This is a genomic window from Reyranella sp. GW821-FHT12G01 (assembly GCF_058806575.1).
On record NZ_JBXAPV010000001.1, the window covers coordinates 3,551,888 to 3,606,758 of the forward strand.

The window sequence follows — 54,871 nt, forward strand, 5'->3', positions numbered from 1 at the left end:
TCTCCGCCGCTATCTCATCGCCCTCGTTTCACTGACCCTCGTCCAGGTCGTCTCGACGATGGTGTTCAACCAGGCCTCGGTGCTGGCGCCTGCCGCCGCAGCGGAGTTCGGCATCGCCGCGGCGGACATCGCCTATTATGTGTCGATCGTCTATCTCGCGGCGATGATCTCGACCGTGGGCGGCGGCACGATCACCCGCCGGCTGGGACCGATCCGCTTCATTCAGACCGGGCTCACCATTGCCGCGCTCGGCTCCTTCGTCTTCGCCACCGGCGGCGTGGCGATGGCCGCGCTCTCGGCCTTCATCGTCGGACTGGGCTCGGGCCCACTCACCATCGCCAGCTCGCATATCCTGGCGCGTGTCTCGCCGCCGCGCCTCGCTAACGTAACCTTCTCGCTGAAGCAGAGCGGCGTGCCGCTGGGCTTCGCGATCTGCGGCGCGGTGCTGCCGACCCTGGCCCTCGATTTCGGCTGGCGCTGGGCCGCGGCCGCCGTCGCCATCCTCTCGATCGCGGCGGCGATCGCCATCCAACCGCTGCGCGGTCTCTATGACGACGAGCGCATCGGCGGCAAGGCACGCCTGCCGACGCTGGCCGAAATATTTGAACCGCTGCAGCTCGCCTGGCGCGATCCGATCCTGAGGCCGATGTGCTTCATCGGCATGCTGTTCTCGGCCACGCAGGCGATCGTCGTGAATTTCACCGTCGTCTACGCGGTCGACGGCCTGCAGATGTCCTACGTGCTGGCGGGCGCGCTTCTGTCAGCCGCGACGGTTGCAGGCGCCTTCGGCCGCATCTTCTGGGGGGCGCTGGCCGACCTGCTGCGCCGGCCCTCGGCGGTGCTGGCCGGCATCGGCGCCATCATCGCGATCGCCGCGACGACGATGTCCTTCTCGACGCCGGCCTGGCCGACAACCGCCGTCTACATCGTCTGCACGATCCTGGGCGGCACGGCGGTCGGCTGGAACGGCGTGTTCATCGCCGAAAGCGCCTCGCGGGCGCCGCCGGGACGGGCCGCCGAGTTCACCGGCGCCACGCAGCTCTTCGTATTCTGCGGCGCGCTGCTCTCGCCGCTCCTGTTCCGCACCGTTCTGGCGATCACGAATGCCTACGAAGCAGGCTACCTCCTGCTGGCCGCGGGCGTTGCGACGGCATCGTTCTTCCTGGGCCGGGCGGCGATGCGCTGAAGGCGAGCCGGTCCCGATGCAAATTGCGGTGCGCAACACTGCGGAAATCGGCTATTCCCAAGGTTGTATGCCGTGGAATTCGTGGGTCTTCCACGGTGCGTGGCGTCGGGAGCGTAGCGTGGCGCGAGACATAGACCGGAAGCTGCGGCTAACCGCTTCCCTGTTGGGCACGGTCACGCGCAAGGATCTCGCGGCGGCGTTCCGCACCGTCAACGTCAACACATCGTTCGATGTCGGACGGGCCGACAAGTGGCTGCAGGGCCGGGCGCGGCCGCGCGAACTCTCGATCTACGACGATTGGGCGAAGGTACTCGACCTCTCCCGCCCAGGCCGCTGGGTCGCCGACTGCGAGGCCGACGAATTCCTCCAGGAGATTTGCGCCCGTCATCATCGCGACCCGGCCGAGCTTCGACGCCTGGCCGAGGAGTCCGCCGCCCCGGCGGCCCGGCAAGCGCCCGGGCTGGCACTCGATGGCACCTATGCCTGCTATTCCCATTCCTGGTCGCCCTATTTCCGCGGCCGGTTGGTGCGCGGCGAACTCTCGATCGCCTCGACGAACGCGACGCAGCGAATGACCGCGCGCTATGTCGAGGCGCTGCCGACCGGACCGATGGCGCTCGACGGCACCGCAGCGCTCAGCACGAACGACCTGCGCCTCGAAGTGCGCGATCCCACGGGATCAGCCCAGCTCCTGAGCTTCTGCCTCTTCGCGCCCTCACCGCCCGCGAGCGTGCTGGGCGGCTTCATGGTGGGCACGCCGCTGATCGGCCCGGACGCCCAGCCCTCCGTCACGCGCGTCGTCATGGTGAGACTGCCCTCGCCCAGCCCGCGGCTGCGGTCGATGGAGGCCTATCTGCCGGCGCAAGGCTCCATTGCGGCCGACCTGACCGCGATCGGCCTGCCCATCGAGGACACCGCCGCCGTGGACCGGCTCATGGCCAGGTTCCTCTTCGGAAAGAGTGACGGCGTCGACCAGGCGCCGGCCGCCATCTACCGCGCGCTGATCGACCTTTTCGACCGGAGCTGGCTGTCCATCAGCACTGCGCCGCGCACCCGGCGGGCCTAGAGGTCAGTCCTCGGAGAGCGCGCTTTCGTGCCAGCGGCGCAGCAGCAGGTACGACAGCAGCGACAGGAGAAGGTAGATCGCGATGCCAGCCAGCGAGATGAGCACCAAGGCCGCGAACATGCGCGGGATCTTGAGCTGATAGCCCGATTCGAGAATGCGGTAGGCCAGCCCCGACTCCCGCCCGCCCGAACCCGCGACGAACTCAGCCACGACGGCGCCGATCAGTGCCAACCCGCCTGAAATGCGGAGCCCTCCCAGGAAATACGGCAAGGCCGCCGGCAGGCGCAGCGTGACCAGCGTGCGCCAGCGGCCCGCCTCGTACAGCTCGAACAGATCGAGCAGGTTGCGGTCGACCGACCGCAATCCCAGCACCGTGTTCGAGAGAATCGGGAAGAAAGCCACCAGCCACGCGCAGATCAGCAGCGAGACGTTGACGTTGTCGACCCAGGCGATGATCAGCGGCGCAATGGCCACGATCGGCGTCACCTGGAGAATGATGGCATAGGGAAAAAGCGACAGCTCGACCCAACGCGACAGCGAGAACAGCACCGCCAGCAGCACCCCAACCACGACCGCGGCCGCCAGCGCCAGCACGGTGACGCGCAAGGTGACGACCAGCGCGGGCCACAGCGTCGACCAGTCGCTCACCAGCGTCGTCGCCACCACGATCGGGCCGGGCAGGATGTAGGGCTCGATCGCCATCGCGCGGACGAGGATTTCCCACGCCGCGAGCATGACGATGCCCATCAGGATCGGCGCCACGATGCGAGCGCTCATGATGCCGCCATCGCTTCCGAGAGTTGCGCAGAAACCAGGCGGCAGAGTGCTGCATAGTCGGCGGAGGTGCCGAAGGCTTCGGTGCGCGGATAAGGCGCCGGAATGGCGAGTTCGGAGCGGACGCGACCGGGATGCGCACTCATCACGGCGATGCGCTGCGACAGGAACACCGATTCGAACACCGAGTGCGTCACGAACACCGCGGTGAAGCGCGTGCGCTGCCACAGTTCCAGCAGGTCAGTGTTGAGCTTGCGCCGCGTGATCTCGTCGAGGGCGGCGAACGGCTCGTCCATCAGCAGAAGCTTGGGCGCCGTGACCAACGCCCGCGCGATCGACACGCGCATCTTCATGCCGCCCGACAGTTCTCGCGGATAGCTCCTCTCGAAACCCTGGAGGCCGACGCCGGCAAGCGCCTCGGCGGCGCGCGCCTCGCGCTCGGACCGCGCCTCGCCGCGCAGCTTGAGCGGCAGCGCGACGTTGGCCAGTGCCGTCGTCCACGGCATCAGTGTGGGCTCCTGGAAGACGAAGCCGATATCGGGCCGGCCCTGCGGCCATTCGATCGTGCCCGCGCTCGGCTCCGCGAGGCCCGCGATCAGACGGAGAAGCGTCGACTTTCCGCAGCCCGAGGGGCCCAGCACGCTCAGGAATTCGCCGGCCTCAACATCGAGCGATGCGGCGCCCAGTGCCTGGACACCGCTCGTGAAGACCTTGGAGACGTCGCGGGCGCGGACGAGCATCAACCCGGCGGCAAGGTCAGGTCGAGCCGGGTCGCCCAGACCGGCAGGGGCAGCGTGTCACGCGCCGCAAGGTTGGCGGGCAGCGCGGCGCGGTCCGTCACCTTACCGAAGGGCAGGACGAGGCCGGCACGGACGCCGAACACGGCATCGCCGTCGAGATGCTCGTCGTCTTCCGGGAAGAACTCGGTGATCAGCGGCGCATGGCCTGGCGCCTGAATAATCATGTGCAGATGGGCCGGCCGCCACGCGTCACGTCCCAGCACGCGCAGCATGTCGCCGGCCGGGCCGTCATCCGGCACCTTGTAGGAAACCGGCCGCACGGTGGTGAAGGCGAAGGTGCCGTCGTCGGCCACGGCGAGGCGGGCGTGATAGTTGGTCGGCGATTGCGCCGGGTCCTGCTGGGCATAGAGCGCGTTGCCGGCATTCTGCCAGAGCGCCAGCACCGTGCCCTTCGCCGGCACGCCCTTCCCGTCGACCACGCGACCGCTCACGACCAGCGGCTCGCCGACCTGGCCACGCCACAGGTCGCCGCCATTGGGCAATTCAGGCGCGCCTTCGATGTGGAAGGGCCCGAGGACCGACGAGGGCGTGCCGGCCTTCGAGGCATTCACCATGTCGACCAGGGACGACACGCCGAGCAGGTCGGAGAACAGGATGTATTCGTTGCGCTTGTCGTCGGTGAACTTGGTGGCGCGGGTCAGCGCGTCGATGGCGGCGCCCCACTCCGCCTGCGTCACCTTGTTGTCGCGCACGAAACTGTGGAGATGCCCGGCCAGCGACGTCAGCAGCGTCCTGGCGCGGTCCGAGGGCGCATTGCGCGCATAGTCGGCGAACGCCTGGGTGATCGAGGTCGGTGTGAGATTGCGCATGCAACGCTCCTGGGGTCGGGGCTTCCGCCCGTTACCGTGGCGCCCGCAACAGCGCGTCGTAGTCCGCGCGCAGCAGCGCGAACAGCAGATGGTCGGCCCACTGGCCGTTGATCCGCAGATACTGCCGCGCCAGCCCTTCCTCGTGGAAGCCGACCTTGGTCAGGACGCCCTTGGAGGGCTCGTTGTGCGGCAGGCAGGCTGCCTCGAGCCGGTGCAGGCGGAGATCGTCGAACACGAACGGCAGGGCGGCGCGAAGACCGTCGGTCATCAGGCCCTGGCCGGCATAGGGCTGTCCCATCCAGTAGCCGACCGAGGCCGCCTGGGCGACGCCACGCCGGACGTTGCTGAGGTTGATGCCGCCCACCAGCCGGCGACCTTCATTGGTGAAGACGAACAGGCCGTAGGCTTCCCCGGCCCGCCATTCCTTGGCCTGCTGGCGCAGGCGGCGGCGGAAATGGTCCCGTGCCAGTGAATCCTCGGGCCAGGTCGGCTCCCACGGGGTGAGGAATGCCCGGCTGCGGGCTCGCAATTCAGCCCATTCCGGCCAATCGTCCATGCTGGGCGCGCGCAAAAACACGCGTTTCCCGGCAATCCGGGTCATCCCTGACAGCGACAACGGGACGTCGGCAAAACGGAACATCTTGGGCTATACTAGTGGTTCTCCGGAATTGTTGCATGTTTTCCGGGGTTTGACGTAGGAAATTGAGACTGTCCGCCGCGCCTGGCGACCCAAAGAGCCGCCGCCGTTTGGCCAAAAGGGCGTACTACATCCACTTCCTGGAAAGTCCTCGAGGCATCGGTCATGGAATCGGCTAGCAAACCCAGCGTCGGCGAAAAGGGCAGATTCTATCTGACCAAGCACATCTGGCTGCCGCAGCAGCCGCTGGAAGACTTCAACCTCAAGCTCTCGGACATGATCCTGCGGAACATGCCGAAGCTGCCGCTGGGCGGCGAGGACGCGATGAAGGTCTTCCCGGTCCTGGCCGAGCTGAAGAAGAGCCACGCCAAGATCAAGGCCGACCTCGAATACCTGCTGAGCCACCACGAAGAGATCCCCGCCCTGCACGAGGTCCATCCGCGCGACCTTTTCGTGCCGGGCCGCGCCTGGCGCACCTTCCTGCTGAAGCTGTGGGGCCATGACGTGGCGGAGAACGCCGCGGCGGTGCCGGACACGATGGCAGCCATCGGCCGCATTCCGGGCGTCCACTCCGCGCTGTTCAGCATCCTGGCCGGCCGCGCCGAGATCGAGCCGCACCGGGGCTCCGCCGCTGGCATTATCCGCTTCCACTATCCGCTGATCGTGCCGAAGGAGCCCGAGAAGTGCTGGATCGAGATCGGCGGTCACCACTTCTTCTGGAAGGAAGGCGAGCCGCTGGTGTTCGACGACACGCGCGAGCACTGGGTGAAGAACCAGACCGACGAGACGCGCGTCGTGCTGATCATCGACTTCAACGCGCCGATGCCATTCCCGATGAACCTCTACACCGGCCTGCGCTACAACCTCGTCCGCCGCAGCGCCGAGATCAAAGCCGTCATCGACCGCGCCTCCATCGGCGTCCCCCCGCGCACGGCGCAGCCCGCGCTGGCGAAGGCCGCCTAGCGCTTTTCGACGATCAGGCGGCGAGACGCGCCGCGATCTTGTCGAGCGATTCGAGGCCGTCGATCGGGCCCAGGGCGGCGAGTGTGAGTTCGCCCTTCAGCAGGCGCCGCGCGACGCGACGCACGGCATCCTGGTCGACCGCTTCGATGCGCGACACGATCTCGGCATAGGGGATCGTGCGGCCGTGGACGATCAGGTGGCGCGCCGCCTGCTCGCAGCGCGCACCGCTCGATTCCAGCGCCATCAGCGTGCCGGCCTTGATCTGGTTGCGCGCACGCACGAGTTCCTGTTCGTTCAGCGTATCGGCCACGTTCACGAATTCCTCGCACACCGCGGGCACCAGTTCGGCAAGATCGTCCTCGCCGGTGCCGGCATAGATGCCAAACAGGCCGCCATCGGCATAGGCGGTGTTGAAGCAGTGGATGCCGTAAACCAGGCCCCGCTCCTCGCGGATGCGCTGGAACAGGCGCGAGGACATGCCGCCGCCGAACAGGGTCGAGTAAATAGCCAGCGCGAAGTAGTCGGGGTCGCGATAGCCGATGCCCTCGCAGCCCAGCACCAGATGGGCCTGCTCCAGCACGCGCTGCTCGCGGCCGTCGCCGCCGACATAGGCGAGCGGCACCGGCCGCTCCGCGTTGGCCGGAGTGCGCGGCACCGAGCCGAAATGCTTCTCGGCGAGATCGACGATCTGGTCGTATTCGACGCGACCCGCGGCCGACAGGACCATGTTCGAGGCGGTGTAATGGCGCGCGAGATAGGCGAAGAGATCGTCGCGACCGATCGCCTCGACCGACGTCGCGGTGCCCAGCACCGGCCGGCCAAGCGGCTGGCCCGGCAATGCGGTCTCCTGGAACTGATCGAAGATGATGTCGTCGGGCGTGTCGAGTGCCTGGCCGATCTCCTGCAGGATGACGCCGCGCTCGCGCTGCAGCTCGTCGGGATCGAATACCGAATTGCGCAGGATGTCGGAGACCATCTCGACACCGAGCGCCACGTCTTCCTTCAGGACGGAGGCATGGTAGGCGGTGATCTCGCGCCCCGTATAGGCGTTCAGGCTGCCGCCGACATTCTCGATCTCTTCGGCAATGGCGCGTGCACTGCGCGTCCGCGTGCCCTTGAAAGCCATGTGCTCCAGCATGTGGGCCATGCCGTTCAGTTCGGCGGTCTCGTGCCGCGTGCCACAGGCGACCCAGATGCCGAGCGAGGCCGATTCGACCTCGGGCATCGCGTCGACGGCGACGCGCAGGCCGTTGCCGAGCGTCGTAACCTTCACATTGCTCACGTGCGGACCTTGCCTCTGGTTGCGGGCGCGGCGGCCATTTCCCGGCGTTCATCGATCATGGACTTGAGTGCGCCAGCGTCGTTCAGCAGACCGTCGGCGCGCTCGGTGCGCTCCAGCAGGTCGGCAAGGCGCGCCGGCAGCGGCGGCCGCTTGCCGGTGGCCTTCTCGACGGCGTCGGGGAACTTGGCGGGATGCGCGGTCGACAGCACGACCATCGGGATGGCGGCATCGCGGCGATGCTGCTGGGCCAGAGCATAGCCTACGGCGGTGTGCGGATCGATCGTCTCGCCGAAGCGCTCGAGGCAATCCTTCATGGCCGCGAGCGTGCCCGCATCGTCGACCCGTCCCGCATCGAAGAGCTCACGCACATCCGCCAGGACGTTGTCGCCGACCTTGAGCGTGCCGGTGCGGCGGAAGTCGGTCATGGCCTCGGCCAGCGCGCGGCCGTCGCGGTCGTAGAGGTCGAACAGCAGGCGCTCGAAGTTGCTCGAGATCTGGATGTCCATGCTCGGACTCAAGGTCGGGACGACCTCGGAGGTCGTCATGGTACCGCTCTCGAAGAAGCGTGCGAGGATGTCGTTGCTGTTGGCGCCGACCACGAAGTGCGAGATCGGCAGGCCCATCTGCTTGGCGGCGTAGCCGGCATAGACGTTGCCGAAATTGCCGCTGGGCACGCTGAACGCCACGGGACGTTCCGGCGCGCCGAGCTTAAGTGCGGCCCAGAAGTAATAGACGATCTGCGCCATCACGCGCGCGAAGTTGATCGAGTTCACTGCCGTCAGCGCGTGGCGATCGCGGAACTCGAGATCGTTGAAGCAGGCCTTGGCGAGATCCTGGCAATCGTCGAACGTGCCCTGGACAGCGATGTTGTGGACGTTGGCCGCCAGCACCGTCGTCATCTGCCGCCGCTGGACCTCGCTCACGCGGCCCTTGGGGAACAGCATGAAGATGTCGATGGTCTTGCGATCGCGCACCGCCTCGATCGCGGCCGAGCCGGTGTCGCCCGAGGTGGCGCCGACGATGGTCGCGTGCTGGCCGCGCGCCGTCAGCGTCTGGTCGAGCATGCGGCCGAGGAGCTGCAGTGCCACGTCCTTGAAGGCGAGCGTCGGGCCGTGGAACAGTTCGAGCAGGTGCAGGCCTGAATCACCGAGCGGCTTCAGCGGCGCGACCTCGGGCGTCTCGAACGAGGCATAGGCCTCGCCGATCAGGCGGCGGAAGGTCGCCTCGTCGAACGTATCGTCGACGAAGGGCCGCATGATGCGGAAAGCGAGCTCGGTGTAGCTCAGGCCCTTCAGGGCCGCGATCTCGGCCGTGCTGAATTGCGGCCATTCGGCCGGCAGGTACAGGCCGCCGTCGCGGGCCAGGCCGGCAAGCATGATGTCTTCGAAGCCAAGCGGCGCAGGCGTGCCCTGCGAGCCGTGGCGGGTGCTGATGTAACGCAAAGGAAACTCCGGCTAGGCGACCTGCCGACAAGCCTCATGATCCTTGCGGACCCGCTTGGTGGAGGCCGGGAACTTGGCCAACGCTTTCTCGGGGCGGGTCGGACGCTTGACCAGATCGCCACCGCAGTTCGGGCAATGACCGCCCAGCCGAGTTCGCGCGCAGTCCGCGCAGAACGTGCACTCGAAAGTGCAGATCAGGGCGTCGGACGCGCCGTTGGGCAGGTCCTTGTCGCAGCATTCGCAGTTGGGGCGGAGGTCGAGCATGAGTCCCTCTTACCCCTAGAGGTAACGGCTTTCCAGATGAGCTTTGAAGGCGGCAGCGCCCAGCGGCGCGCCGGTGGCCCCGGTCAGGATCTCGTCGGTCGTGGCGACAGAACCCTTTCCGTGAACATTCTCACGCAACCAGCCCAGCAGCGGGGCGAAATCGCCCCGGCCGATGGCGTCCATCAGGCCCGGATTGGCACGGCGCGCGGCGGCGAAGAGCTGGGCGGCCGCCAGCGCACCCAGCGTATAGGTCGGGAAATAGCCCCAGCCACCGTCGGGCCAATGGATGTCCTGCAGGCAGCCCAGCGATTCGTCCGGCGGCACGATGCCCAAAAGCTCGCGCATGCCGTCGTTCCAGGCGCCCGGCAGGTCGGCCAGCGCCAGGTCGCCCGCCAGCATCGCGCGCTCCAGCCGGTAGCGCAGCATGATGTGCAGCGGATAGGTGACCTCGTCGGCATCGACGCGGATGAAGCCCGGCGCCACGCGCGTGTAGATGCGGTGGATATTCGCTTCACTCCAGGCCGGCCCGTCCTTGCCGAAGGCCGCGCGCATGCGCGGAGCGGCGAAGGCCACGAAGGCGTCGCTGCGGCAGGCCTGCATCTCCATCAAGAGCGACTGGCTCTCGTGCAGGGTCATGCCGCGCGCATTGCCGACCGGCTGGCGGCGCCACGCCTTGGGCAGGCCGGCTTCGTAGAGGCCATGGCCGGTCTCGTGCAGCACGCCCATCAGGGCGCGCGCGAAGTCCGCCTCGTCGTAGCGCGTGGTGATGCGCACATCGTCCGACGTGCCGCCGGTGAAGGGATGCGCGGAGACGTCAAGGCGTCCGTGATGGAAGTCGAAGCCGATCTTGCGGATCAGCTCCTCGCCCAGCCGGCGCTGCGCCTCGACCGGGAACGGGCCTTCGAGCGGCAGCGGCTCGGGTTGGCTCTTCTGGCGTTCGAGCACGCGGCCGAGCAGGTCGGGCAGGAACCCGCGCAGCTCGGCAAACAGCATATCGATGCGCGCCGAACGGCCGCCCGGCTCGAATTCGTCGAGCAGCGCGTCGTAGAGCGAGGTGCCGAGAGCGGCGGCCTTGGCCTCGCCGACGCGGCGCATGATGTTCAGGACTTCGGTGAGAGTCGGCAGCAGCGACTTGAAGTCGGCATTCTTCTTGGCCGAGCGCCAGGCGAGTTCACAGGCCGAGCAGGAGCGCGTGCGCGCCTCGACCAGGTCGGACGGCAGAGCGCTTTCATGCACCCACGAGCGGCGCATCTCGCGCAGGTTGGCGGCCTGCCAGGGATCGAGCGAGGCCCTGCCCTCCTCGGCGCGTGACAGGAGATCGGGCATCTCGGGCGCGGCGATGATCTCGTGGGCGATGACGCCCAGTGCCGCGAGCTGGTCGGCGCGATCCTCGCTGGCGCCGTCCGGCATCATGGTCGAGCGGTCCCAGTTCAGGATCGCCGAGGCGCGGCCGACGGCACTCAGCCGTGCGAAGCGGCGCTCCAGCTCGGCATAGGGATCGTTGGCGATCATTTGGCCTTCCCGCGTCCGTTGATCTCGAGCCGCCCGTTCTCCCAGTGATAGGCGAGATAGACGCCGGCCAGCGCCATCGCGATCAGGAACCAGGTGATGGCGTACTGGAGATGGTCGTTGGGGATGTCGAGCCGCGTCTGGCCGCCGACCGGCACACCGCCGGGATTGGGCGTGGCGTCGGCTTCGAGGAAGAACGTATCGAGCTTCGGATCCGGCGCCGCGCCCGCCATCTTGCGCATCAGCGGCACATCGGCCTGAAACCAGACGTTCTTCTCCGGCACGTTCTCCGGCGCGAAGCGCGCCCGGATCTGCGAGCGGCGCACGATGCCGGTCAGTTCGATCTTGCCCGACGGCTGCGCCGCGGCCTGGGTCGCGGCGGCACGGTCCGGCACCCAGCCGCGATCGAACAGGACGATGCGGCCATCTTCCGTCTTGAACGGCACGATGACCTGCAGGCCGACCTTGTTCTTCAGGCTGCGTGCGGCGAGGAAGAATTCATGGCCGTGCTCAAAGGTGCCGGTGACCTTCACGCGCCCATATTCCTGACGCAGCGGATTGCCGGACAGCAACTGGTCGAGCGTCATTGCCGGCGCCGCCTGGTTGGTGGCGATGCGATCGAGGATGTCGCGTTTCCATTCGCGGCGCTCCATCTGCCACAGGCCGAGACCCAGCGAGAGCACCAGGATCGGCAGCGAGACGAGCGTGGGCCAGAAAGCGGGCCGCAGCCGGATCATCGTATCTCCTCCAACCGTCGAGTTCGCCTAATCATCAAGTTCGGTCGTGCGATGGACGAACTGCTGGGCGACCAGCAGAGCCTTCAGGAAGCGCAGCATCCAAACCGCCAGCGCGAAGGTGAGCGGCAGCCAGATCAGCACATGCAGCCACCACGGCGGCTCGAACCGGAACTCCACCCAGAAGACGAGCATCATGATGATGGCGCCCAGTCCCAGGATGACGAAGACCGCGGGTCCGTCGCCGGCATCGTTGCCGCGCAGGTCGAGGTCGCACGAGGCGCAGCGGTCTACCACCGTCAGCAGGCCCGAGAACAGCCGCCCCTTGCCGCAGCGCGGGCAGGCGCCGCGCAGGGCGACGTCGAACGGCGATTGGCGCGGCCAGTCGGACAAGCCCCTCTCCTCAAAAACGAACCGCCGGGGAGCACCCGGCGGTTCCAAGATGGTCGGTCTTTCTGCCTCAGTGCAGGGCGATCGGCGCCTTGCCCGCGCCCCACCAGTAAATGCAGAAGAACAGGAACAGCCACACCACGTCGACGAAGTGCCAGTACCAGGCAGCGGCCTCGAAGCCGAAATGCTGCTTGGGCTTGAACTGGCCCTTGGAGGCGCGGATCAGGCAGACGATGAGGAAGATCGTGCCGACCAGCACGTGGAAGCCGTGGAAGCCCGTCGCCATGAAGAAGGTCGACGTGTAGATGTCCTGGCTGAACGTGAACGGCGCGTGCATGTACTCGTAAGCCTGGATGCAGGTGAAGACCATGCCCAGGGCGACGGTGCACAGCAGGCCGCGGACGGCGTCCTTCTGGTTACCCTCGATGATCGAGTGATGCGCCCAGGTCGCCGTCGTGCCCGAGAGCAGCAGGATCAGCGTGTTCATCAGCGGCAGGTCGAACGGCGCGATGATGCTGATGCCCTTCGGCGGCCAGATGCCGCCGGTGGCTTCCGCACGCACCGGCATGTTCGCCGCGCCGGGGTAGAGCGCCGCATCGAAGAACGCCCAGAAGAAGGCCGCGAAGAACAGCACTTCTGAGGCGATGAACAGGATCATGCCGTAGCGCAGGCCGAGCTGAACGACGGATGTGTGGAAAATACGCGACTCGGCGATGACGTCGGACCACCACCAGTACATGACGCCCAGGACCAGCAGCAGGCCGGGCGCGAGCGCCCACCAGTGCACCGTCTTCATGACGCTCTCGACACCGGACCCGAACAGCGCCGGATGCAGCGCGAGCGCGAAGCCGAACGCCAGGATCAGGGCGGCGAGCGAGCCCAGCGCCGGCCACGGGCTGGGATCGACGAGATGATAGGGATGCTTGGGAGTACCGCCGGCCATGTTCATCCACCCTTTCCGATATCGTTGCCGGCCACGCTGCCGAGCAAGGTCTTGGCCCGTTCCGTCTTCGCCTCGAAGAATGTGTACGAGAGCGTGATGGTCCGGATGTTGTCGTAGCGCCGATCCTTGTCCAACTCGGGATCGACGAAGAATACCACGGGCATGTCCACGGACTGCCCGGGCAGCAGCAACTGCTCGGTGAAGCAGAAGCACTGGAGCTTGTTGAACCACCCGCCGGCATGTTCGGGGGTGACGTTGTAGGTCGAGGTGCCGACGGCCGGGCGCTGCGAGAGGTTGGTCACGCGGTAATAGGCGAGATGCTCCTCGCCGAGGCGGACCTTCACTTCGCGTTGCAGCGGCTGGAACTTCCAGGGCAGCGCCGTGTCGACGTTGGAATCGAAGCGCACGTTGACCGTGCGGTCGAGGATCGGGCGATCGCCTGGCTGCGCCACGATCGGCGTGCCGCCGAAGCCGGTGGTCCGGCAGAACAGGTCGTAGAGCGGCGCCGAGGCGTAGGCGAAGGCGCCCATGCCCGCCGTCGTTAGGAACAGTCGGCGCGCCAGCTTCTTGTTCCTGGCGGCGATGTCGGCTTTCGCGTCGCTCATCCGTATCCGCCCATGCGCACGATCGTGAGCGCAAAGAACATCGCCGCGAGGACGATCAGGAAACCCGCGATGAACAGGTTCTTGCCGCGCTGGCGGCGGTGCATGTCGGTATCGCCCGGGCGACGGTCCTGTGCCATGGCCGCACTCATCCCGCGATCCGGCTCACGACCAGATCGACCGGCAGCGCCGCGAACAAGGTCGCCAGATAGATCAGCGAATAGCGGAACATTTTGCGCGCCGCGCCGAAGGCGGTTTCGTCGTCGGCGGTGCGCCACACTGCGATGGCGTGACCGATGAAGCCCAGGCTCAGCGCCAGCGCCACCGTGCCATAGACCAAGCCGACCGCACCGAGCAGCGTCGGCGCCAGGGCCACGGGGAGCAGCAGCAGCGTGTAGATCACCATCTGGCGCTTGGTCTCGCGAGGCCCCGCCACCACCGGCAGCATCGGCACGCCGGCGCGACGATAATCCTCGCTGCGATAGAGGGCGAGCGCCCAGAAATGCGGCGGCGTCCACAGGAACACCAGCAAGAACAATGAGATGCCGACGGCCGAGATGTCGCCGGTCGCGGCAGCCCAGCCGATCATCGGCGGGAAAGCACCGGCGGCGCCGCCGATCACGATGTTCTGCGGTGTGCGGCGCTTCAGCCAGATCGTGTAGATGAAGACATAGAACAGGATGGCAGCGGCCAGCAGCGCAGCCGCCACGAGGTTCGTCGACACCGCCATCAGCAGGACGGAGAAGATCGACAGCAGCACGCCGAGGCCCAGCGCATCGTCCGGGGCCACGCGGCCCGCCGGCAGCGGGCGGTTGCGCGTGCGCGCCATCAGGGCATCGAGGTCACGCTCGTACCACATGTTGATGGCGCCGGCCGCGCCGGAACCCAACGCGATGGCAAGCACCGCCAGCACCGTCTTGAACGGATGGACGTGCACCGGCGCAATCAACACGCCGATCCAGCCGGTGAAAACCACCAGCGACATCACGCGCGGCTTCAGCAGGTCGATATAGTCACGCACGCGCGCAGGCGTGGTGCCGCTATCGATGCTGCCCGTGAAAGTGTGCGCGGTGTCGCTCATGTGCCTTTCAAGGCGAAGGCGCCTTTTTGGGGCGCCTCCGCTCCGTTCCTAGTGGTGCGCCGTCGGCGAGATGTGCGGCAGTTCCTCGAACGTGTGGAACGGCGGCGGCGAATCGACCGTCCATTCCAGCGTCGTGGCGCCCTCGCCCCAGTAGTTGGCGCCGACCTTGCGGCCGAACATCAGCGTGCCGAACACCACGAAGATCAGCCAGAAGATCGTCGCGCCGAACGACAGGAACGCACCGATCGACGACAGGTAGTTCCAGTGCGACATCGCATCCGGATAGTCGACGTAGTGGCGCGGCATGCCGGCCAGACCCGAGAAGTGCATCGGGAAGAACGTCAGGTTCACGGCCACGAACGTCACCCAGAAGTGGATCTGGGCCGCCCACTCCGGATACTGCCGGCCCGACATCTTGCCGATCCAGTAGTAGAAGCCAGCGAACATGCCGAACACCGCACCCAGCGACAGCACGTAATGGAAGTGCGCGATCACGTAGTAGGTGTTGTGCAGCGAGTAGTCGACGCCGGCATTGGCCAGAACCACGCCGGTGACGCCACCGACGGTGAACAGGAAGATGAAGCCGATCGCCCACAGCATCGGGATCGTGAGGCGGATCGAGCCGCCCCACATCGTGGCGATCCACGAGAAGATCTTCACGCCCGTCGGGACGGCGATCACCATCGTCGCGGCCACGAAGTAGGCGCGCGTGTCGACGTCCATGCCGACCGTGTACATGTGGTGAGCCCACACGACGAAGCCGACGACGCCGATCGCCACCATCGCGTAGGCCATGCCGAGGTAGCCGAAGATTGGCTTCTTGGCGAAGGTCGAGATGATGTGGCTGATGATGCCGAAGGCCGGCAGGATCATGATGTAGACTTCGGGGTGACCGAAGAACCAGAACAGGTTCAGGAACAGCGTCGGATCACCGCCGCCCTCGGCCTTGAAGAACGAGGTGCCGAAGTTGCGGTCGGTCAGCAGCATCGTGATGGCGCCGGCGAGAACCGGCAGCGCCAGCAGCAGCAGGAACGCGGTGACCAGGATCGACCAGGCGAACAGCGGCATACGGTGCAGGGTCATGCCCGGCGCGCGCATGTTCAGGATGGTCGTGATGAAGTTGATCGCACCCAGGATCGACGAGGCGCCCGCGATGTGCAGCGAGAAGATCGCGAGATCCATGCCCGCGCCCTGGTTGATCGTGAGCGGCGGATAGATCGTCCAGCCGGTGCCCACGCCGCCGCCAATCAGGGCGGACATCAGGAGCAGGATGAAGGCCGGCGGCAGCAGCCAGAAGCTGATGTTGTTCATGCGCGGGAACGCCATGTCGGGCGCTCCGATCATCAGCGGCACGAACCAGTTGCCAAAGCCGCCGATCAGGCCCGGCATGACGACGAAGAACACCATGATCAGGCCGTGCGCCGTCACGATCGTGTTCCAGAAATGGCCGTCCGGCGTGCCGTCCGGGCCGTTGAAATACTGCACACCCGGCTGCATCAGCTCGAGGCGCATGTAGACCGAGAAGCCCGCCCCGATCAGCGCCGCCATGATCGAGAAGATAAGGTACATCGTGCCGATGTCCTTATGGTTCGTGCTGTACAGCCACCGCTTGATACCGGTCGGCGTGTGATGGTCGTCGTGCCCGTGGGCGTTGTGGTCGTGGGCTGCGCCGTGCGCGGTGGCCATTATCAGTCTCCTGCGGAGAAGCGCTTAGCGGGTGGCGGGAGTAGCGACGGCGGCGACGTCGGTCGCGGGCGCGAGCCCGGCGGCCTTCTTCTTGTCTGCCACCCATTTGTCGAAGTCGGCCTTGGAGACCACCTTGATGCCGATCGGCATGAAGCTGTGGTTCTGGCCGCAGATCTGCGAGCACTGGCCGAAATAGAGGCCCTCTTCCTTGACGCTGATCCAGCCTTCGTTGAGGCGGCCGGGGATCACCGTCTTCTTGATGCCGAAGCCCGGAACGGTCCAGCCGTGCATGGAGCCACCCTCGGCGGTGCCGATGATGCGGACCACGGTGTTGGCCGGGATCACCATTTCCTCGTCGACGGCCAGCAGGCGCGGCACCTGCGGCTTGGTCTTGGCGCGGTCGGCCTCGCTCAGGATGCGGCTTTCGACCGTGAAATCGCCCTGATCGGGGTAATTATAGGACCAGTACCACTGGTGGCCGGTGACCTTGATGGTCATCGCCGCATCGGTCGCCTTGTCGCTGTAATAGAGCAGACGGAAGGACGGGATGGCGATCACGACCAGGATCAGGATCGGGATGATCGTCCAGGCGATCTCGAGCAGCGTATTGTGGGTGACGGTCGTCGGCGTCGGGTTGCGCGACGCGTGGAAGCGCCACATGGCGTAGAGCAGCAGCGCCAGCACGAAGACCGAGATCAGGACGATGATCACGACCAGCAGGTCGTGGAGGGATTCTACCCTCTCCATGACCGGCGTGTAGGGCGGCGGAAAGTTGAGCTGCCAATCATGTGGCACGCCAATAACCTTCTGCGCCTGAGCGGGGGCCGCGAAGCCGAACCCGGCCATTGCCGCCACCAGTCCAAGAACGCCCAATACGCGCTTACCGACCATGCATCCGTCCCCTCGGCGGTATCGATCCGGCAGGTTTTCCGACCCGCAAAATCCCCCGCATTTCAAACGGGTTAGTACCAGATATAGCCGTGGGTGGTAACGGGTTTTCGACCCCAGCCGGTATGTGGCGGCCAGTCGCAGCCGCCTGCGCGGTGGGGAAATTCCACGGCCGAAGGAGGTGGGGAGTATACTGCAGCGGGGACCGGCGTGCGAGGGCCGCCCCGAAGTTGCCGCTTGTCTTTCGAGGATCGGTCTTTAAGGTCCCGCCCGCCGCGGCCAGACCGTGGACTTCGCCGAAGGAAACCGTCATGCGGCTCGCCATTCTGACGCCCGTCCTCGCCGTCATTCTCATGCTTGCAGGAGCAGCCTCCGCCATGGACAAGGAAAATACTCTCTATATCGACCTGAAGGACGGCCGCGTCGTCATCGAGATGCGCCCCGACCTCGCCCCCAAGCACGTCGCCCAGATCAAGAAGCTGGCGCGTGAAGGCAAGTACGACGGCGTGGTGTTCCACCGCGTGATCGACGGCTTCATGGCGCAGACCGGCGACCCGACCGGCACCGGCTCGGGCGGCATGGGCGAGCTGCTCAAGGCCGAGTTCTCGAAGGAGCCGCATGCCCGCGGCGTGGTCTCGATGGCCCGCACCAACGATCCGAACAGCGCCCGCAGCCAGTTCTTCATCGTCTTCAAGGACTCGAACTTCCTCGACGGTCAGTACACCGTCTGGGGCAAGGTCACGTCCGGCATGGAATTCGTCGACAAGATCAAGAAGGGCGCGCCGGGTTCGGGCGCCGTGTCCGCGCCGCCGGACAAGATGATCAAGGTCCAGGTCGCGGCGGACGCGAAGAGCTAGTCTCTCCGCGTCCCGGCCGTCTTTTCGGCCTACTTTTCTTTCGTCACCGTGTGGAAGGCCTTGGCAATGACCTGCCAACGGCCTTCTACTTTTAGAAGGGTCAGATAGTCCGTGAAGTAGCGCGGCGGGATCTGGCACTCGACCTTCGCGAAGGCCGTCGCCGGGCCGGAAAAGTCGATCGACACGATGCGGTCGCGGCGTTCGCTTCCGCTCTCCTTGGCCGACTTGCGGCTCTCGACCATCTTGAACCAATCGGCGCGTGGCATGTCCGCGGCCTTGCCGTCGGCTGCGGCGCTGTAGAGGTGCGACGCGGGATGGAACGCCTCGCCCAGCTTCTTGGTGTCGCCCTCGTACAGGCCGTCGAAATAGACCTGAAGCACCTTCTCGATTGCCGCGACGTCGGAATTCATTTCGTTTTTCCCTCTTTCAAATCGCGCCGTTGGGCGCCACCAGGATCTTGCCGTTGCGCCCGCCCTTGTTGGCATGCGCCAGGGCATCCTTGATGTTCTCGATCGGATAGACCGTGTCCACCGGCGCGTAGAGTGTGCCCGCCACGACCTGCGCGGCAAGGGCTGCGTAGATTTCGCGGATCTTCGCGGCATCGCGCCTGGCGAGATGGCGCCCCAGCATGAAGCCCGTCAGTTTGACGCCACGATAGGTGAAGTTGCTGCGCGCCACCTTCGGGTCCTCGCCACTCATGGACCCGTAATGCACGACGGTGCCGTCGGTCGCGATGCAATCGACGAGGCGCCCCGTGGCGGCGCCGCCGATCGCCTCGATGCCGAGGCGAATGGCGGCCTTGCCGGTCGCACTGGCCACGCGTTCGGCGAGATCGTCGCCGTCGACCAGGACGACGTCCGCGCCCAGCCCTTTCAGTTCATCCGCGAGTTCGGCGCGGCGCACCACGTTGACGGTGCGCAGCCCGCGCTGGTGGGCCAGCACGGTGAGCAGCCGGCCGACCGCCGAGTTGGCGACGTTCTGGATGACCCATTCGCCGGCAGCTAGATCGACGAAATCCGACAGCATGAGCTGGGCGGTCGGCGGGTTGATGCGCACCATCGCGGCCTGCCGCAGGTCGATGCCGGCCGGCAGCGGGATGGCGTCGTCGCCCTTCACGCGGCGCTTCTGCGTCCAGTTCTCGCGCTGCAGGTTGATGACGAGGTCGCCCTTGGCGACATGCTTCACGGCCGACCCGACCGCGGTGACGCGGCCGACGCATTCCGCGCCGGGCGTCGCCGGCAATGGCGGCTTCAGCCGGTAGGTTCCCCGGCAGAACCCCATGTCCGCCGGATTGATCGGGAAGGCCAGCACGTCGAACACGACCTCGTCGGCCGCCGGTTCGCCCACGTCGGGAACCTCGGCGCAGCGCGCCACGTCCCACGGCGTACCGTACTGATCGATCAGCACCTGCTTCACGAGTCGCCTCCGTTCGATGGTGGCACTTTGTTGGCCCGTCGATTGCTTATATGGTGATTTGACAGGGGGTGAAATGCCGGATGGCGGTCAAGGCATTCGATGAGATGAATTCGGGCACGGACGGTTCAGTCCGGGTGCCCTATCGCGGGGTCGCCGACTGGCTCGCCCGCACCTCGCCTGAGAAGGTGGAGGCGACGCGCAACGAGGTCGACCTCTTCTACCGTCGGCACGGCATCACCTTCGGCGCCTATGGCGCGGCCGAGGGTTCTGAGACCACGATCCCCTTCGACATCATCCCGCGTGTCATCGCCCACGATGAGTGGCAGTTCCTGCACAAGGGCCTGTCGCAGCGCGTGCGCGCCCTCAACGCCTTCCTGAGCGACGCCTACGGCCAGCGCGAGATCTGCCGCGCCGGCATCATTCCCGAAGAACAGATCCTGATGAACGGCGAGTTCGTCGCCATGGCGCAGGGTCTGCAATTGCCCGGCGGCGTGCATGCCCATATCGCCGGCATCGACTTGGTACGCGTCGGCGAGAAGGATTTCTACGTCCTCGAGGACAATGTGCGCACGCCTTCCGGCGTGTCCTACGTCCTGGAAAACCGCGAAGTCATGATGCGGCTGGCGCCCGAGCTGTTCGCGGCGATGAGCGTCATGCCGGTCGCCGACTATTCCGAGGAGCTGCTGGCGACGCTTCGCTCCGTATCTTTCAGCGACGGACATGAGCCGAATGTCGTCCTGCTGACGCCCGGTCACTACAACAGCGCCTATTTCGAGCACGCGTTCCTCGCCGACGAAATGGGCATCGAGCTGGTGAAGGGCTCCGACCTGTTCGTCGACGAAAGCCGCGTCTTCATGCGCACGCCGCGCGGACCGCAGCGGGTCGACGTGATCTACCGCCGGGTCGACGATGCCTTCCTCGATCCGCTGGCGATGCGGCCCGATTCGTATCTTGGCGTCGCCGGCCTGCTGGGCGCCCTGCGCGCCGGCCGCGTCAACATCGTCAATGCGCTGGGCAACGGCGTGGCCGACGACAAGTCGACCTATACCTATGTGCCCGAGATGGTGCGCTTCTATCTCGGCGAGGAACCGATCCTGCAGAACGTGCCGACCTGGCGCTGTGATCGGGCCGACGACTACAAATACGTGCTCGAACATCTGCCTGAGATCGTGGTGAAGGAAGTCCACGGCTCGGGCGGCAAGGGCATGCTGGTCGGACCGACCTCGAGCAAGGCCGAGATCGAGGAATTCACCGCACTGCTGAAAGCGCGCCCGGACAACTACATCGCCCAGCCGACCCTGGCGCTGTCGACCTGCCCGACCTTCGTGAATCAGGGCGTGGCGCCACGGCACGTCGACCTGCGCCCCTTCGTACTCTCGGGCAAGAAGATCACCATCGTGCCGGGCGGCCTTACCCGCGTTGCCCTCAAGGAGGACTCGCTGGTCGTCAATTCGAGCCAGGGCGGCGGCACCAAGGATACCTGGGTGCTGGCGCCCGACGAAGCGGACGGCAGGTAGGCCCTCCCATGCTGAGCAGCACCGCCAAGAATCTCTACTGGATGGGTCGCTACCTGCAGCGCGCCAAGTCGACGGCGCGGCTGATCGAGGCGACCCAGCGCATGGCCCTGCAGTCGCGCGGCGAGGAAGCCGCCGGCGTTGCGGCGATCTTCGGCATGGAGGACGAATTCCGCCAGAGCCAGGCCCAGGGCCAGCGGCTGGCGAGCCTGATCGACTTCCTGGTGCTCGACGAGAGCAACCCCTCCTCCATCGTAAATTCGATCGCGGCGGCGCGGCGCAATGCCCGCGAGGAGCGCAACAACATCACGGTCGACGTCTGGGAGAGCCTGAACGCTCTGTGGCTGGAGCTGAGCGCCCGCCTGCGCGGCAAACGGGCGAACCTCGACCGCGGTGCGCTGATCGAGTCGGTGAAGAAGCAGGCGGTGATGATCTTTGGCGCCGCGCAGGTCACGCTGCTGCGCGACGAGGCCTACAACTTCCTCCAGCTCGGCGCCTTCCTCGAACGGGCCGACAATACCGGCCGCATCCTCGACGTGAAGTTCCACCTGCTGCGGCCCGACGGCAATCCCAGCGCCGAGGGGCTCGACTACTTCGCCTGGTCCGAGCTGCTGGCCTGCATCGGCGCCGTGCGCACTTACCGGCGCATCTATCGCAGCTCGCTCAATCCCATGAAGGTCGCGGAGCTGATGATGCTGCGGCGCGACGTGCCGCGCTCCGTCCATCACTGCCTCTGGATGGTCGACCTCAACATGCGCGAGCTGGCCGACGCCTACGGCACGCACGGCGAAGCCGACCGGCTGGCGGGCGAACTGCATGCCCGCCTGCGCTACGCCCGCATCGACCAGGTGTTCGAGATCGGCCTGGCGAAGTTCCTCGGCGAGCTGCGCGGCGACATCGGCACGCTGTCGGAAGAAATCGGCCGCCAGTTCCTCCTGGATTGAGCAGAACCATGCGCTTCTCCGTCCACCATGCCACGCGCTTCCAGTTCGACCAGCCCTCGGGCCATTCGATCCACGATGTGCGCCTCACGCCCAAGCCTGCGGCGGCACAGCGGCTCGTGTCGTGGCGCATCGACGGTCCCGGCAAGCGGTCCGAATGGATGGATGGCCACGGCAACCAGGTCACGACCTTCTCGGTCGCCCAGCAGCACGACAGCGTCGAGATCGTGGTGCACGGCATCTACGAATACAGCGGCGCCGACCAATGGCTACGCTATGTCGAGGAGCCGACACTGCCGGCGCCGTTCTGGCTGCGCAATTCAGGGCTGGCGCGGCACGATGAGAGCTTCGATCCGGTGATCGCGGGCTTTGCCGGACGTGCCGCGGACCCAGCGCAACGGGTCGCCGTGCTGCACGAGCTGATGGAGCGCATTTCGGCCCGCGTCGCCTACAAGACCGGTGTCTCGACCGTGGACACCACGGCGATCGAGGCGCTGACCCGGGGCGCCGGCGTGGCCCAGGACGAGGCCCATATCTTCATCGCCTGCTGCCGCCGCCTCGGCGTGCCGGCGCGTTACGTCAGCGGCTATCTCCGCAACGACGATCCGGAGTTGCACGTCGGGCGGACCAGCCATTCCTGGGCGGAGGCCTGGGTACCGGGCCTCGAATGGGTGGGCTTCGATCCTGCCAACGGGATCAGCCCGCGCGGCGACAGCCTGCGCGTCGCCGTGGGCCTCGACTATCGCGATGCGGCTCCGGTCAGCGGCCGTCGCGTCGGCTTCGGCGACGCCAAGATGACCGTCGAAGCGGCGGTCCGCCTCGTCGACTAGGCGGGCTTTTCGCCGCCGTGCTTGTGGCGCCACAGCGTGGCGATCAGCACGAAGACATGCCGAATCTGAATGATCGTGCCGATCGCGATCAGCACGATGGCGACCGTCAGCAGCGCGTATTCATAGCCCACCGTGTTCACGATGCGGTCGGGCAGGCTGATCATTGCCACCGCGATTTCGGCGAACAGGCCCAGCACGAGCTGGGCGACCCCGTATTCGTGGCACATCTCATCGATATGGACCTGCCAGGGCTCGTCCGCGCGGCCGGTGACGCCGAGCCGCTTGCGGATCACCGCGCGCTCCTCCAGCGCCACGCCCCAGCCGATCATGATCAGGGCGATCGTGGAGGCGATCGTCACCGGCTCGTGGGTATCGACATGCCGATTCACGCTCTTCAGTACGTCGATGATCGTCAGCACCATCGGAAACAGGATGAGCACGTTCACCAGGGCGATGAAGACCGGGGAGATCAGCGGCCGGAACGGAACCAGCAGGAACTTCATTTCACCCCTCTTGCCCTAGAAGCGGTACGGCCCGCCTGACGATAAATACAATGCAGTCGCCTTGCGGAAAGCCTGCGTCGCGACTAGCTTCGCGCCGCTCATAAAATGCCTGAAGGAGGCATATTCGTCATGGCTCTCATCGCCGATCGTCTCAGCCGCATCAAGCCGTCTCCGACCAATGCCGCGCAAGGCAAGTTCCTGGAGATGAAAGCGGCGGGCAAAGACGTGATCGGCCTGGCGGCCGGCGAGCCCGACTTCCCGACGCCCGACCACATCAAGGAAGCCGCCTACAAGGCGATCCGCGAGAACGACACCAAGTACACCGTCGTCGCCGGCACGCCGGCGCTGCGTCAGGCGATCGTCGCCAAGATGAAGCGTGACCACGGCCTCGACTACAAGCCGTCGCAGACCGTCGTCACCTCGGGCGGCAAGCAGATCATCTTCAACGCCATGCTGGCGACGCTGAACCCGGGCGATGAGGTCATCATCCCGGCGCCGTACTGGGTCTCGTATCCCGAAATGGTGATGTTCGGCGACGGCACGCCCGTGATCGTGCAGTGCAAGGAAGAGAACGGCTTCAAGCTGACGCCGGAAGACCTCGACCGCGCGATCACGCCGAAGACCAAGTGGATCATCCTGAACTCGCCCAGCAACCCGACCGGCGCCGCCTACTCCAAGGCCGACCTGCGCGGACTGTGCGACGTGCTGCTGAAGCATCCCCACGTCTACATCCTGACCGACGACATGTACGAGAAGCTCGTCTACGACGACTTCGTGTTCGCGACGCCGGCCGAGGTCGAGCCGCGCCTCTACGACCGCACCTTGACGATGAACGGCGTGTCGAAGGCCTACAACATGACGGGGTGGCGCATCGGCTACGCCGCCGGTCCGCAGGAACTGATCAACGCGATGATCACGGTCCAGTCGCAGAGCACGTCGAACGCCAGCTCGATCAGCCAGGCCGCCGCCGTTGCCGCGCTGAACGGCCCGACCGACTTCATTCCGAAGAACGTCGCGGTCTTCAAGCAGCGCCGCGACCTCGTCGTGTCGATGCTGAACCAGTCCAAGGGCATCAAGTGCCCGCGGCCCGAGGGTGCGTTCTACGTCTATCCGTCGGTCGCCGGCCTGATCGGCAAGAAGACGCCGGACGGCAAGGTGATCAAGGACGACACCGACTTCGTGAACTACCTGCTCGAGGCCGAGGGTCTCTCGGTCGTGCAGGGTTCGGCCTTCGGCCAGGGCCCGGCCTTCCGCATCTCCTACGCCACGGCGACGGAACTGCTGGAAGAAGCGGGCCGCCGCATCCAGCGGGCTTGCGCGGCGCTTTCGTAAGCACTGCTGACCTATTCATCCCCGCCCGTCGTTTGACTCGGCCGGGCGGGGGTGAAACCATTTTCATGACAAGTGGGCTTCGCTCCGGCTGAACGTTCGGAAGCGCTACGTCTATTCCGTGACTTCCGTCCGGAGCTTCTACGCATCAGCGAAGAAGGAGGACGTTGTCATGGCCGAGTTCAAGACGGAGACCATCACCGGCGGCAGACCAGGCAGCGGCGCGCATCGCGTCGTGGCGCTGTGCGGGCCGTACCTGTCGGGCAAGACGAGCCTGCTCGAGAGCATTCTCTACGCCACGGGAGCGATCGGACGACGCGGTTCCACGCGCGCGGGCACCTCGATCGGTGACGGCGCGGCCGAGGCGCGCAAGCGCAGCATGGGCACCGAGATCAACGTCGCTTCAGTCGACTATCTCGGCGACCAGTGGACCTTCCTCGACGCGCCGGGCTCGATCGAATTCCAGAACGACGCCTTCGCGGCCCTTGCGGTGTGCGATGCCGCGGTCCTGGTCTGCGAGCCCTCGCCCGAGCGCGTGATGGCGCTCACGCCGCTCCTCAAGTTCATCGAGGACCGGCACATCCCGCACATCATCTTCGTCAACAAGATCGACTCCGCCGAGGTCCGCGTGCGCGACATGCTGTCGGCGCTGCAGTCGGTGTCGCGCCGCAAGCTGCTGCTGCGCCAGGTCCCGATCCGCCGCGCCGCCGCCGATGGCAGCGACGAGACCGTGGGCTACGTCGATCTCGTGAGCGAGCGAGCCTATCGCTACAAGAGCAGCGGCGCGTCGGACCTGATCGAGATGCCCGCCGAGGTGCTGCCGCGCGAGGCGGAGGCGCGGCGCGAGATGCTCGAGACCCTCTCGGAGTTCGACGACACGCTGCTCGAACAGCTCATCGAGGACATCGCGCCGGAAAAATCGCTGATCTACCGCGACCTGCACGACGAATTCGGCGCCGCCCTGATCGCGCCGGTCCTGTTGGGCGCCGGCGACCGCGAGAACGGCGTGCGGCGACTGCTGAAGATGCTGCGCCATGACACACCGACCGTCGACGTGACGGTGAAGCGACGCGCGCTCTCCTCGAACGGCGGGTCCACGACCGAGTGTTTCAAGGTCCTTCACCAGAGCCACGCCGGAAAGCTTTCGCTCTGTCGCGTCTGGTCCGGCAGCCTGGGTGAAGGCCAGTCGGTCGGCGGTCACCGGGTCGGCTCGATCCTGCGACCCTTCGGGCAGCGACTCGACAAGGCCACGGAAGCACGCGCGGGTGAGATCGTGGCCCTGGCCAAGGTCGAGGCGCTCTCGGCGGGTCAGACGCTCGGCGCCTCGGGCATCGCCGCATCGTCGGACTTCCCGACAGCCGACGCCCCAGTCTTTGGCCTCGCCCTCTCCGCCCGCAACCGCAACGACGAGGTGAAACTCTCGGGCGCGCTGCACAAGATCGTCGAGGAAGATCCGTCGCTCTCCTTCGAGGCGCGCGGCGAGACCCACGAGCTGCTGCTCAAGGGCCAGGGCGAGATGCATCTCAAGGTCGCCGTCGACAAGCTCGCCGGCCGCTACAACGTCGCCGTCGAGACGGCGACGCCGCGCGTCGCCTATCGCGAGACCATCCAGGCCGGCACGCAGCAGCACGCGCGCTACAAGCGACAGACCGGCGGCCACGGCCAGTTCGCCGACATCAAGGTCGAGATCAAGCCGCTGCCGCGCGGCGAGGGCTTCCGCTTCGTCGACCGGATCGTGGGCGGCGTGGTGCCACGCAACTTCATCCCCGCCGTCGAGCAGGGTCTGATCGAGTACCTGAAGGAAGGCCCGCTCGGCCAACCCGTGGTCGATCTCGAAGTGACGCTGTTCGACGGCCAGTACCACGCCGTCGACAGCTCCGAGATGTCGTTCAAGATGGCCGCGCGCATTGCGCTCAGCGAAGCCATGCCCAAGTGCAAGCCGGTCCTGCTGGAGCCGATCCTGCGGGTCACGGTCGCCGGGCCGAGCGAATCGACACCGCGACTGCAGCGACTGATCTCGGGCCGGCGCGGCCAGCTCCTGGGCTACGACGCCCGGCCCGACTGGCCGGGATGGGATGAGGTCTCCGCCCTGATGCCGGAAGCCGAGATCGCCGACATGATCGTGGAAATCCGGTCGGTCACGCAGGGCATCGGCAGCTTCCGCACCGAGTTCGACCATCTGCAGGAGCTGGCCGGACGGACGGCCGAGCGGATCGTCGAGGAGACGAAGAAGCATCAGGCCGCCTGACGACCTGAACCCGGCGTCAAAACGGGTCACAAGGCGGTGAGGCCGGGCCGGAGGCCCTTCTTCAGCCGGGATCGGCCTTTCATATTCGTCCTGTGGAATGGTTCCACAGGAGAACGGTTCATGTTGAAAAGACGGTCTCTGATGGTGGGTGGCGTGGTGATGGCCTCCGCATCGTCACTGACCCGCGTCGCGAATGCCCAGTCTGGGCGCCCGACGCTGGTGTTCGTCGGCCACGAACTTTGAGGCGGCTGCAAGATCTGGCGTGCCCAGTCAGAGCCTGATTTCCTCAAGTCCGAAGCTTTCAAGAAGATGGACTACCAGGTCGTCCATCCGGCCAATGCAGACCTCATCATGGTCGAAGGAAGCTGGCCCGCTGCGGCCAGGCCCATCCGGGCTGCTTTCCTCGAAGGCGAAGACGGCAAGAAGAACCCCAATGCCACGCCACGTTTCATCCTGTTCCAGGATGGCAAGATCGTCCTGACCGTCACCGGCAACGGCGGCTGGAAGGACAAGATGTGGCCCACGATCCAGGAAGTGACGGCCACCAAGGCCTAGTTTCCGGCGGACCGGCATTGCTCCATATTGTCCTCGTGGGATCTGCTCACGAGGGGAGACATATTAGATGCTGAAGAGACGTAGTGTGATCGCGGGCGGCCTGTCGCTGGCTACCGCGCCGATGCTGGCGCGCGCCGCCGCCGCCCAGGGCGCGAAGAAGCCCATTCTCATTTTTGCCGGCGACGAGACCTCGGAAGCCTGCAAGGTCTGGCGCACCCAGTGGGAGCCGCTGTTCAAGCAGGCCCCGGTCTTCCAGAAGGTCGACTACCGCGTGGTGTTCCCCAAGACCCCACAACTTCTGCTGAAGCCCGCGAGCTGGCCTTCGGACCTGCGCTGGGTGCTCGACGCTTTCCTGATGAGCCAGGTGGGCGTGGAACAGGGTGCCGAGACGCCGCGCTTCTTCCTGATCCAGAACGGCCAGATCACCTTCACCGCCGTCGGCAACAGCGCCTGGCGGGACGTCATGTGGCCGACCCTGCTGGACGTGACCAATTCGCAGCCCTAGGGCAGCGGTTACGGAAGCGTCACGGCGGAGTGAGCAGGGTTGATTTGCGACCGACCGGCGCCGCGCCCATCTAGGGGCACGGCGTAACAGGAGTTAGGTACGATGTTGATCAAGCGCACGAAGGGCTGGGAGCTTCCGGAGTCGAAGGTGACGTCGGAGAGCCACTATCTCAACCGGCGCGCGATGGTGCGCGCGATGGGCTTCGGTGCGGTCTCGCTCGCTTTGCCCGGCCAGCTGATGGCGCAGGACAAGTCGGCCGATCCATCAGCCGGCCTGTACCCCGCCAAGCGCAACGACAAATACGGCGTGCCGACGCCGATGACGACCGAGAAGCTGGCGACGACCTACAACAACTTCTACGAATTCGGGACCGACAAGAGCATCTGGCGCGACGCCCAGAAGCTCGAAGTGCGGCCGTGGACCATCAAGGTCAGCGGCATGGTCGAGAAGCCCTTCGAGATCGGCATCGACGACCTTTTGGCCAAGATGCAGCTCGAGGAGCGCGTCTACCGCCATCGCTGCGTAGAAACCTGGTCGATGATCGTGCCGTGGAGCGGCTTCCCGGTGCGCTCGCTGGTCGAGTTCTGCAAGCCGCTCGGCAGCGCCAAGTTCATCGTGATGAAGACGCTGTCCAAGCCCTCGGTGATGCGCGAGCAGCGCGATCTCCTCTACCCGTGGCCCTATACCGAAGGGCTGGCGATGGACGAGGCGATGAACGACCTCGCCTTCATCGCGACCGGCCTCTACGGCAAGCCGATCCACAAGCAGAACGGCGCGCCGCTGCGCCTCGTGGCGCCGTGGAAGTACGGCTTCAAGAACGTGAAATCGATCGTCAGCGTCGAATTCACCGACAAGAAGCCCAAGACGTTCTGGGAAGGCCTGCAGTCCAGCGAATACGGCTTCTGGGCCAACGTGAATCCGGAGGTGGCTCATCCGCGCTGGAGCCAGGCGACCGAGAAGCCGCTGGGCAGCGACCAGCGCATCCCGACCCTGCTCTACAACGGCTATGCCGAGTTCGTGGCCAGGCTGTACGCTGACCGCAAGGCGGAAAAGCTCTTCATGTAGCCCGCCCTCCTTTGCCTTGCCGCGCCGGGCCGCTAAAACGGAACCCGGCCGGACACGGCCTCAGGAGGAAACGTGAAACTCAACCGTCGTACGACCCTGGCCGGCGCCGCCGCCATGGCCGCGGGCTCGCTGTCTCGGGCCGCCTTCGCGCAGGCCTATCCCAACAAGCCCATCAAGATGGTCGTGCCCTTCGCCGCCGGCAGCGCCACCGACCTGACGGCGCGCGGCCTTGGCGCCAAGCTGCAGGACATCCTGAAGCAGCCGATCGTCATCGAGAACAAGCCCGGTGCCAGCGGCCAGCTCGGCGCCTCCGCCGTCGCAACCGCGCCGGCCGACGGCTACACGCTGATGATGGGCACCAACACGACGAACTCCGCCAACGGTGCCCTGTTCAAGAAGCTGAGCTACGACATCGACAAGGATTTCGCGCCGATCATGCGCTGCGTGATGGGCGTCAATGCGCTGGTCGTGAACAACGACCTGCCGATCAAGACGACCGCCGAGCTCGTCGACTACGCCAAGAAGAATCCCGGCAAGCTGAACTACGCCGAAGCCAGCGCCTCGCAACGTCTCTCGGGCGAGATGTTCAACCAGCTGGCCGGCGTCAAGATGGAGCGCGTGCCCTACAAGGCGAGCCCCCAGGCGCTGGGCGACGTCGCCTCCGGCCAGGTCCAGGTCATGTTCCCCGACCTGCCGCAGGCACTGACCCAGATCGAGGCTGGCCGCGTCCGCGGTCTCGCCACCACCGGTCCCAAACGCACAACGGTGACACCCGACCTGCCGGCCATCGCCGAAGCCGTGCCGGGCTATTCGCTGGTCTATTGGCTGGCCGTGTTCGCACCGGCAGCGACGCCGAAAGACGTGCAGAAGGTCCTGGCCGACGCCATCGCCGAGGCCTTGAAGGATCCCGCGGCCGCCAAGGCGATGACGCAGGGCCGCATGGAAATCGCCCCGCTCGCGCTCGACGAGTTCGCGGCCTACGTGAAGTCGGAAACAGCCTGGTGGACCAAGGAGATCAAGGCCGCCGGCATCGAGCCGGAGTGAGCGACGCCATGAGCAAGGTCATCATCGAGAAGAGCGGCCCGGTCAAAACCATCTGGATGAACCGGCCGGAGAAGCGCAACGCGCTCGACAGCGAGCTGATGCGCGAGATGATCGAGGCGCTGCAGGCGCCGGTCGCGGCCGAGGATCGCGTCGTCGTGATCCGCGGCAAGGGCGATGTGTTCTGCGCCGGCCTCGACATGGCCGAGCGGCGCGGCACGGTCGGTGGTGGCGGCGCGAGCGGCATCGAGGTGATGCTGCGGGCGGTCGAGCTCTGCCCCCTGCCCGTCGTCGCGGTCGTCCATGGCGACGCCATCGCCGGCGGCAACGAGCTGGCGCTTCATTGCGATATCGTGGTGGCGAGCCAGAAGGCGCGTTTCGGCATGTCGCTGGCCCAGGTCGGGCTCGCGCCCAACTGGTTCCTGGGCAAGAAGCTCATGGAAGTGCTGGGCCCGGTGACGACGCGTGAGATGCTGCTGCTGGGAGACCCGTTGCCGTCGACGAAGCTGCATGCGCTGGGCCTGATCGCCCGTTGCGTGCCGGCCGACCAGCTCGAAGCCGAGGCGTCGAAGGTCGTCGAGCGGCTGGCGGCCAATGCGCCGCTGTCGCTCAAGGCCATGAAGGCGCTGACGGTGAAGCAGCTCGAGTTCCGCGACGGCATCAAGCACGACGATGTCGATGCGCTGGTGCAGGCGGCGATGAAGAGCCAGGACGCGCAGGAAGGCATGAAAGCGCGCCTGGAAAAGCGCACCGCGAAGTTTCAAGGAAAGTAACCATGTCCCTGCGGCTGCGCCTCGACAAACCCTGGCAGCCGCTGACGGCGGAGACCGCGCAGCGCCTGCCGGGCCAGCTCGGCGTCTATCAGGTGGCCGATGCCAAGGGCGCCGTGCTCTTCATCGGCCAGGCCGGCGCTCGCTCGCCGTTCGGCCTTCGCTCCGAGCTGCAGCGCGAGCACAGCGAACGCGGTGACGGCTGCCAGTTCCGCGTCGAAGTGAACCAGCAGTACCGCACGCGCTGGTTCGAGCTGCTGATGGTGCACAAGGCCGACCATGGCAGCCTGCCGCCCGACAACGCAAAGAACCCGCCCCCGCTGGGACGGTTGAGCCCGAATTGAGAGGATCGAGATGGATTTCGAGCCCAGCGAAGAACAGCAGCTGCTGATAGATCAGGTCCGCCGGTTTGTGCGGGAAGAGATCATCCCGCTCGAAGCAAAGCTCGATCCCGATGCGTCCGAACTCGATCCCGCCGATCACGCGCGGCTGGTCGAGAAGACCAAGGCAATGGGCCTGTTCGGCATCGACATCCCGAAGGAATATGGCGGTCCCGACATCGACATCGTGACGCGTGTGCTGCTGGCCATCGAGATGGCGCAGCATCGCGCCGGTCTCTACGTGCCCTGCTACGGCACCTTCGGCGGCGCCGGCCTCGCACAGATCTTCGAGGCCAACGACGACCAGAAGGAACGCTACCTCTATCCGACCTTGCGCGGCGAGAAGAAGGCCTTCTTCGGCCTGACCGAGCCGTCGGGCGGCAGCGATCCCGCGCGCGCGATCCAGACGAAAGCCGAGCGCAAGGACAATGGCTGGGTGCTGAACGGCGCCAAGATCTTCATCTCCAATGCCGATCGCGCGCAGTACGGCATCGTCTTCGCCCGCACCGATTCGTCGAAGGGCCGCGCCGGTATCACCTGCTTCATCATCGACAGCGACACGCCGGGCTTCCACGTGCGCCGCGTCGTGCACACCTTGCGCTCCTCGCACTATGCGACCGAGCTCGAGTTCAAGGATTGCTGGGTCAGCGATCACCAGGTGCTGGGCGAAGTGAACAAGGGTTTCGCCGTCGCCAACGATCGCCTGACCCGCCAGCGCATCCCCTACGCCGCCGGCTGCATCGGCGTCGCCATCGCCGCGCACGAGATGGCGATCGAATGGGCCAAGATGCGCTCGACCTTCGGCGAGAAGCTGTCGCATCGCCAGGCCGTGCAATGGATGCTGGTCGACAACGAGATCGACATCCGCACCGCACGGCACTTCACGCTAGAAGCCGCCGAGAAGGCGCGTCGCGGTCTGCCCTTCAAGATCGAAGCCTCGATCGCCAAGCTCACGGCCTCGGAAGGCGGCGGCCGGGTGGTCGATCGCGCGATGCAGATCCATGGCGGCATGGGCATGACCAAGGATCTGCCGCTGGAGCGCTGGTATCGCGAGATGCGCATCCGCCGCGTCGGCGAGGGCCCCAGCGAGGTCCAGCGCATGGTGATCGCGCGCGAGATTTTGGGAAGCAATCTGCGATGAGCGCCGCGCCCGGCCCTCTCTCAGGCATCAAGGTCGTCGAGTTCGGCCAGAACCTGGCCGGCCCCTATTGCGGACAGATCCTGGCCTTCCTCGGCGCCGAGGTGATCAAGGTCGAGCGCCCCGAGGGCGACGATGCGCGCAAATGGGGACCTCCCTTCGTCGAGGGCGATGCGACCGGCTTCATCGCGCTGAACCGCGGCAAGAAGTCGATCACCTGCGATCTTGGCGATCCGGCGCAGCGCGAGGCCCTGATCGAGCGCATCGGCGACGCCGACATCTTCGTCCACAATCTGCGCGCCGACGTGCCGGCCAAATTCGGCTTCGACGGCGCGACACTCACCAAACGCTTCCCGCGCCTGATCTATGCCGATCTCGGCGCCTTCGGCCATGCCGGCCCGTGGAAGGACCGGCCGGGCTACGAGCCGATCATCCAGGCCGTCGCCGGCCTCATCTCGCTGAACGGCGATCCGACCGGCCCCGAGGCCCGCATCGGCGTGTCGATCATCGACCTGTCGACCGGCATGTGGACGGCGATCGGCGTGCTGGCGGCGCTGGCCAAACGAACAGCCACCGGCGAGGGCAGCCTGGTGAACACCTCGCTGTTCGAGAGCGGGCTGATGTGGGCGTCCAACCATGTCGCGGGCTGGTCGGTGACCGGCAAGATGCCGCCGCGCCAGGGCACGGGCCATCCGTCGCTCACGCCCTATCAGGCTTTCGAGTGCAGCGACGGGCCGCTGATGATCTGCCCGGGCAACGACCGGCTGTGGCGCAAGTTCGCTGAGGCGCTGGGCCATCCCGAATGGCCCGACGAGGACCGGTTCAAGACCAACGTCCAGCGGGCAGAGCGGCGCGAGCTGCTTCTGGGCATGATCGCCGACATCATGAAGCCCCATCCCCGCGCCTACTGGGCCGCCAAGCTCGATGCGCTGGGCGTGCCCAACGGGCCGCTGAACTCGGTGCCGCAGGTGATGGAGCTGGCCCAGGTCGCCGCGCTGGCGATGTTCATGCAGCCCTATACGGGATCGAATGCCCTCTTCCACGGCCTGCCGCTCAGCATCGACGGGCAGCGAGCGGGCGGCATGGAGACTGCGCCGAAGATCGGCGAACACAACGGTGAAGTCTGACGGTTAGACCTGACTAACCGACGAAGCTCAGGCAGTAGTCGCGCACCTGCTGGAGCGGGATGCGCGCGTGGCTCTGCACGATGATGAATTTGCCGCCGGGGTCGGTGCCGTTCGGCAACTTGACCAGGCGCTCGAAGTCATCGGCGCCCCAGACGCAGGATTGTTCCGAGAAGAGCTGGACGTCGGCCGTGTAACAGGTGTCCCACTCGGTGTGATAGTCGTAGAGCGTGCCGTTGATTTCCGCCGTGCTGGTGTAGAGCGAATACTCCGTCCACGGCACAAGTCCGGGCCGGCGCACCTTCCACAGGAGCAACGAGGCCATCGGCCCGAAGCGCGGTCCCTGCAGCCGGTCCATGGTCTGGCGGGCCAGATCGCCGTGCAGGATGTTGGGCGTCACCGAGAGGCCATGGGACTTCGGATCGTAGGGAATGCCAATGACTTCGGCCGCGCTCTTCCACCAGTCGTGATGCTGTTTGGGCTCCCAGCGCGACAGCGCGCGGTCGTGCTGCAGGAAGGTCTGCGAATCGAAGTCGCCGACGCAACAGACATCCGAATCCAGCGTGAAGTATCCGTGGAAGCCAAGGACGGCCGGCACGTGCAGTTTCACGACCTGCTGCCGGTACCATCCCGTCATCAGATAGAAGGGACTGAACGCCGGGAAGAAATCGCTCTCGCGGCGGACCGTGACGTCGATGTTCGGGAAGCGCGGCAGGTTGGTGCGCAACAAATCCGCGTCGCGATTGGGCGCGATGATCAGGAGTTCGAAAGGCTTGGAGTCGCACCAATGCTTGGCCAGCGACTCGATCAGGAGGCCGGCGCGTTCAAGGTCGCCCAGGCGCTTTATGTTGCGCAGTGCGAGGGGAAGAATTCCTTGTCTGATTTCAGAGAACATGGCCGGCTACTCTGAAACTACATATGGTCAATGGGCGGGCCTACATCAATTGATAGGCAGTCGCGACTATTGCTCCAATCAGCGGCACATCGACCCACATTTTTAACGCGGATAGCAGAGACGCAGGACTTCCTGCGGCCAGCACGCGCAAAAAAAACGCCGGGCCCAAAGGCCCGGCGAGTCAAACAGGGAGGCTTCACGTCTGGGAGACGTGGGATCATGAGGATCCCGAGTTTCGAACGCGATCAGCCGAAACCGTTCGTGTCGAAAACCTGCACTCAACCTATGCCTCATGGGCAAGATTGGTAGTGGTGAAGTTTTGGACACTGGCATGCGGCGTGCGCATGCCTTTCATCGACTATGCAATCCTGCAGGTCTCGCCTATCAGAAACGTGTCTCCGCTACCTTCCGCAGCAAGAAATCGCGGAATACAGCGATGCGCTTCGAATGCCTCAGCTCTTCAGGGTAGGTGAAATACACATCGGTGGTGCGGACATTCAGATCGGGCAGGAGCATCTCGAGCTTGGTGGATTCCCGCGCCAGATAGTCAGGCAGCGAGGCGATGCCGAGCCCGGATTCGACGGCCCGGAAGATGCCGTAGACGTTGTTCACCCGCAGCACGACGGTCCGGCCTTGCTCCAGGTTTCCCTCCCGCAGCAGCCAGTTCACGTCCTGGACCGGGGCGCGCGCATCCTCGCCGAAGATGATGAGGCGGTGCTGGTCGAGCTCCTCGATCGTGGTGGGCTTGCCGTACTTCTGGACGTAGCCGTGCGAGGCGTAGACGTGGCTGCGGACCGTCAGCAGATGGCGCTGAACGAGGCCGGGCTGGCGCGGCATGACCATGCGGATGGCCACGTCGGCCTCGCGCATGCCGAGGTCCAGTTCGTTGTCGGACAGGACGAGGCTGACGTCGATCTCGGGATAGAGCGCGATGAACTCGTGCATCTGCGCGGTGAGCCAGGTCGAGCCGAAGCCGATCGTCGTCGTGACCTTGAGACGGCCGGCGGGCTTGTCCTGGTTGGCGCGCAACAGCGCCTCGGCGGTGTTGACCTTGGCGGCCATGTCGCGCGCGGTGCGATAGAGCAGCTCGCCCTGCTCGGTGAGGATGAGGCCGCGCGCATGGCGATGGAACAGCATGACGCCGAGCTGTTCCTCGAGCGCGCCGATCTGGCGCGAAATGGCCGACTGGCTGAGCTTCAGTGATTCGCCGGCATGCGTGAAGCTGCCGGCGTCGGCCACGGCCTGGAATATCCGCAGCTTGTCCCAGTCCATTTCATTGCCTCCCCTGTCCACGCCGGCCACCCTATTCGGCGGCCTGTGCGTGCCGTGCCTCCTGCGCTGCCAGCCACTTCTCGGCCTCGAGTGCGGCCATGCAACCCGTGCCCGCGGCCGTGACGGCCTGCCGGAAGACCTTGTCCTGAACGTCGCCCGCCGCGTAGACGCCCTCGATGTTCGTCGCGGTCGAGTCAGGCCGGGTGATCAGATAGCCCTCGCCGTCCATGTCGAGCTTGCCCTTGAACAGCTCGGTATTGGGCGAATGGCCGATCGCCACGAAGAAACCATCGGTCTTGATGTCGTGCACGGCGCCCGTCTTCACGTTGCGCAGGCGCGCGCCGGTGACGATTGGCGCCGGCGTCTTTTCGCCGAGCACCTCGTCGACCACGTGGTCCCAAACGACGGTGACCTTCGGGTTCTTGAACAGGCGATCCTGCAGGATCTTCTCGGCGCGGAAGCTGTCGCGGCGATGGACCAGCGTCACCTTCGAGGCATGATGAGTGAGGTACAGTGCTTCTTCGACGGCCGTGTTGCCGCCGCCCACAACCACGACATCCTTGCCGCGGAAGAAGAAACCGTCACAGGTCGCGCAGGCCGACACACCGCCGCCGCGGAACGTCTCCTCGGTCGGAATGCCGAGCCAGCGCGCCGTGGCACCCGTCGCGATGATCAGCGCATCGGCCTCGTAGCGATCGCCGGAATCGCCCATGCAGACGAACGGCCGCCGGGTCACGTCGATGTCCACGATCGTGTCGAAGAACAGCTGCGTGCCGACATGCTCGGCCTGCTTCTGCATCTGCTCCATCAGCCACGGCCCCTGGATCACGTCCGCGAAGCCCGGATAATTCTCCACGTCGGTCGTGATCGTGAGCTGCCCGCCGGGCTGGATGCCCTGCACCAGCATGGGCTTAAGGCTGGCGCGGGCAGCGTAGATCGCCGCCGTGTATCCCGCCGGTCCGGAACCAAGGATCATCACCTTGCTTCGATGAGTTGCTGCCATGTCCGCTCCGCATCCCGCCAACTGCATATCTTTCACATATATGCAAACCTCGCCCGCGTTGCACGGGTAGATGTCGATTTCACACGCAATTGTTCACAGCCAACCGGCGAATTCTCGCAACTTTATTGCGTGCGTGGCATGGTTCTGGCATAGACCGCGGCCAACGGAGGAAAACGAATGGCTCGGGCCAAGCTCGATCGAATTGACCGGCGAATTCTAAGCGACCTGCAGTCCAATGGACGCATGACCAATGTGGAGCTGGCCGAAAGGGCCGGCATATCGGCACCGCCCTGCCTGCGCCGCGTCAGGGCCCTGGAGCGGGCCGGAATCATCAAGGGCTACCACGCCGAACTCAGCCCCGAAGCGCTGGGCTACAGCGTGTCGGTGTTCGCCCTGGTGGGCCTGAACAGCCAGGCCGAGGCCGATCTCAAGTCCTTCGAGGAGCTGATCGAGAAGTGGGACGAGGTCCGCGAGTGCCACATGCTGGCCGGCGAGGCCGACTTCCTGCTCAAGATCGTGGCCGAGACCTGGGACGAATATCAGAAGTTCCTGACGACCCGCCTCACCTCGGCGCCCAACGTCAGCCACGTGAAGTCGATGATGGTGTTCCGCACCGCCAAGCAGGTTCCCGGTGTTCCGATCTCGACTGAGGCCTAGCCTCCGTCGAGAGGTGGCGACACCAGAGCAAGGATCCCAATGACCGACGTCACCTTCGAGATTCTGCATCGCGTCGCCGACGCCTTCGCGCGGCGCGACGTCGACGGGATCGTCAATTCCTTCGCCGAGGACGGTGAGTTCCGAAACGCCAAGGGGCCCGACTACTGGGGCCAGAGCTTCAAGGGCAAGGCTGCGATCCGCAGCTACTTCGAGCCCCTGTTCGCCGCCGCCAGCGACGTGAAGTGGAACCACACCAACGAATTCATCCACGGCGACCGGGCTGTCACCGAATGGCACCGGATCGCGACCCTGAAGACTGGCGAGCGGCAGGAGTGGCTGGGCTGCGACCTCTACACCTTCCGGCGCGGCCTGATCGTGATGAAGGATACCTACATAAAAGTCGTCGTCTGACGCCTGGAATTCTCTTGCGGGGAACGGCGTGTATTGATAGCGTGACTTAAATACACAGCGTTGTCATAAAGACATCGGTGGAGTCGCGAGCCATGAAGAACCTCTTCCAGGCGTCCAAGGTCCTGCTCCTCGACCTCGCCTCGACCCTGCTCTTCCTCGGCGTCTATGTCGTCACCGACAATCTCTTCCTGGCGGTCGGGCTGGGCATGGCGCTGGGCCTTGGCCAGATCGCCTGGCAGCTCGTCCACAGGCAGCCCGTCGAGACGCTGCAGTGGCTGAGCCTCGTCATCATCCTGGCGTCGGGAACGGCCACGTTCCTCACCGACGATCCGGTCTTCATCATGCTGAAGCCCAGCATCGTCTATGTCGTCGTCGGGCTGGTGATGCTGAAACGCGGCTGGATGAACCGCTACCTGCCGCCGATCGCGCAGGCGACCGTGCCGGACCTCGGAATCACCTTCGGCTATGTCTGGGCCGGAATGATGTTCTTCTCGGCAGCGCTCAACATCGTGCTGGCGCTGACACTCGACGTCACGACCTGGGCGGCCGTGAAATCGGTCTGGGCCATCGCCAGCAAGGTGGGCCTGTTCGGGATCCAGTACGCGGTCATGAAGTCGACCGGCATGCGCCGGGCGCGCTCCATGATGGCGACTAGTTGAACTGCACGCCCACCACTTCGTAGGACTTGCCGCCGCGCGGCGTCTGGACCTCGACAGTGTCGCCGACGGTCTTGCCGATCAGGGCCCGGCCGATCGGCGAGGTGATTGAGATCCGGCCCTTGGCGAGGTCGGCCTCGTAGGGGCCGACGATCTGGTACTTCACCGTCTCGTCGGTGTCCTCGTCGGCCAGGCGCACGGTGGCGCCGAACTTGATGATCTTGCCGGTCAGCTTGGAGAAATCGATCACCTCGGTCCGCGAGATGATGTCCTCGAGCTCGGCGATACGACCTTCGATGAAGCTCTGCTTTTCGCGCGCAGACGTATACTCGGCGTTCTCCGAGAGATCGCCATGCTCGCGCGCCGTAGCGATCGCCTTGATGATCGCCGGGCGCTCCACGCTCTTCAGCACTTTCAGTTCGCCTTCGAGGCGCTGAAGCCCCTCGGCAGTCATGGGAATACGTTCCATCGCCAAATCGTCCTTGATCAATCGTACCGCGTCAACGCCGAACGCACCCGGAAACGGGTTGCATTCGGCCACGTTGCAGGAAAGAGCGGCGGCTAAAAGGCTGTCTTGAAGTAGGATTGCAGTGGCGCCACCTCGAGCGCGCCCTCCTTGACCGCAGCGATGCCCTCGACCGCCGCCTTTGCCCCCGCGACGGTCGTATAATAGGCGATCTTGTGCATCAGGGCGGTGCGTCGCAGCGTGAAGCTGTCGGTCAAGGCGCTGGCGCCATCGACCGTGTTGAAGACGAGTTGCACCTTGCCGTCCTTCATCAGGTCGACGATGTGCGGCCGGCCTTCGAGCACCTTGTTGACCTGCTGCGCCTCGATCGAGTGCTTGGCGAGGAACTCCGCCGTGCCGCGGGTCGCCACGATCTTGAAGCCCAGTTCGACCAGGCGCTTCAGCGGCTTCACCATCGCCTGCTTGTCCGGATCCTTCACCGACACGAAGACAGTGCCCTCGACCGGCACCTTGCTGCCGGCGCCGAGCTGCGACTTGGCGAAGGCACGGCCGAAATCCATGTCGAGGCCCATGACCTCGCCGGTCGAGCGCATCTCGGGCCCGAGGATGATGTCGACGCCGGGGAAGCGCGCAAAGGGGAACACCGCTTCCTTGACCGCGATGTGCTTGGCCTTCGACTTCTTGACGCCCAGCGCCTTCAACGGCTCACCGGCCATCAGGCGGGCGGCGAACTTGGCGATCGGCTGGCCGGTCGCCTTGGCGACGAACGGCACGGTGCGGCTGGCGCGCGGATTGACCTCGAGGACATAGACCTCGCCGTCCTTCACCGCGAACTGCACGTTCATGAGACCGACAACGTGGAGCGCCTTGGCCATTGCCTCGGTCTGACGCTCGATCTCGGCGATGATCTTTGCCGGCAGCGAGTAAGGCGGCAGCGAGCAGGCCGAGTCGCCGGAATGAATTCCCGCTTCCTCGATATGCTCCATGATGCCGGCGACGAACACGTTCTGGTCCTTGTCGGCCAGCGCATCGACGTCGACCTCGATGGCGTCGCGCAGATAGGAGTCGACCAGCACCGGGTTGCTGCCCGACACCTTCACGGCGTCGCGCATGTAACGCTCGATCGCTTGCCGGTCGTAGACGATCTGCATCGCGCGGCCGCCCAGCACGTAGGACGGGCGGATGACGACCGGGTAGCCGATCTTCTCGGCGATCTCGATCGCCTGCTTCTCCGACGTCGCCGTGCCGTTGGCCGGCTGGCGGAGCTTCAGCTCGTGGATCAACTTCTGGAAGCGCTCGCGGTCCTCGGCGAGATCGATCGCGTCGGGCGACGTGCCCAGGATCGGGATGCCCGCGGCTTCCAGCGGCTTGGCGAGCTTGAGCGGCGTCTGGCCGCCGAACTGCACGATCAGGCCCATCAGTTCGCCGTTGCGGCGCTCGACCTCGACCAGCTCGATCACGTCCTCGGCGGTCAGCGGCTCGAAGTAGAGACGGTCGGCCGTGTCGTAGTCGGTCGACACCGTCTCGGGATTGCAGTTGACCATGATGGTCTCGTAGCCGGCATCGCGCAGCGCGTAGACGGCATGGACGCAGCAATAGTCGAACTCGATGCCCTGGCCGATGCGGTTCGGACCGCCGCCCAGGATGATGACCTTGCGCTTGTCGGTCGGCTGCGCCTCGCACTCCGCGGGCCGCACGCCGTCGCCCTCGTAGCAGGAGTAGAGATAGGGCGTACGCGATTCGAACTCGGCGGCGCAGGTGTCGATGCGCTTGAAGACCGGCCGTACGCCCATTGCACGGCGCTTCTTCGCAACGTCGGCCGTGGACTGCCTGGTGAGCTCACCCAGACGCTCGTCCGAGAAGCCCTTCTTCTTCACGTCGAAAAACGCCTTGGCGTCCTTCGGCAGGCCGTTCTTGCGCAGGTCCGCCTCGAGGCTGACGAGCTGCTCGATCTGGCGCAGGAACCAAGGCTCGTACTTGGAGGCCTGCGCGATCTCCTCGACATTCAGGCCGTAGCGGAAGGCCTGGGCGATCACGAGGATGCGGTCGGGCGTCGGCCGCGCCAGCGCGCCCACGATGGCGGACTTGTCGGGCGCACCCTTGATCTCGATCTCGTTCAGGCCGGTCAAGCCCGTCTCCATCGAGCGCAGCGCCTTCTGCAGCGATTCCTGGAAGGTACGGCCGATCGACATCGCCTCGCCGACGCTCTTCATCGAGGTGTTGAGCAGCGGCTCCGCGCCGGGGAACTTCTCGAACGCGAAGCGCGGCATCTTGGTGACGACGTAGTCGATCGTCGGTTCGAACGAGGCCGGCGTTTCGCCGGTGATGTCGTTCAGCAGCTCATCGAGCGTGTAGCCGACGGCCAGCCGCGCCGCGACCTTGGCGATCGGGAAGCCCGTGGCCTTCGAGGCCAGCGCCGAGGAGCGCGACACGCGCGGATTCATCTCGATCACGACCATGCGGCCGGTCGCCGGATCGACGGCGAACTGCACGTTCGAACCGCCGGTATCGACGCCGATCTCGCGCAGGCACGCGATCGAGGCGTCGCGCATGATCTGGTATTCCTTGTCGGTGAGCGTCAGCGCCGGCGCGACGGTGACCGAATCGCCGGTATGCACGCCCATCGGATCGACGTTCTCGATCGAGCAGATGATGATGCAGTTGTCGTTGCGGTCGCGCACGACCTCCATCTCGTACTCTTTCCAGCCGAGCACCGATTCCTCGACCAGCACCTCGCCGACCGGCGAGGCGTCGACGCCGCCGGCCACGATCTCGAAATATTCGTCGCGGTTGTAGGCGATGCCGCCGCCGGTGCCGCCCAGGGTGAAGGACGGGCGGATGATCGCCGGCAGGCCGACGCGGTCGAGTGCCGTCGCGGCCTCTTCGCGATTGTGCACGACCTCGCTCTTCGGGCAGGTCAGCCCGATCTTGGTCATGGCGTCGCGGAACAGCAGACGGTCCTCGGCCTTGTCGATTGCCTCGGCATTGGCGCCGATCAACTCGACGCCGTACTTCACCAGGCGCCCGTCGCGATGCAGCGACATCGCCGTGTTGAGCGCGGTCTGTCCTCCCATCGTCGGCAGGATGGCGTCGGGCTTTTCCTTCTCGATGATGCGCGCCACGAAGTCGGGCGTGATCGGCTCGACATAGGTCGCATCGACCAGACCCGGATCGGTCATGATCGTGGCCGGGTTCGAGTTGATCAGGATGACGCGATAGCCTTCGTCCTTCAGCGCCTTGCAGGCCTGGACGCCGGAGTAATCGAACTCGCAGGCCTGACCGATGACGATCGGGCCGGCGCCGATGACGAGGATGGATTTGATGTCTGTGCGCTTGGGCATGATTTCTCTACTTGCCCTTGCTCGCGTCGATCATCTCGACGAAGCGGTCGAAGAGATAATGGCTGTCGGTTGGGCCAGGCGAGGCTTCGGGATGATATTGGACCGAGAAGGCCGGCTTGTCGGTGCAGCGCAGGCCTTCGTTGATGCCGTCGAACAGCGAGACGTGCGTCACCTCGGTGTTCTTGGGCAGTGATTCGGGAATGACGCAGAAGCCATGGTTCTGCGACGTGATCTCGACCTTGCCGGTCGTCAGGTCCTTGACCGGCTGGTTGGCGCCGCGATGGCCGCGTTCCATCTTGCGCGTCTTGCCGCCGAGCGTCAGCGCCAGGATCTGGTGGCCGAGGCAGATGCCGAACAGCGGCACCTTCTTGTCGAGCACGGCCTGGATGGCGGGCGACGCATAGACCGCCGTCGCCGCCGGATCGCCGGGGCCGTTGGAGAGGAACACGCCGTCGGGCTTGTGGCGCAGGATGTCGTCGGCCGTCGCTGTCGCCGGCACGACCGTGACCTTGCAGCCGGTGTTGGCGAGGCAGCGCAAGATGTTGCGCTTGGCGCCGTAGTCGACCGCGACGACATGATACTTCGGCTTGGTGAGCTTGCCGTAGCCCTGGCCCAGCGCCCACTTGGTCTCATCCCAATTGTAGGTCTGCTTGGTCGTGACCTCGAGAGCGAGATCCATGCCGTCGAGGCCCGGCCAGTCGAGCGCGATCTGGCGCATCTTGGGAATGTCGAACTTGCCGTCGGGCGCATGCACGACGACGCCGTTGGGCGGGCCGCCGTCGCGGATGCGGCGCGTGATGGCGCGCGTGTCGACGTCGCAGATACCCGGCAGATTGTGGCTCTTCAGCCAGTCGTTCAGCGGCTTCACCGAACGCCAATTCGCAGGCTCCGTGATGTCGCCGCGCAGGACGACGCCGCGGGCGGCCGGGGTGATCGTCTCGATGTCCTCGAGATTGGTGCCCACGTTGCCGATGTGCGGGAAGGTGAAGGTGATGATCTGGCCGGCATAGGAGGGATCGGTGATGATCTCCTGGTATCCGGTCATCGAGGTATTGAAGCAGACTTCGCCCACGGCATGGCCGGCGGCGCCCACTCCCTTGCCCCAGAAGACCGTGCCGTCGGCCAGCACGAGCGCGGCCGTGGCCCAACGCGGCGCGGCGTCATTGGCGCCGGCGGTCTTAGGTGAAGTCATGATGAATTAGTCCGTTCCGTGCCCGCACGGCCTCGCCCCGGGCCCGGTATGGGCGAGGCGATCGGCGAGCCGGGCGGTTTGTAACCAAGCCGCAGCAGAGGGTCAAGGCGCGCAAGGCAGCCAATTTCTAAGCTATTTCAATAACTTATTTACTTTGCCAACAGCGGGAGAGACGATTAGTTTCCGCCGCTTGGGCATACGGCCAACCAGTAGGACTGAAGCGATGCTGCGCGAAAAACTGACCGAAGCGATGAAAGACGCCATGCGCGCCAAGGATCAGGCCGCGCTGGGCACGATTCGGCTCATCTTGGCGAAGCTCAAGGATGCCGATATCGCCGCCCGCACCGAGGCCAGCCGCGACGGCGTGGCCGACGACCAGATCCTCTCGCTGATGCAGGGCATGATCAAACAGCGCAACGAATCGATCGCCCTGTATGACAAGGGCGGCCGAACCGACCTGGCCGACAAGGAAAAGGCCGAGATCGCCGTGATCGAGCGTTTCCTGCCCCAGCAGATGGACGAGGCCGCCGTCGACGCCGCCGTGCGCGAGGCGATCGCCGCCGCCGGCGCCACCTCGGTCAAGGACATGGGCGGCGTCATGGCGGCCTTGAAGGGCAAGTATGCCGGGCAGATGGACTTCGCCAAGGCATCGGCTGCGGTGAAGAAGGCGCTCGCCGGCTAGTCTTCCCCGCTATCCCCTATGGCGTGGCCCGGGTGCGAGGGCCATCTTAGGGGATGGCCTTCCCCCCCGGCTTTCTAGACGAACTGCGCGCGCGCCTCAGCCTGTCCGACATCGTCGGCCGGAAGGTGTCGCTGAAGCGCCGTTCGGGCGCCGAGTACGCGGGCCTTTGCCCTTTCCACAACGAAAAGTCGCCGTCCTTCACGGTTAACGACAAGAAGGGCTTCTATCACTGTTTCGGCTGCGGCGAGCATGGCGACGCGGTGGGCTTCGTCATGAAGACCGAGGGGCTTTCGTTCCCCGAATCGGTCGAGAAGCTCGCACGCGAGGTCAACCTGCCGGTGCCGCGCGCCACGCCGGCCGAGCGCGAGCGGGTCGAACGAGCCTCGACCCTGCAGCAGGTGGTCGAACTGGCGGCCCTCTGGTTCCAGAAGCAGCTCCGCCTGCCGGTCGGCCGGCAAGGCCTCGATTACCTGCGCGGACGCGGCCTTTCGGATGCGGTCATCGATCATTTCCGCCTGGGATTTGCGCCGGATTCACGCGATGGCGTGATCGCCGCGCTGAAGCGCGAGAACGTGCCGATCGACAAGATCGTCGAGGCTGGCCTCGCCATCCAGCCCGAGGACAGGCGCGAGCCCTACGACCGCTTCCGAGGGCGCGTGATGTTCGTCATCAACGACCGCCGCGGCCGGGCCATTGCCTTCGGCGGCCGCGTCATGGGCACCGGCGAGCCCAAGTACCTCAACTCACCGGAGACGCCGCTCTTTCACAAGGGCGCCAATCTCTACTGCCTCGACCTTGCCCGTCAGGCGGTGACCAAGGATCAGCCGGTCATCGTGGCGGAAGGCTACATGGACGTGATCGCCCTGCATGGCGCGGGCTTCACGGGCGCCGTCGCGCCCCTCGGAACGGCGCTCACCGAAGGCCAGCTGGGCGAGCTGTGGAAGCTGGCTGATGAGCCCTATCTCTGCTTCGACGGCGACAATGCCGGGCGCCGCGCCATGTCCCGCGCCGCCGAACGCGCCCTGCCCTTGCTGCGCCCCGGCAAGAGCCTGCGCTTCCTGGCGCTGCCCGCCGGCGAGGATCCCGACAGCCTGATTCGCAAGAACGGACCGGAGGCGGTGCGCCGCGCGCTCGACCTCGCCCGCCCCCTGTCCGATGTCGTCTGGGACCTCGAAACCGAGGGCAAGCCGACCGATACGCCGGAGCGGCGGGCGAGCCTGCAGCACAGCATCGAGCAGCGGGTCGGCGAGATCGCCGATCCCGTCGTCCGCGACTACTACAAGACCGAGATGCGCAACCGGCTGTACCGCATGCGCCGGCCCCAGACGCCGGCCTGGCAGCCGGGCGGCGGCGCGGCCCGGCGGCCGTTCCGCCGGCCGGGCGACCCGGAGCTCGCGCCCTTTGCCGCCGGCTCGGCGGCGCAGCGAGCCGGGAACGATCTCGACGGCTCCCGCCAGGAGCGGATCCTGCTGGGCGCCCTGATCGAACGGCCGGCCCTGCTCCACATTCTTGCCGAGGACCTGGCGGCTTTGCCGATCGCCAATGCCGAGCTGATCCGGCTGCGCAGCGGCCTGCTGGACGCCCTGTCGATGGTCCCGTCGGGGGTCGATCCGGCGGCCGACGAGGCGGCGGGCGACCCGTCGCTGGAGGCGCAGTTGATCGAGCAGCATCTCGAGAGAAGCGGTCTCGGCCGGCTGGCGGCGGCGGCCCGGACCAAGGCCCGCGAGGCGTTCCGCGACGACCCGGCGGACGCCGACGGCTGGGTCGGCCAGTGGCGCCGGGCTGCGCGCCACATGAGCCAGTTGCAGGCCGATCCCGAGGAGCTGAAACGGGCCGAGGAGGCCCTTGCCGAGGACATGTCGGAGGACAATTTGCGTCGACTCCAGGCGATTCTCGACCGGATGCGGCGCGAAAGCATCGAATCCAATGCCGGGTAAGGTTCCCGCGAGGAATCCGAGGCCCTCCCCTATCGCTGCTTGCAGTGAAGCCCCATATAGTAGAAGGGTAGTTTTCGCGGGGGCCGCCCTTCCCCGCCTCCTCTTCTTGCAGCCAAATTAACGGCCCCACTGGCCGTTGCATCTGTTTGTCGCACCCAAGGATTTGAGTAAATGGCGACCAAAACCGCGACCGTAAGCCAACCTGAAGCCACCGACTCCCGTGAGGAGGGCCCCGATGCCCCCCTGCTCGACACCCTTGGCGCCGAGCTCAAGAAGCTCGTCCAGAAGGGCAAGGAGCGTGGCTACGTCACCTATGACGAGCTGAACGCCGCCCTGCCGCCCGATGAGGTGTCCTCCGAGCAGATCGAGGACACGATGGCGATGCTGTCCGAGGCCGGCGTGAACGTCGTCGAGGCCGAGGAGCAGGACGACTCCGCTTCGGCCACCCCGGCCGAGCCCGCCAAGACCGCCGTGGTGGCCGCCGAGGCGACCGGCGAGGACGAAGAGCTCGGCCGCACCGACGATCCCGTGCGCATGTACCTGCGCGAGATGGGCAGCGTCGAACTGCTGAGCCGCGAGGGCGAGATCGAGATCGCCAAGCGCATCGAGGCCGGCCAGGACAAGATGATCGGCGGCATCTGCGAGAGCCCGATGACGATCACGGCGCTGCTGCACTGGCGCGACGCGATCAACGAGGGCCGCATCCTGCTGCGCGACGTGATCGACCTCGAGGCGACCCAGGGTGGCGGCGCCCCCGGCGAGGGCAAGGGCGCCCCGGCCGCGGTGCCAGCCGCACCGCCGATGCCGCGTCCCGCCATGATGCCGAAGCTGGTGCGTCCGGCTGCCCCGGCGGTGAATGGTGAAGGCGGCGAGGCTCCCGCGGCTGAAGGCGGCGAGGAAGACGACGAGAACGCGCTGTCGCTGTCGGCGCTCGAGGAGAAGCTCAAGCCCGAGGTCCTGCGCGTCCTCACCAAGATCTACAAAGTCTATATCGAGATGTCGAAGGTGCAGAACCGTCGCCTCTCGACGCTCGCGCGCGGCCAGAAGCCCAGCACGGAGTTCGAGAAGAGCTACGAGAAGCACCGCAAGAAGATCGTCGAGCTGGTGCGGACGGTGCATATCAATGCCAACCGTATCGAGCAGCTGAAGCTTGCGCTCTACGACCTCAATCGCAGGCTGATGGTCCAGGAAGGCAAGCTGATGCGGACGGCGGAAAGCTTCCGCATCTCGCGCCAGGACTTCCTCGACAACTACTTCACGCACGAGATCGATCCCAATTGGCTCGAGAAGGTCGGCAAGCTGTCGGGCCGGGGCTGGAAGGACTTCGCCAAGAAGCGCGGCCCCGAGATCGAGAAGATCCGCGCGGAGATCCGCGAGATCTCCGAGCATGCCGGCGCGCCGATCTTCGAATTCCGCCGCATGTGCAAGACCGTCCAGGACGGCGAGCGCGAGATGATGCGGGCGAAGAAGGAGATGATCGAGGCCAACCTGCGCCTCGTGATCTCGATCGCCAAGAAGTACACGAACCGCGGCCTGCAGTTCCTGGACCTCATCCAGGAAGGCAACATCGGCCTGATGAAGGCGGTCGACAAGTTCGAGTACCGCCGCGGCTACAAGTTCTCGACCTACGCCACGTGGTGGATCCGTCAGGCCATCACGCGCTCGATCGCCGACCAGGCGCGCACCATCCGTATCCCGGTGCACATGATCGAGACCATCAACAAGCTGGTCCGCACCAGCCGCCAGATGCTGCACGAGATCGGCCGCGAACCGCAGCCCGAGGAGTTGGCCGAGAAGCTCGGCATGCCGCTGGAGAAGGTCCGCAAGGTCCTGAAGATCGCCAAGGAGCCGATCTCGCTCGAAACGCCGATCGGCGACGAGGAGGATTCGCATCTCGGCGACTTCATCGAGGACAAGAACGCTGTCATCCCGCTCGAGGCGGCCATCCAGGGCAACCTGCGCGAAAGCACGACGCGGGTTCTGGCGACGCTGACGCCGCGCGAGGAGCGCGTGCTGCGCATGCGCTTCGGCATCGGCATGAACACCGACCACACGCTGGAAGAAGTCGGCCAGCAGTTCTCGGTTACACGCGAGCGTATCCGCCAGATCGAGGCGAAGGCGTTGCGCAAGCTGAAGCACCCGAGCCGCTCGCGCATGCTGCGCAGCTTCCTCGATGAGGGCTGAGATCTAGAGACATCGGAGACCGAAAGCCGGGGCCAGTCTCCGGCTTTTTCGTCTCACGCCGCCCTGTTCACTCGCGATCGGCGATCCGCACGAGCGAAGGCAGCAGCCCGCTTACCGTCAGGTGGAGCTGGCGAACCTCTTCCAGCACCGCCGACAGATTCTCCTGCACAGCGGCGCAGTGACGTGACGCCTCGTTGCGAGCATCGTCCAGTCCAGGATCGATCGAATAGGGATGGCCGAGTGCGCGCCCGTACTCCGCCAGGACACCAAGCAACGCGGCTGGCGCATCCACCTTGTCGGGCGGATGCATGAAATCGCGAGCGGCGTGTTCGATCCTCTCCAACGCCGTCACAAGACCATCGACTTCCATGGGAGTCTCCTCGGTCGGCTGCTTCGGTACGCTGTGAACAACGCAGATGCTGTCACCGGGCTCCCTGCCGCACAAGCCCGCCTTGCGGCGCCTCAAGCCAGCCGCGTGGCCAGCCAGGACGGCTGGCGGCGCAGGAAGGCCTCCAGCTTCGCCTCGTAATCGGCAGCGACGGCGCCCTTTACCGACGGCCGCGCGGCCAGCGCCTGCCGCCATGCCTGCATTTTCGGCAAGCCGGCGAAGACGCCGAGGTCGACGAAGCGATCGAACACGTCGAAGTAGCGGAAGACCGGCGCGAACACCGCATCGACGAGACTGAACGCCTCGCCGGCGAACCAGGGCCCCGTCCCGAGCTCACCCTCGAGGCGGACGAACTTTTCCCGCAGGGATTGGACCTTGGCGTCGAAGGCCGCCTGGTCGGGCGTCGTCTCGACGGTCCAGATATCGGCCAGGATCGAGGAGCCGAATTCCATCCACGCACGGTGACGGGCACGGACGAGCGCATCTTCGGGGTGAAGCCGCGGTCCCTGCGTCTCGTCGAGATATTCGGCGATCACGGAGCTTTCGAAGAGCACGTCATTGCCGACCTGCAGCAACGGCACCTTGCCGAGCGGCGAGATCGCCTTGAACCACGCGGGCTTGTCGGCGAGGTCGACGTTGCGCCGTTCGAACGGCACGCCCTTCTCGGCCAGCGCGATCGCCGCGCGTTGCACATAGGGACACAGATCGAAGGAAACGAGGGTCAGCATGGCCATCTCCATATTGATGCATTTGCATATATGTGCTGCCAAACTTGATGCAAGTGCATTTATCTATAAAATGCCGACATGGAGCCCCCTCTCCCGTCCGACGCCGTCGTCCGCGCCTGGGCCCGCCTCGAGCGCGCCCATCGCGCGGCACAGTCCACCGTTGAGGCACGCCTCAAGAAAGCGGGCCTGCCGCCGCTCGCCTGGTACGACGCGCTGCTCGAGCTCGAACGGGCCGACCCGGCGGGGCTGCGCCCGTTCGAACTCCAGAAGGAAATGTTGTTCGCCCAGTACAATCTCTCGCGGCTGGTCGATCGCCTGGAGGCGGCCGGTCACGTCGCGCGCACGGCGAGCGAGGAAGACGGGCGCGGCCAGGTCCTGCGCATCACGCGATCGGGCCGCGCGCTTCGCCGCCGCATGTGGCCAGTTTATGCCGACGCGATCGCGGCGGCGGTCGGGAGCCACCTTTCTGAAACCGAGGCGACCACCCTCGGCGATCTGCTGGGCCGCCTCTACGGCAAGGCGTGATCAGCCGAATCGCAGCAGGGGAATGGCGGCGGCCGCCAGCAGGACCGCGACGATGCGCATGCGCGTAAACGGTTCCTTCAGCCAGAAGACGGCGATCACGACCGCGAAGACAGCACTGGTGTCCCGAAGGGCTGCGGCCGGCGCGATCGGCGCGTGGCTCCAGACCCAGAGGATGAGCAGGTACGACGCCATTGCGGCGACGGCGATCGGCAGGGCGGCCTTCCAGTGGGTCGCCACATGGGCCCAGGGCGGGCCCGAATGGCGCTGCCGCCATCCCATCGCCGCCGCGTTGGTGATCGACACGATGAACCCATAGGCCCAGGGCGATCCCGAGAGCCGCACGCCCTGCGCGTCGCACATGATGTACGCCGCGGTGCCGATGCCGGCCGCAAACGTCCACCCCAGGGCCGCCCGCGTAATCCCCTGCCCGCGCGCGGCATCCCAGGCGAGCACGACGAGCGCCAGGGAGATGACGAGGATGCCTAGAAGCCCCGGCGTGCCCAGCCGCTCGCCGGTCAGGATCGCCGCCAGCGGCACCACCATCAGCACCGCCAGCGAGCGCACGACCGGATAGACCAGCCCGAAGCCACCGAGTTCATAGGCGCGCAGCAGGGCCTGCACGGTGAGCACGTTCATCAAGGTTGAGGCCGCGATCCAGCCGCAGGATGCGAGGCTCGGGAGACCCGACCAGAAGAGCGCCGGGACGACGAGCACGGCGCCCAGCACCATCTGGGCCGTCATCACCTGCGCGGGATTGCGGCTGGCCTTCACGCCGGCATTCCAGCCGGCATGCAGCACGGCGCTCAACAGGGCCGCGGCGACATCCGTGAGATCCATCGCTCAGGCCTGCCGCGGCGCCACGATGATCACGCAGTAGCGCGCGGGCTTGTCCGTCGGATTGTGATAGGTGATCGGCCGGTCGAGGACCATCGCCAGGCAATCGCCGGCGCGCAGCTCGAAGCGTTCATCCCCCAGCGTGACGTCGATCGTGCCCTGCAGGACCCAGACCTGCTGGTGGGTGACGCCCGGTCGCGCGGCCGTCTCGTAGGCGACCGTCGCCCCGGCGGGAAACTGGACCTCAACGATCTGGATGGGCGACGGAAAACCGCCCGGCGACACGTTGCGCCGGAGATATCCCGATGCGGGATCGCGCCATTCGACCTGAGCAGCGCGGCGGGACACCGGCCGCGCCGGTTCGGCAGGCGCCTCGAAGAGTGTCGCCAGGGAAACGCCGAGACCCGTGGCCAGTTTCTCGAGGATCACCGCCGTCGGGCTGCTCTCGCCGCGCTCGATCAGGGAAATCATGGACCGGCTGACGCCGCAGGCTTCCGCCAGCGCCTCGAGGGAAAGACCTTGTCCGGTCCGGAGATCGCGGACCTGGGCGGCGATCCGGTCGTTGATGTCGAGCAAGGCGCTCCTCCCTCATGATGGATATAAAATCCAATATAATGGATGACACATCAAGTCCATGAGAGGTGGGCTAAAAGTGCGACGAGGAACTGTGTGTCCGGAGCTGCGATGAAAGACATAGTCGACGAACTGCGCGCCCAATGCCGGGCCCACCATGGCCCCACCGGCGAGCAGACAGGGGCCCTGGCGGGCGACGTGAGGTGGCGAGCGGCTGAAGAGATCGAGCAGCTCAGGCAGGGCCCGCAGGCCCTCTGGCAGCCGATCGAGACCGCCCCGAAGGATCAGGGCCCGCTCCTGCTGTTCTGCCCCGGTCTCGCCGGCCACGTCGCCGACGAAGTGGTGGTCGGCGCCTGGAGGTTCGACCCCAACCGCCGCTCGCTCGGCTATTGGGTGAGCGACGTCGGCGCCCTCGACATGGGCTTCGCCGAAACCGGCCCCTGGATCGAATATTCCGAGCTTCAGCCCCGGCAATGGGCGCCGCTGCCCACCCGACCGGGCAACGGCAAATAGCCCACAAAAAAAGGCGGCCACGAGGGCCGCCTTTTCCTTGTCTGTCTGAGCTTACGAGCGCGGCGGCAGCGGGATCTTGGCGTCCGTGAGCATCTTCACGAGAACGGGGATACCCGACGCATAGTCGCCGGCATCGCACTTCGCGATGGCCTGCGGAGCCGGACCCGACGCGTCCGTACGGTCGTAGTCACGCCACTTCTGGGCGAGCGCCCGGCAGTAGGCGGCGTCGTCCATCGGAGCGGCGGCCGTCTGCAGGATCGCGATCTCGACGCGGCGGTTCTGCGGCTCGCGGACGTTCGGGCCGGTCTGCACGAGCAGACCCTGCTCGCCACGACCGACGACCGAGATCGCCGTCGCAGGCACGCCCTGCTGGACCAGCGCGTCCTTGACCGCGTTGGCGCGGCGCAGCGACAGCGCCATGTTGTAGGCCGGAGTACCGGACGTGTCGGTATGGCCGGTCGCGTTGATGCGAGCGCCACCCTTGGTCTTGTAGGCAGCAGCCGCCTGGCCGACGACGCTCGTGGCCTGCGGATTCAGCTTGGCGCTATCCCAATCGAAGAACAGCATGAAGCTCTGCGGAGCCGGTGGCGGCGGCGGCGGCGTTGTGGCCGGCGCAGGCTCGTCGCATGCGCTGATCAGAAACGTAGCGGCAATTAGAACAAACAACTTCTTGAGCATAAGCCCCTCTCCCCTATGGCTAAATAGCCGAGGGAAATATGCAAAAGCGCTGTCGCGCGGGCAATGCAAAAAAGTTGCACATCGACTGACCTTCGAACCGCCTACGTGCAGGTTCATGCGCCGGACGAGCCTCTGCAGGGTCCCCGCAACCACGGGACCAATGCGCCGTTGTCGTGCCGCAACGTCAACAAGGAGCCTTCCCGTGAAGCAAGTAGCAATCATCACCCTCGCCGCCTGCTCGTTCGTCGCGGGCTGCGCCTCGTACACCGAACGCGTCGTCGAGAAGCCCGTGCCTGCCCGCACGGCCGAGCGGACCGTCGTGTACGACACGACGCCGGGCGCGGTCCCGGCGCAGACCACGACCGTCTACACCACTCGCTAAAAAGAGCTTCCCATGACGAAGCTCATCCTGATCGCGGCCGCCTGCATCCTGGCGGCCGGATGCTCGATCCGCAGCGAGCGGGTCGTCGAGAAGCCGGTGCCGGCTCAGACGACCGTCTACACGACCCGATGATCCGCGCGTAAAACGCGCCCGACTGCGCGGCTACGCGGCCAGGCTGTAAAGCTCGGCCACGTTGTCGCGCAGGATGCGCTTCCTGAGTTCGGGCGTCAGGTGAGCGGTCTGTTCGGCGATGACGTCCTGGCTCCACGGCCACGTCGAATCGCTGTGGGGAAAATCGTTCGCCCACATGAGCTGCTGCGGCCCCAGCTGATCGGCGAACTGGAACGCCGTCCAGTCGTCCTGGAAGGTCAGCGCGATGTGGTCGCGGAAGTATTCCGACGGAAGCCGCGCCAGTTCCTTGCCCTTCATCCAGTAGCGATGACGCTTGTAGGCGTGGTCCATGCGATACATGAAGTGCGGTGCCCAGCCGGCATCGGCTTCGACGCACACGACCCGCAGCTTTTCGTGGCGTTCGAAGACGCCGCTGAAGACCAGCATGCCCATGATGTCCTGGCACCCGCGGATGATCGACAGGAAGCCATTGATCTTGGGGCCGCGCGGCTTGGAGAGTGAGTTGTCTCCGGAGGTCGTGAGGATGTGCCACGACAAGGGCAGCTCCAGCGAAATGGCGGCTTCCCAGAACGGGTCGTAGATCGGGTCGTCGTAGTCCTTTTCGCCGGGATTACCGGGCATCATCACGCCCCGGAATCCCATCGCCTTGATGCGCTCCAGGTCGGCGATACCTTCCTTCACCGTGCGCATGGCGGTCTGGCCCATGCCGACCAGACGGTCGGGAGCGTGCGAGCAGTAGGCCTGGAGCCAGCGATTGTAGGCGTCGAAGCAGGCCTTCTTGTAGTCGAAGTCGGGATGATTGCAGATCAGCATGCCGACCGTGGGATAGATGATCTCCGCAGCGATGCCGTCCTTGTCCTGGTCCTGCAGCCGGGTCGAGGGATCCCAGCCGCTGCGGTGCAGATCCTCGAATTTCGCGCCACCGATCCGGATGTCCTTCGGCGCCACGCCGGCTGCGGCGATCAGGCCCATCGGGACGGGTGTTTTCATGCCCTCGACGACATAGATGTCCCCCATGCCCTCATGGCGGACGACGTGCGGGGCACGTTCCCGAAAGGCAGGGTCGATGTGGTCGAGGTAGCAGCCAGGTGGTTCGGTAATGTGCGAATCGGCAGAAATCGGGCGCCAGTCCATCCGTCCCTCCAACTTACTTATCGTTGCGAAATGGTAGGCAGAGGCTTGGAGGCACGGCAAGTCGCCGCACCGACTGAGTTTCGGCCGGCGGCAGCGGTTGAACAGCCCACGGCGCTATGGCATACCCCCGCCGCGCGCTGCCGTAGCTCAGTGGTAGAGCACCCCCTTGGTAAGGGGGAGGTCGACAGTTCAATCCTGTCCGGCAGCACCAGCGCATCCTTGACGTTTCAAGGAATTCGGGCCCTTCTCGTTGGGTGATGAAAACGGTCCGAGATGGCGCAAAGCAATAAAGTTGCATGGGTCGGGGCCGGCGCACTGGCGGTTGCTGTAATCGCCTTGGCCGTCGTTTTTGGCCTGCCCGACCTGCAGGTCGGAAGCGCACAGAATAAATCCGAAGTGAACGGCCCGCTGATTTCGCGCGGCTACACCGACGCGCCGGCTGGTACCGCCGTCATCGCGGGCGACCCGGTGGGTGGTGCCCTGCTGTCCGAACTGCGCATCAAGAACGGCCAGGCCGTCAAACGCGACGAAGTGATCGCGGTCATGAACAATTACACGGCGGCCGACGTCGAAGTCCGCCGAATCGAATCGGAGATCGCCAAGGCGCGCCGGCAGCGCGAGTCGATGATCTCGGGTTACCGGACCGCGGAAATTGCACTGCAGGAAGTTTCGGTGAAATCGGCGTCCGAAGAAAGCCGGCTGAAGGACCTCGAACTGTCGCGCTCGAGCGTGCCGCCGGACCAGAAGCAGCTCCAGTCGACCATCTCGCAGCAGACGCTGGAGAAGGAACAGGCCAAGCTCAAGTTCCTGAAGGAAGTGCTGGCGGCCGATCTGGCGCAGACCGAGTCCACCATCGCCATCCTCGAAGCCAAGCTCGACGAAGCCAAGGTCGAGCGCGAAACGGCGACGGTCCGCTCACCGCTCGACGGCGTCGTCGTCGACATCTACACGCGCCAGGGCGAGCGCATCTCGGGCCGCGGCATCGCCAAGGTCGTCGACCTCAACCAGATCCGCAT

Annotated in this window: 58 protein-coding genes and 1 tRNA gene (2 of these 59 cut by a window edge); 28 read left to right on the forward strand and 31 right to left on the reverse strand. The window is 65.8% G+C overall.

The genetic code is table 11. The annotated features are described in order from the left end of the window. Together AC1RP5_RS17170 and AC1RP5_RS17175 are read left to right on the forward strand one after the other, a co-directional pair. A protein-coding gene (locus AC1RP5_RS17170) for an MFS transporter (RefSeq protein WP_493112485.1) crosses the window boundary here: on the forward strand, positions 1–1,186 show its 3' portion. It extends 20 nt beyond the left edge of the window; 1,186 of the gene's 1,206 nt are visible here — the last part of the coding sequence; the start codon falls outside the window, past its left edge; it ends in the stop codon at positions 1,184–1,186. Positions 1,187–1,304: 118 nt separating this feature from the next. After that, positions 1,305–2,252 carry a hypothetical protein gene (locus AC1RP5_RS17175; RefSeq protein ID WP_493112486.1) on the forward strand — a complete coding sequence of 316 codons (948 nt, stop codon included), beginning with the start codon at positions 1,305–1,307 and terminating at the stop codon, positions 2,250–2,252. A 3-nt stretch (positions 2,253–2,255) separates the two neighbouring features. Here the strand turns inward: AC1RP5_RS17175 and AC1RP5_RS17180 are convergent, their stop codons facing one another. From AC1RP5_RS17180 to AC1RP5_RS17195, 4 genes are read right to left on the reverse strand one after another with little or no spacing between them, the layout of a single operon-like run. Then, positions 2,256–3,029 carry an ABC transporter permease gene (locus AC1RP5_RS17180; RefSeq protein WP_493112488.1) on the reverse strand — a complete coding sequence of 258 codons (774 nt, stop codon included), beginning with the start codon at positions 3,027–3,029 and terminating at the stop codon, positions 2,256–2,258. Beyond that, complete coding sequence (locus AC1RP5_RS17185; RefSeq protein WP_493112490.1) at positions 3,026–3,766, reverse strand: ABC transporter ATP-binding protein; 741 nt, start codon at positions 3,764–3,766, stop codon at positions 3,026–3,028. The genes AC1RP5_RS17180 and AC1RP5_RS17185 overlap by 4 nt, the downstream gene beginning before the upstream one ends. Then, complete coding sequence (locus tag AC1RP5_RS17190) at positions 3,766–4,635, reverse strand: dioxygenase family protein (RefSeq protein ID WP_493112491.1); 870 nt, start codon at positions 4,633–4,635, stop codon at positions 3,766–3,768. Before AC1RP5_RS17190 ends, AC1RP5_RS17185 begins: the two co-directional genes overlap by 1 nt. A 31-nt stretch (positions 4,636–4,666) precedes the next feature. Then, positions 4,667–5,275, reverse strand: coding sequence for a GNAT family N-acetyltransferase (locus AC1RP5_RS17195; RefSeq protein ID WP_493112492.1), 609 nt, complete (start codon positions 5,273–5,275; stop codon positions 4,667–4,669). 162 nt (positions 5,276–5,437) lie between these two features. Here AC1RP5_RS17195 and AC1RP5_RS17200 point away from each other — a divergent pair, with 162 nt between their 5' ends. Next, positions 5,438–6,235: an aspartyl/asparaginyl beta-hydroxylase domain-containing protein gene (locus AC1RP5_RS17200; protein ID WP_493112494.1), complete on the forward strand. Its 798-nt coding sequence runs from the start codon at positions 5,438–5,440 to the stop codon at positions 6,233–6,235. 13 nt (positions 6,236–6,248) lie between these two features. On the opposite strand, the gene AC1RP5_RS17205 is transcribed toward AC1RP5_RS17200, so the two are convergent. From AC1RP5_RS17205 to coxB, 12 genes are all read right to left on the reverse strand, one after another. After that, positions 6,249–7,517 (reverse strand): M16 family metallopeptidase, encoded by a 1,269-nt coding sequence (locus AC1RP5_RS17205; RefSeq protein WP_493112496.1) that lies wholly within the window; start codon positions 7,515–7,517, stop codon positions 6,249–6,251. Continuing rightward, entirely contained in the window at positions 7,514–8,959 is a 1,446-nt protein-coding gene (thrC, locus tag AC1RP5_RS17210) for a threonine synthase (protein ID WP_493112498.1), read from the reverse strand. The genes AC1RP5_RS17205 and thrC overlap by 4 nt, the downstream gene beginning before the upstream one ends. 12 nt (positions 8,960–8,971) lie before the next feature. Next, a complete protein-coding gene (locus tag AC1RP5_RS17215; RefSeq protein ID WP_216964385.1) occupies positions 8,972–9,223 on the reverse strand; it encodes a DUF1272 domain-containing protein in 252 nt (83 codons plus the stop codon). 15 nt (positions 9,224–9,238) lie between these two features. Beyond that, the gene (locus AC1RP5_RS17220) at positions 9,239–10,735 is read right to left on the reverse strand and encodes a carboxypeptidase M32 (RefSeq protein WP_493112499.1); all 1,497 of its coding nucleotides are present in this window, start codon (positions 10,733–10,735) and stop codon (positions 9,239–9,241) included. Then, positions 10,732–11,469, reverse strand: a complete 738-nt coding sequence (locus AC1RP5_RS17225; protein WP_493112501.1) for an SURF1 family protein — start codon at positions 11,467–11,469, stop codon at positions 10,732–10,734. Before AC1RP5_RS17225 ends, AC1RP5_RS17220 begins: the two co-directional genes overlap by 4 nt. Before the next feature lie 27 nt (positions 11,470–11,496). Next, positions 11,497–11,859: a DUF983 domain-containing protein gene (locus AC1RP5_RS17230; RefSeq protein ID WP_493112502.1), complete on the reverse strand. Its 363-nt coding sequence runs from the start codon at positions 11,857–11,859 to the stop codon at positions 11,497–11,499. 67 nt (positions 11,860–11,926) lie between these two features. Continuing rightward, entirely contained in the window at positions 11,927–12,799 is an 873-nt protein-coding gene (locus tag AC1RP5_RS17235) for a cytochrome c oxidase subunit 3 (protein WP_493112503.1), read from the reverse strand. Positions 12,800–12,801: 2 nt separating this feature from the next. Continuing rightward, the gene (locus AC1RP5_RS17240) at positions 12,802–13,404 is read right to left on the reverse strand and encodes a cytochrome c oxidase assembly protein (protein ID WP_493112504.1); all 603 of its coding nucleotides are present in this window, start codon (positions 13,402–13,404) and stop codon (positions 12,802–12,804) included. Beyond that, on the reverse strand, positions 13,401–13,541 hold the full coding sequence (locus AC1RP5_RS17245; protein WP_493112506.1) for a cytochrome c oxidase system small membrane protein: 141 nt from the start codon (positions 13,539–13,541) through the stop codon (positions 13,401–13,403). The genes AC1RP5_RS17240 and AC1RP5_RS17245 overlap by 4 nt, the downstream gene beginning before the upstream one ends. Positions 13,542–13,549: 8 nt before the next feature. Beyond that, complete coding sequence (locus AC1RP5_RS17250; RefSeq protein ID WP_493112508.1) at positions 13,550–14,482, reverse strand: heme o synthase; 933 nt, start codon at positions 14,480–14,482, stop codon at positions 13,550–13,552. A gap of 48 nt (positions 14,483–14,530) precedes the next feature. Continuing rightward, a complete protein-coding gene (gene ctaD, locus AC1RP5_RS17255) occupies positions 14,531–16,168 on the reverse strand; it encodes a cytochrome c oxidase subunit I (protein WP_493112510.1) in 1,638 nt (545 codons plus the stop codon). A 24-nt stretch (positions 16,169–16,192) separates the two neighbouring features. After that, on the reverse strand, positions 16,193–17,059 hold the full coding sequence (gene coxB / locus AC1RP5_RS17260; RefSeq protein ID WP_493112511.1) for a cytochrome c oxidase subunit II: 867 nt from the start codon (positions 17,057–17,059) through the stop codon (positions 16,193–16,195). A gap of 308 nt (positions 17,060–17,367) precedes the next feature. Between coxB and AC1RP5_RS17265 the strand changes: the two genes are divergently transcribed. Continuing rightward, positions 17,368–17,913, forward strand: a complete 546-nt coding sequence (locus tag AC1RP5_RS17265; RefSeq protein WP_493112513.1) for a peptidylprolyl isomerase — start codon at positions 17,368–17,370, stop codon at positions 17,911–17,913. A gap of 29 nt (positions 17,914–17,942) precedes the next feature. Here the strand turns inward: AC1RP5_RS17265 and AC1RP5_RS17270 are convergent, their stop codons facing one another. Together AC1RP5_RS17270 and AC1RP5_RS17275 are read right to left on the reverse strand one after the other, a co-directional pair. Further along, positions 17,943–18,323 (reverse strand): nuclear transport factor 2 family protein, encoded by a 381-nt coding sequence (locus tag AC1RP5_RS17270; RefSeq protein ID WP_493112515.1) that lies wholly within the window; start codon positions 18,321–18,323, stop codon positions 17,943–17,945. Positions 18,324–18,339: 16 nt separating this feature from the next. Next, positions 18,340–19,329: a zinc-dependent alcohol dehydrogenase family protein gene (locus tag AC1RP5_RS17275; protein ID WP_493112516.1), complete on the reverse strand. Its 990-nt coding sequence runs from the start codon at positions 19,327–19,329 to the stop codon at positions 18,340–18,342. Between the two features lie 80 nt (positions 19,330–19,409). Between AC1RP5_RS17275 and AC1RP5_RS17280 the strand changes: the two genes are divergently transcribed. The 3 genes from AC1RP5_RS17280 to AC1RP5_RS17290 are packed head-to-tail and all read left to right on the forward strand — an operon-like array spanning position 19,410 to position 22,614. Then, entirely contained in the window at positions 19,410–20,846 is a 1,437-nt protein-coding gene (locus AC1RP5_RS17280) for a circularly permuted type 2 ATP-grasp protein (protein ID WP_493112518.1), read from the forward strand. Positions 20,847–20,854: 8 nt separating this feature from the next. Next, complete coding sequence (locus tag AC1RP5_RS17285) at positions 20,855–21,787, forward strand: alpha-E domain-containing protein (protein ID WP_493112520.1); 933 nt, start codon at positions 20,855–20,857, stop codon at positions 21,785–21,787. A gap of 8 nt (positions 21,788–21,795) precedes the next feature. Continuing rightward, complete coding sequence (locus tag AC1RP5_RS17290; RefSeq protein ID WP_493112522.1) at positions 21,796–22,614, forward strand: transglutaminase family protein; 819 nt, start codon at positions 21,796–21,798, stop codon at positions 22,612–22,614. Here the strand turns inward: AC1RP5_RS17290 and AC1RP5_RS17295 are convergent. Continuing rightward, entirely contained in the window at positions 22,611–23,117 is a 507-nt protein-coding gene (locus AC1RP5_RS17295; protein WP_493112524.1) for a hypothetical protein, read from the reverse strand. The two genes, AC1RP5_RS17290 and AC1RP5_RS17295, sit on opposite strands and share 4 nt — an antisense overlap. A gap of 129 nt (positions 23,118–23,246) precedes the next feature. Here AC1RP5_RS17295 and AC1RP5_RS17300 point away from each other — a divergent pair, with 129 nt between their 5' ends. The 10 genes from AC1RP5_RS17300 to AC1RP5_RS17345 all read left to right on the forward strand — a co-directional run bounded on the left by AC1RP5_RS17300 (position 23,247) and on the right by AC1RP5_RS17345 (position 33,275). Beyond that, the gene (locus AC1RP5_RS17300) at positions 23,247–24,449 is read left to right on the forward strand and encodes a pyridoxal phosphate-dependent aminotransferase (RefSeq protein WP_493112525.1); all 1,203 of its coding nucleotides are present in this window, start codon (positions 23,247–23,249) and stop codon (positions 24,447–24,449) included. Positions 24,450–24,618: 169 nt separating this feature from the next. Further along, entirely contained in the window at positions 24,619–26,694 is a 2,076-nt protein-coding gene (locus AC1RP5_RS17305) for an elongation factor G (protein ID WP_493112527.1), read from the forward strand. 309 nt (positions 26,695–27,003) lie between these two features. Further along, positions 27,004–27,249 carry a hypothetical protein gene (locus tag AC1RP5_RS17310; protein ID WP_493112529.1) on the forward strand — a complete coding sequence of 82 codons (246 nt, stop codon included), beginning with the start codon at positions 27,004–27,006 and terminating at the stop codon, positions 27,247–27,249. A gap of 67 nt (positions 27,250–27,316) precedes the next feature. Continuing rightward, on the forward strand, positions 27,317–27,754 hold the full coding sequence (locus AC1RP5_RS17315; RefSeq protein WP_493112531.1) for a hypothetical protein: 438 nt from the start codon (positions 27,317–27,319) through the stop codon (positions 27,752–27,754). A 102-nt stretch (positions 27,755–27,856) separates the two neighbouring features. Next, entirely contained in the window at positions 27,857–28,819 is a 963-nt protein-coding gene (gene msrP, locus AC1RP5_RS17320) for a protein-methionine-sulfoxide reductase catalytic subunit MsrP (protein ID WP_493112533.1), read from the forward strand. 72 nt (positions 28,820–28,891) lie between these two features. Next, a complete protein-coding gene (locus tag AC1RP5_RS17325; protein WP_493112535.1) occupies positions 28,892–29,863 on the forward strand; it encodes a Bug family tripartite tricarboxylate transporter substrate binding protein in 972 nt (323 codons plus the stop codon). 8 nt (positions 29,864–29,871) lie between these two features. Continuing rightward, a complete protein-coding gene (locus AC1RP5_RS17330) occupies positions 29,872–30,633 on the forward strand; it encodes an enoyl-CoA hydratase/isomerase family protein (protein WP_493112536.1) in 762 nt (253 codons plus the stop codon). Positions 30,634–30,635: 2 nt separating this feature from the next. After that, positions 30,636–30,974 (forward strand): DUF7508 domain-containing protein, encoded by a 339-nt coding sequence (locus AC1RP5_RS17335; protein ID WP_493112537.1) that lies wholly within the window; start codon positions 30,636–30,638, stop codon positions 30,972–30,974. A 10-nt stretch (positions 30,975–30,984) separates the two neighbouring features. Further along, positions 30,985–32,151 carry an acyl-CoA dehydrogenase family protein gene (locus tag AC1RP5_RS17340; protein ID WP_493112539.1) on the forward strand — a complete coding sequence of 389 codons (1,167 nt, stop codon included), beginning with the start codon at positions 30,985–30,987 and terminating at the stop codon, positions 32,149–32,151. Beyond that, positions 32,148–33,275 carry a CaiB/BaiF CoA transferase family protein gene (locus tag AC1RP5_RS17345; protein WP_493112541.1) on the forward strand — a complete coding sequence of 376 codons (1,128 nt, stop codon included), beginning with the start codon at positions 32,148–32,150 and terminating at the stop codon, positions 33,273–33,275. Before AC1RP5_RS17340 ends, AC1RP5_RS17345 begins: the two co-directional genes overlap by 4 nt. Positions 33,276–33,288: 13 nt before the next feature. On the opposite strand, the gene AC1RP5_RS17350 is transcribed toward AC1RP5_RS17345, so the two are convergent. The 3 genes from AC1RP5_RS17350 to trxB form a co-directional block, all read right to left on the reverse strand. Further along, positions 33,289–34,167, reverse strand: a complete 879-nt coding sequence (locus AC1RP5_RS17350; protein ID WP_493112543.1) for a DUF6492 family protein — start codon at positions 34,165–34,167, stop codon at positions 33,289–33,291. Positions 34,168–34,551: 384 nt separating this feature from the next. Then, positions 34,552–35,439 carry a LysR family transcriptional regulator gene (locus AC1RP5_RS17355; protein WP_493112545.1) on the reverse strand — a complete coding sequence of 296 codons (888 nt, stop codon included), beginning with the start codon at positions 35,437–35,439 and terminating at the stop codon, positions 34,552–34,554. Between the two features lie 31 nt (positions 35,440–35,470). Continuing rightward, positions 35,471–36,442 (reverse strand): thioredoxin-disulfide reductase, encoded by a 972-nt coding sequence (gene trxB / locus AC1RP5_RS17360; protein WP_493112546.1) that lies wholly within the window; start codon positions 36,440–36,442, stop codon positions 35,471–35,473. A gap of 177 nt (positions 36,443–36,619) precedes the next feature. Between trxB and AC1RP5_RS17365 the strand changes: the two genes are divergently transcribed. The 3 genes from AC1RP5_RS17365 (at position 36,620) to AC1RP5_RS17375 (ending at position 38,169) form a co-directional block, all read left to right on the forward strand. Next, positions 36,620–37,099 (forward strand): Lrp/AsnC family transcriptional regulator, encoded by a 480-nt coding sequence (locus AC1RP5_RS17365; protein WP_230552712.1) that lies wholly within the window; start codon positions 36,620–36,622, stop codon positions 37,097–37,099. Between the two features lie 39 nt (positions 37,100–37,138). Next, positions 37,139–37,510, forward strand: a complete 372-nt coding sequence (locus AC1RP5_RS17370; RefSeq protein WP_493112547.1) for a nuclear transport factor 2 family protein — start codon at positions 37,139–37,141, stop codon at positions 37,508–37,510. A gap of 92 nt (positions 37,511–37,602) precedes the next feature. After that, positions 37,603–38,169 carry an inner membrane-spanning protein YciB gene (locus tag AC1RP5_RS17375; protein WP_493112548.1) on the forward strand — a complete coding sequence of 189 codons (567 nt, stop codon included), beginning with the start codon at positions 37,603–37,605 and terminating at the stop codon, positions 38,167–38,169. On the opposite strand, the gene greA is transcribed toward AC1RP5_RS17375, so the two are convergent. The 3 genes from greA to carA form a co-directional block, all read right to left on the reverse strand. After that, positions 38,162–38,635, reverse strand: coding sequence for a transcription elongation factor GreA (greA, locus tag AC1RP5_RS17380; protein WP_493112550.1), 474 nt, complete (start codon positions 38,633–38,635; stop codon positions 38,162–38,164). The two genes, AC1RP5_RS17375 and greA, sit on opposite strands and share 8 nt — an antisense overlap. Before the next feature lie 92 nt (positions 38,636–38,727). After that, complete coding sequence (carB, locus tag AC1RP5_RS17385) at positions 38,728–41,973, reverse strand: carbamoyl-phosphate synthase large subunit (RefSeq protein WP_493112551.1); 3,246 nt, start codon at positions 41,971–41,973, stop codon at positions 38,728–38,730. Between the two features lie 7 nt (positions 41,974–41,980). Beyond that, positions 41,981–43,165 (reverse strand): glutamine-hydrolyzing carbamoyl-phosphate synthase small subunit, encoded by a 1,185-nt coding sequence (gene carA / locus AC1RP5_RS17390; RefSeq protein ID WP_493112553.1) that lies wholly within the window; start codon positions 43,163–43,165, stop codon positions 41,981–41,983. Between the two features lie 223 nt (positions 43,166–43,388). Between carA and AC1RP5_RS17395 the strand changes: the two genes are divergently transcribed. The 3 genes from AC1RP5_RS17395 (at position 43,389) to rpoD (ending at position 47,968) form a co-directional block, all read left to right on the forward strand. After that, a complete protein-coding gene (locus AC1RP5_RS17395; protein WP_493112555.1) occupies positions 43,389–43,847 on the forward strand; it encodes a GatB/YqeY domain-containing protein in 459 nt (152 codons plus the stop codon). 53 nt (positions 43,848–43,900) lie between these two features. Further along, positions 43,901–45,784, forward strand: a complete 1,884-nt coding sequence (gene dnaG, locus AC1RP5_RS17400) for a DNA primase (protein WP_493112557.1) — start codon at positions 43,901–43,903, stop codon at positions 45,782–45,784. Positions 45,785–45,955: 171 nt separating this feature from the next. Beyond that, positions 45,956–47,968, forward strand: coding sequence for an RNA polymerase sigma factor RpoD (gene rpoD / locus AC1RP5_RS17405; protein WP_493112559.1), 2,013 nt, complete (start codon positions 45,956–45,958; stop codon positions 47,966–47,968). A gap of 67 nt (positions 47,969–48,035) precedes the next feature. Here the strand turns inward: rpoD and AC1RP5_RS17410 are convergent, their stop codons facing one another. Then, positions 48,036–48,338 carry a hypothetical protein gene (locus AC1RP5_RS17410; RefSeq protein ID WP_493112561.1) on the reverse strand — a complete coding sequence of 101 codons (303 nt, stop codon included), beginning with the start codon at positions 48,336–48,338 and terminating at the stop codon, positions 48,036–48,038. Between the two features lie 92 nt (positions 48,339–48,430). Next, the gene (locus AC1RP5_RS17415) at positions 48,431–49,090 is read right to left on the reverse strand and encodes a glutathione S-transferase family protein (RefSeq protein WP_493112563.1); all 660 of its coding nucleotides are present in this window, start codon (positions 49,088–49,090) and stop codon (positions 48,431–48,433) included. A gap of 72 nt (positions 49,091–49,162) precedes the next feature. Here AC1RP5_RS17415 and AC1RP5_RS17420 point away from each other — a divergent pair, with 72 nt between their 5' ends. Continuing rightward, positions 49,163–49,609, forward strand: a complete 447-nt coding sequence (locus AC1RP5_RS17420; protein WP_493112564.1) for a MarR family winged helix-turn-helix transcriptional regulator — start codon at positions 49,163–49,165, stop codon at positions 49,607–49,609. Here the strand turns inward: AC1RP5_RS17420 and AC1RP5_RS17425 are convergent, their stop codons facing one another. Beyond that, a complete protein-coding gene (locus tag AC1RP5_RS17425; RefSeq protein ID WP_493112566.1) occupies positions 49,610–50,446 on the reverse strand; it encodes an EamA family transporter in 837 nt (278 codons plus the stop codon). Between the two features lie 3 nt (positions 50,447–50,449). Further along, entirely contained in the window at positions 50,450–51,019 is a 570-nt protein-coding gene (locus tag AC1RP5_RS17430) for a helix-turn-helix domain-containing protein (RefSeq protein WP_493112568.1), read from the reverse strand. Between the two features lie 108 nt (positions 51,020–51,127). On the opposite strand from AC1RP5_RS17430, the gene AC1RP5_RS17435 reads away from it, so the two are divergent. Further along, positions 51,128–51,529: a hypothetical protein gene (locus AC1RP5_RS17435; RefSeq protein ID WP_493112570.1), complete on the forward strand. Its 402-nt coding sequence runs from the start codon at positions 51,128–51,130 to the stop codon at positions 51,527–51,529. Positions 51,530–51,580: 51 nt separating this feature from the next. Here AC1RP5_RS17435 and AC1RP5_RS17440 read toward each other — a convergent pair whose 3' ends face one another. Beyond that, positions 51,581–52,096 (reverse strand): OmpA family protein, encoded by a 516-nt coding sequence (locus AC1RP5_RS17440; RefSeq protein WP_493112571.1) that lies wholly within the window; start codon positions 52,094–52,096, stop codon positions 51,581–51,583. 313 nt (positions 52,097–52,409) lie between these two features. Here AC1RP5_RS17440 and AC1RP5_RS17445 point away from each other — a divergent pair, with 313 nt between their 5' ends. Continuing rightward, entirely contained in the window at positions 52,410–52,589 is a 180-nt protein-coding gene (locus tag AC1RP5_RS17445) for a hypothetical protein (protein WP_493112572.1), read from the forward strand. 162 nt (positions 52,590–52,751) lie between these two features. Here AC1RP5_RS17445 and AC1RP5_RS17450 read toward each other — a convergent pair whose 3' ends face one another. Next, entirely contained in the window at positions 52,752–53,711 is a 960-nt protein-coding gene (locus AC1RP5_RS17450) for an amidohydrolase family protein (RefSeq protein WP_493112574.1), read from the reverse strand. A gap of 280 nt (positions 53,712–53,991) precedes the next feature. On the opposite strand from AC1RP5_RS17450, the gene AC1RP5_RS17455 reads away from it, so the two are divergent. Beyond that, positions 53,992–54,066: transfer RNA gene (locus AC1RP5_RS17455), tRNA-Thr, on the forward strand. Positions 54,067–54,191: 125 nt separating this feature from the next. Next, positions 54,192–54,871, forward strand: the 5' portion of a protein-coding gene (locus AC1RP5_RS17460) for an HlyD family secretion protein (protein ID WP_493112576.1). Its footprint extends 253 nt past the window's final position; the window shows 680 of its 933 coding nt (coding positions 1–680); it begins with the start codon at positions 54,192–54,194; its stop codon lies off the right edge, out of view.

What these genes read in the sequence shown, in the direction of transcription:
- AC1RP5_RS17180 (WP_493112488.1), bottom strand. Translation starts at nt 3,029, where the DNA reads ATGAGCGCTCGCATCGTGGCGCCGATCCTGATGGGCATCGTCATGCTC.
- AC1RP5_RS17185 (WP_493112490.1), bottom strand. Translation starts at nt 3,766, where the DNA reads ATGCTCGTCCGCGCCCGCGACGTCTCCAAGGTCTTCACGAGCGGTGTC.
- AC1RP5_RS17190 (WP_493112491.1), bottom strand. Translation starts at nt 4,635, where the DNA reads ATGCGCAATCTCACACCGACCTCGATCACCCAGGCGTTCGCCGACTAT.
- AC1RP5_RS17195 (WP_493112492.1), bottom strand. Translation starts at nt 5,275, where the DNA reads ATGTTCCGTTTTGCCGACGTCCCGTTGTCGCTGTCAGGGATGACCCGG.
- AC1RP5_RS17200 (WP_493112494.1), top strand. Translation starts at nt 5,438, where the DNA reads ATGGAATCGGCTAGCAAACCCAGCGTCGGCGAAAAGGGCAGATTCTAT.
- AC1RP5_RS17215 (WP_216964385.1), bottom strand. Translation starts at nt 9,223, where the DNA reads ATGCTCGACCTCCGCCCCAACTGCGAATGCTGCGACAAGGACCTGCCC.
- AC1RP5_RS17220 (WP_493112499.1), bottom strand. Translation starts at nt 10,735, where the DNA reads ATGATCGCCAACGATCCCTATGCCGAGCTGGAGCGCCGCTTCGCACGG.
- AC1RP5_RS17225 (WP_493112501.1), bottom strand. Translation starts at nt 11,469, where the DNA reads ATGATCCGGCTGCGGCCCGCTTTCTGGCCCACGCTCGTCTCGCTGCCG.
- AC1RP5_RS17235 (WP_493112503.1), bottom strand. Translation starts at nt 12,799, where the DNA reads ATGGCCGGCGGTACTCCCAAGCATCCCTATCATCTCGTCGATCCCAGC.
- AC1RP5_RS17240 (WP_493112504.1), bottom strand. Translation starts at nt 13,404, where the DNA reads ATGAGCGACGCGAAAGCCGACATCGCCGCCAGGAACAAGAAGCTGGCG.
- AC1RP5_RS17245 (WP_493112506.1), bottom strand. Translation starts at nt 13,541, where the DNA reads ATGGCACAGGACCGTCGCCCGGGCGATACCGACATGCACCGCCGCCAG.
- AC1RP5_RS17250 (WP_493112508.1), bottom strand. Translation starts at nt 14,482, where the DNA reads ATGAGCGACACCGCGCACACTTTCACGGGCAGCATCGATAGCGGCACC.
- ctaD (WP_493112510.1), bottom strand. Translation starts at nt 16,168, where the DNA reads ATGGCCACCGCGCACGGCGCAGCCCACGACCACAACGCCCACGGGCAC.
- coxB (WP_493112511.1), bottom strand. Translation starts at nt 17,059, where the DNA reads ATGGTCGGTAAGCGCGTATTGGGCGTTCTTGGACTGGTGGCGGCAATG.
- AC1RP5_RS17265 (WP_493112513.1), top strand. Translation starts at nt 17,368, where the DNA reads ATGCGGCTCGCCATTCTGACGCCCGTCCTCGCCGTCATTCTCATGCTT.
- AC1RP5_RS17270 (WP_493112515.1), bottom strand. Translation starts at nt 18,323, where the DNA reads ATGAATTCCGACGTCGCGGCAATCGAGAAGGTGCTTCAGGTCTATTTC.
- AC1RP5_RS17280 (WP_493112518.1), top strand. Translation starts at nt 19,410, where the DNA reads ATGGCGGTCAAGGCATTCGATGAGATGAATTCGGGCACGGACGGTTCA.
- AC1RP5_RS17285 (WP_493112520.1), top strand. Translation starts at nt 20,855, where the DNA reads ATGCTGAGCAGCACCGCCAAGAATCTCTACTGGATGGGTCGCTACCTG.
- AC1RP5_RS17290 (WP_493112522.1), top strand. Translation starts at nt 21,796, where the DNA reads ATGCGCTTCTCCGTCCACCATGCCACGCGCTTCCAGTTCGACCAGCCC.
- AC1RP5_RS17295 (WP_493112524.1), bottom strand. Translation starts at nt 23,117, where the DNA reads ATGAAGTTCCTGCTGGTTCCGTTCCGGCCGCTGATCTCCCCGGTCTTC.
- AC1RP5_RS17300 (WP_493112525.1), top strand. Translation starts at nt 23,247, where the DNA reads ATGGCTCTCATCGCCGATCGTCTCAGCCGCATCAAGCCGTCTCCGACC.
- AC1RP5_RS17305 (WP_493112527.1), top strand. Translation starts at nt 24,619, where the DNA reads ATGGCCGAGTTCAAGACGGAGACCATCACCGGCGGCAGACCAGGCAGC.
- AC1RP5_RS17310 (WP_493112529.1), top strand. Translation starts at nt 27,004, where the DNA reads ATGGACTACCAGGTCGTCCATCCGGCCAATGCAGACCTCATCATGGTC.
- AC1RP5_RS17315 (WP_493112531.1), top strand. Translation starts at nt 27,317, where the DNA reads ATGCTGAAGAGACGTAGTGTGATCGCGGGCGGCCTGTCGCTGGCTACC.
- msrP (WP_493112533.1), top strand. Translation starts at nt 27,857, where the DNA reads ATGTTGATCAAGCGCACGAAGGGCTGGGAGCTTCCGGAGTCGAAGGTG.
- AC1RP5_RS17330 (WP_493112536.1), top strand. Translation starts at nt 29,872, where the DNA reads ATGAGCAAGGTCATCATCGAGAAGAGCGGCCCGGTCAAAACCATCTGG.
- AC1RP5_RS17335 (WP_493112537.1), top strand. Translation starts at nt 30,636, where the DNA reads ATGTCCCTGCGGCTGCGCCTCGACAAACCCTGGCAGCCGCTGACGGCG.
- AC1RP5_RS17340 (WP_493112539.1), top strand. Translation starts at nt 30,985, where the DNA reads ATGGATTTCGAGCCCAGCGAAGAACAGCAGCTGCTGATAGATCAGGTC.
- AC1RP5_RS17345 (WP_493112541.1), top strand. Translation starts at nt 32,148, where the DNA reads ATGAGCGCCGCGCCCGGCCCTCTCTCAGGCATCAAGGTCGTCGAGTTC.
- AC1RP5_RS17350 (WP_493112543.1), bottom strand. Translation starts at nt 34,167, where the DNA reads ATGTTCTCTGAAATCAGACAAGGAATTCTTCCCCTCGCACTGCGCAAC.
- AC1RP5_RS17355 (WP_493112545.1), bottom strand. Translation starts at nt 35,439, where the DNA reads ATGGACTGGGACAAGCTGCGGATATTCCAGGCCGTGGCCGACGCCGGC.
- trxB (WP_493112546.1), bottom strand. Translation starts at nt 36,442, where the DNA reads ATGGCAGCAACTCATCGAAGCAAGGTGATGATCCTTGGTTCCGGACCG.
- AC1RP5_RS17365 (WP_230552712.1), top strand. Translation starts at nt 36,620, where the DNA reads ATGGCTCGGGCCAAGCTCGATCGAATTGACCGGCGAATTCTAAGCGAC.
- AC1RP5_RS17370 (WP_493112547.1), top strand. Translation starts at nt 37,139, where the DNA reads ATGACCGACGTCACCTTCGAGATTCTGCATCGCGTCGCCGACGCCTTC.
- AC1RP5_RS17375 (WP_493112548.1), top strand. Translation starts at nt 37,603, where the DNA reads ATGAAGAACCTCTTCCAGGCGTCCAAGGTCCTGCTCCTCGACCTCGCC.
- greA (WP_493112550.1), bottom strand. Translation starts at nt 38,635, where the DNA reads ATGGAACGTATTCCCATGACTGCCGAGGGGCTTCAGCGCCTCGAAGGC.
- carB (WP_493112551.1), bottom strand. Translation starts at nt 41,973, where the DNA reads ATGCCCAAGCGCACAGACATCAAATCCATCCTCGTCATCGGCGCCGGC.
- carA (WP_493112553.1), bottom strand. Translation starts at nt 43,165, where the DNA reads ATGACTTCACCTAAGACCGCCGGCGCCAATGACGCCGCGCCGCGTTGG.
- AC1RP5_RS17395 (WP_493112555.1), top strand. Translation starts at nt 43,389, where the DNA reads ATGCTGCGCGAAAAACTGACCGAAGCGATGAAAGACGCCATGCGCGCC.
- dnaG (WP_493112557.1), top strand. Translation starts at nt 43,901, where the DNA reads ATGGCCTTCCCCCCCGGCTTTCTAGACGAACTGCGCGCGCGCCTCAGC.
- rpoD (WP_493112559.1), top strand. Translation starts at nt 45,956, where the DNA reads ATGGCGACCAAAACCGCGACCGTAAGCCAACCTGAAGCCACCGACTCC.
- AC1RP5_RS17410 (WP_493112561.1), bottom strand. Translation starts at nt 48,338, where the DNA reads ATGGAAGTCGATGGTCTTGTGACGGCGTTGGAGAGGATCGAACACGCC.
- AC1RP5_RS17415 (WP_493112563.1), bottom strand. Translation starts at nt 49,090, where the DNA reads ATGGCCATGCTGACCCTCGTTTCCTTCGATCTGTGTCCCTATGTGCAA.
- AC1RP5_RS17420 (WP_493112564.1), top strand. Translation starts at nt 49,163, where the DNA reads ATGGAGCCCCCTCTCCCGTCCGACGCCGTCGTCCGCGCCTGGGCCCGC.
- AC1RP5_RS17425 (WP_493112566.1), bottom strand. Translation starts at nt 50,446, where the DNA reads ATGGATCTCACGGATGTCGCCGCGGCCCTGTTGAGCGCCGTGCTGCAT.
- AC1RP5_RS17435 (WP_493112570.1), top strand. Translation starts at nt 51,128, where the DNA reads ATGAAAGACATAGTCGACGAACTGCGCGCCCAATGCCGGGCCCACCAT.
- AC1RP5_RS17440 (WP_493112571.1), bottom strand. Translation starts at nt 52,096, where the DNA reads ATGCTGTTCTTCGATTGGGATAGCGCCAAGCTGAATCCGCAGGCCACG.
- AC1RP5_RS17450 (WP_493112574.1), bottom strand. Translation starts at nt 53,711, where the DNA reads ATGAAAACACCCGTCCCGATGGGCCTGATCGCCGCAGCCGGCGTGGCG.